The following is a 55,474-nucleotide window of genomic DNA, read 5'->3' on the forward strand; positions in this document are numbered from 1 at the left end:
CGGAGCGGCGCGGCCTGGCCTCATCGCTGCAGGCCGTGGTCGGCTCCACGGCCAATGGCATCGTGGCCGGCATGATTGCACCGCTGGTGATGCATTCGACCGTACTGCTGGCCCTGGGCTCGATCAGCATGATGCTGATCGGGCTGGCGTCCTGGATCTACCTGCACCACCGCTGGCCCGAAATCGGGCGGCATGCCTCGGAGGCCTGACCGGCACTGCGTTGCAAGACCGCTAAGCGCGGCCCGCGCGGCGGTCCAGCATTCTTTCCTTGTAGTAGCGCGCCTTTTCGGCATACATGGCCTGGTCGGCGCGCGAGACGGTGGCCTCGACCTGGCTGCCCGAATCGCAGCAGGCCACGCCCATGGACAGGCTGACCGCCTGGCCCGGATAGAACTGGTTGTTGAGCTCCAGCAGCGAGAGGATGCGCTCCTTGACCGCCTCGGCGCCGCGCTCGTCCGAAGCCGGCAAAAGCACCATGAATTCGTCGCCGCCTATGCGCGCCGCGCAGGCAGGCGCATCCACGGCCTTGGTCAGCACTTCGCCCACGCGGCGCAGCATGTCGTCGCCTGCAGCATGGCCATGCTCGTCATTGGCCTCCTTGAGGCCATTCATGTCGATGGCAATCACCGCCAGCGGCCAGGGCCCCTTGCGTGCCAGGCGATTGAGTTCCTCGATATAGAAGGCGCGATTGCGCAACTGGGTCAGCACATCGTGCTTGCCCAGGTATTCGAGGTAGGCCTCGGCCTTCTTGCGCGCCGTGATGTCCACCAGCGACAGCAGCACCAGCCCCCAGTCATCTGCATGGCCATCGAGCACGGCCAGCTGCATGTGGATGTGCAGAGCGTCGCCTGACAGGGCGTAGTTCACCACTTCGCGGTGCTGCACGAGCTTGCCGCTCCAAAGGTCCTGCAACTGATCGGCAAAGGAGTCGATCATCTCGTCACGGAAGATGCGGCCCAGCCGGCTCAGCAGTTGCAGCTTGTCGGTGGCACCGAACATGCGCAGCGTCTGGCGGTTCACGTCCACGACGCGAATCTCCTGCATGCAGCGCGAGACGAATTCCGGGTGCACCTTGAGGAAGGTGGCGAAGTCGCTGATGCCCTGGGCGCGCACATCGTCAAGCAGGCGCTTGATGGCGCTGAAATCCTCGACCCACAGCGACACGGGCGAGTACTCGAACAGGTCGCGCGAGTACTGTTCGCTGCGGTGCAGCTGGCGCGCGCTGCGCATCTCGGCCGTCACATCTTCCAGCGACACCAGCACGCAGTCCCAAAGCGCTTCATGACCGGGCAGGATGCGGCCACGGATCTGCACATCGAGCCGTCGCCCGTCCAGCGTGTAGTTGGCGGTGCGGTTGGCAAAGCTCAGAGAGCCCTGCCACAGATCCTCCAGCTCGCAGGCCAGGCCCGCGTGCATGTCATCGCGGAACACCTGGCCCAGGCTGGCAAGAAAGGTCTGCTGGTCACTGGCGCCGAACAGGTCCAGCGTGCGCTGGTTGACGCGCACCACCTTGAGCGCAGCGCTGCACTGCTGCAGCGCCTGGGGGTGGGCCAGAAAATGCGCCTGCAGATCGGTCACGCCCTGTGCACGCCACTGGTCGAGCAGCTGCTTGAGCGCGCTGTAGTCCTCCAGCCATAGCGAGACGGGGGCCAGTTCGAACATGTGTTCAAAATCCACACTGGACGCGATCAAAGACTCCACAGGGCACCTCCGCGCCGCGATTATGGCAGTCACAGAGCCCGCCAGACAGCAGGTTCTGCACCATCAAGGACAGGCCGCACCACGCGAGGACGCAGATGGCCGAAAAAAAACCGGCCCCGAAGGGCCGGTCTGCATGCTATGCCGAGATCGATCAGCGCACGACGCGCTTGCGATCACCGCCCTGGGGCGAGTAAGGCTTGGGAGCGCTCTTGCCGAAGGCAGGACGGCGCTCGCCGCCACCGAAGCCGCCACGGGATTCGCCACCGCCAAAGCCGCGCGACTCGCCGGATGCACCACGGAAGCCGCCTTCGCGGGGAGCGCCGTCACGGCGATCGCCGCCACGCGGAGCACCACGGTCGCCGCTGAAGCCACGGCCTTCACCGCCACGGCCAAAACCGCCTTCGCGCGGGGCCTGGCTGTAGCCGCCTTCGCGCTGACCTTGGCCCTGGCCGAAGCCGCCTTCGCGCTGGCCACCGCCGAAGCCACCGAAGCCAGCCTTGCGGCCATAGCCTTCGGAATCACGGCGTGCGCCGAAGCCACGATCGCCACCGCGATCACCGAAGCTGCGCTCGCGATCGCCGCCAAAGCCACGATCACCACCGAAACCGCCACGGCCACCGCCGCCGGCACCACGGCGATCGCCGCCACGGCTTTCAAAACCACCGCCGCCACGACGGCCGCCACGGCCTTCGTTGCTGCTGGGTGCGCGCTGTGCGGGTTCCAGGCCAGGAATCACTTCGGCCTTGAATTGCTGGCGGCTGTAGGCCTCGATATCGAAAATGCGACGACGGTCACGGAATTCCGCGAACGTGACGGCCACACCTTCGCGACCGGCACGGCCCGTGCGGCCGATACGGTGGGTGTAGTCCTCGGCCTTCATGGGCAGGCCGTAGTTGAAGACGTGGGTGATGGTGGGCACGTCAATGCCGCGTGCCGCCACATCGGTAGCCACCAGCACCTGCACCTGACCGCTGCGCAGCGCCATCAGGCGGCGGTTGCGCAGGCCCTGGCTCAGGGCGCCGTGCAGTGCCACGGCGGAGAAGCCGTCTTGCTGCAGGTCATTGGCCAGACCGTCGCACTCGACCTGGGTCGATGCGAAAACGATGGCCTGGTTGATCGTGGTGTCGCGCAGCCAGTGGTCCAGCAGCTTGCGCTTGTGCTGGGAGTTGTCGGCCCAGAACAGCACCTGCTTGATGCTGGCGTGCTTTTCCTGAGGCGTGTCGATGGTGACCTTCTTCACGCCGGAGCCGCCGTCATGCATCACGCGCATGGCCAGTTGCTGGATGCGGGGCGCGAAGGTGGCGCTGAACATCATGGTCTGCTTGCGCTGTGCCGTCAGGTCGTTGACTTCGGCCAGATCGTCCGAGAAGCCCAGGTCCAGCATGCGGTCGGCTTCGTCCACCACCAGGAACTGAACCTGGTCGAGCTTGATCTGCATCGAGCGCTGCAGGTCCAGCAGACGGCCGGGTGTGGCCACCACGAGGTTGGCGTTCTGCAGCTTGGCGATCTGCAGCTGGTAGGGCATGCCGCCCACCACGTTGGCGATGCGGATGCCGCGGCAGTGCTTGACCAGCTCGATGGCGTCATGCGCCACCTGCTGTGCCAGCTCGCGCGTGGGGCACAGGATCAGGGCGCCGGGAACGGCTGCCTTGAAGTTGCGGGGATTCGTGGGGTCCTTGCGCTTGTTGCGCTTGGGCGTGGGCTGGCCGCTGGCCGTTGCTTCGGCGCACTGGCGGTCATATTCGGCGCGGATGGCGGCTTCTTCGTCAGCCTTTTGCTGGATCAGCGTGTGCAGCACGGGCAGCAGGAAGGCAGCGGTCTTGCCCGAGCCGGTCTGGCTGGACACCATCAGGTCGATGAAGGCCTGGTCATCACTGCCCATGGCCAGGGGAATGGCTTGCGCCTGCACGGCCGTGGGCTGGGTGTAGCCCAGATCGGCAACGGCACGGACCAGCTCTTCAGCCAGGCCCAGCTCGATGAAGGCATTGGGCAGTTCGGGGGCTGCTTCAACAGCCTCGGCGCCTTCGGCGATTTCCACGACTTCGGCGGCGGCCAGGGATTCGGCGGCCTGCTCGGCGCTGGCAACGGCGGCGTTCAGCACGGAAGATGCTTCAGCGGCGGAAGCAAAAGAGGAATCGGCAGCGGCAATGATGCCCTGCTCTTGAGAGATATCGTTCATGAATGGCTCTAACGAAAAGCACGCGCAGTCAGCGATCTGGCACGCTTTTCTCGACGGTTGGGTCAACATCCACCGTCAGACTTAACCGGCCCTTCGCAAAAGGGCGGATGGGCATTTTCGGCTGGTCCGAAACCGGTGGTCCCGCCATCCATGAAAGCCTTCATGGTGGTCTATGGACACCGACCACAGACACACAGCGCAGGGGCCCTTGTGTGATGGAGATGTGCAAATTGCCCCTTGTTGATGGGGGCAAGCTGTAGATTGTCGCACTCCCCGGGTTTTCCCGCAAGCCCCTGGCACAAAAAATGGCCGGGGCCGCCAGATTCAGACGCTCAGCAGGCGCGCGCGGTAGTGCGCCAGCTCATCGATGGACTCGTGCACATCGGCCAGTGCGGTGTGGCGCTGGGCCTTCTTGAAGGAGGCGTAGGCGTCGGGCTTCCAGCGCCTGGCCAGTTCCTTGAGGGTGCTGACATCGACATTGCGGTAGTGGAAGAAGTTGTTGAGCTTGGGCATGTAGCGCTCCATGAAGCGCCTGTCCTGCCCGATGCTGTTGCCGCACAGAGGGGCCTTGCCCTTGGGAACGTACTGCGAGAGGAACTTGATCAGCGCAGCCTCCGCATCGGCCTCGCTGATGGTCGATGCCTTGACGCGATCGATCAGGCCGCTCCTGCCATGCGTGCCCTTGTTCCAGGCATCCATGCCATCGAGCAGCGCATCTGCCTGATGGATGGCAAATACCGGCCCTTCGATGCGAATGGCCAGGTCCGGACTGGTGACGACCACGGCGATCTCGATGATGCGATCGGTATCGGGCTGCAGCCCGGTCATCTCGCAGTCGAGCCAGACGAGGTTGAGATCGGATTTGGCCAGGGTGATGGACGTGCCGGGTTCGGCGGGGACGGGAATGCAAGCGCTGGCGGCTTCGGAGGCTTCGGACATGGCCCAAATTGTCGCCTACACTGCGGCCACATGGCCTTCAACCCCGATTTTTCCTCGACGCTGTCCCTGCTGTTTGCCGCAGCCGTGCTCGCCCAGTGGCTGCTGCGCGCCTGGCTGGCCTCGCGCCAGGTCCGCCATGTGGCCCGCCATCGGGCCGAGGTGCCTGAGGCCTTTGCGCAACGCATCAGCCTCGCGGCCCATCAAAAGGCCGCCGACTACACGCTGGCCAAGGCCCGCATCGCACTGATCGAGATGACGCTGGGCGCCGTGGTGCTGCTCGCATGGACGCTGCTGGGCGGGCTCGACGCGCTCAACCAGTGGCTGCTGGAACTGATGGGCGCCGGCCTGTGGCAGCAACTGGCACTGCTGGCCGGCTTTGCCCTGATCTCCGGGCTGGTGGAGCTGCCGCTGTCGCTCTACCAGACCTTTGTGCTGGAGCAGCGCTTTGGATTCAACCAGATGACGCTGCGGCTGTGGCTGACCGATGCCATCAAGTCCTCCGCCATGGGCGCGGCCATCGGCCTTCCCCTGGCGGCGCTGATCCTGTGGCTCATGGGCTCGGCCGGCGACCTGTGGTGGCTGTGGGCCTGGGCCGTGTGGACGGCGTTCAACCTGCTGCTGATGTGGATCTTTCCGACCTTCATCGCACCGCTGTTCAACAAGTTCGAACCACTGGCCGAAGGCACGCTCAAGGAGCGCGTGAGCGCGCTGATGCAGCGCTGCGGCTTCACGGCCAAGGGCCTGTTCGTGATGGATGGCAGCCGCCGCTCGGCCCATGCCAATGCCTATTTCACGGGCTTCGGCCATTCCAAGCGCGTGGTGTTCTTCGACACCTTGCTCAAGCAGCTCGACGCCGACGAGGTGGAGGCCGTGCTCGCGCACGAGCTGGGCCACTTCAAGCACCGACACATCCTCAAGCGCATGCTGCTGATGTTCGCCGCCAGCCTGGCCGGCTTCGCACTGCTGGGCTGGCTGTCGCAGCAGCTGTGGTTCTACCTGGGCCTGGGCGTGCGCCCCGGCCTGGACCTTGCGCTGGGCCATGGCGGGATAGGCGCCGGCAACGAGGCCGTGGCACTGCTGCTGTTCCTGCTGGCAGTGCCGGTGTTCAGCTTCTTTGTCACCCCGCTGTTCTCGGCCCTGTCGCGCCGCGACGAGTTCGAAGCCGATGCCTATGCCATGCAACAGGCCAGCGGCGCCCATCTGGCCTCGGCACTGCTCAAGCTGTACGAGGACAATGCTTCAACGCTCACGCCCGATCCCTGGTACGTGGGCTTTTACTACTCGCATCCGCCCGCCCTCGCCCGGCTGGCGCGCATGCCTTCTCCGACCTGACCCTTTCACATCCACCATGAGCACACAACGCTTGCAACAACAGGACTGGTCCACGCAGCAGCGCCGCGCGCTGACGCCGGACGAATTGCGCACCGCACTGGCGGGCCTGCCGGGCTGGCAGCTCGATGGCGATGCCATCGCCAAGAGCTACGCCTTTGCCAATTACTACGAGACCATGGCCTTCGTGAACGCGCTGGCCCTGATCGCCCACCAGCAGGACCACCACCCCGACCTGACCGTGAGCTACGGCCGTTGCGGCGTGCGCCTGAACACGCATGACGTGAACGGCATCTCGTCCACCGACATCGAGTGCGCCCGCCGCATCGATGCGCTGCTGGAGCGTCCATGAATCCCACCCCGGCATCCCATGGCTGAGCGCTCCGCATTGCGAGAAGGCCTGGTCGTCTCCAGCCATGGCCGCCACTGCGTGGTCGAGACCGAAGAAGGCGCACGCCACATCTGCCATCCGCGCGGCAAGAAGAGCCAGACCGTGGTCGGCGACCGCGTGCGCTGGCAATTGCCACCCGCCGGCCAGGGCGAGGAAGGCACCATAGAGAAGGTGCTGGAACGGCGCAACCTGTTCTACCGCCAGGACGAGATACGCACCAAGTCCTTTGCGGCCAACATCGACCAGGTGCTGATCCTGATCGCGGCCGAGCCGGTGTTCTCCGAAAGCCAGCTGGCCCGTGCCCTCATCACCGCCGAAGCCACCCACATCAAGCCCCTGATCGCCCTGAACAAGCGTGACCTGGCCGAGCCCTTCGCCGATGCCTGGGAGCGCCTGAAGCCCTATCGCGAGATGTACCTGGGCCAGGAAACGCCGCACTACGAGGTGCTGTCGCTGTCGCTGGCCAACGAAGGCGAGGCCGACCGGCAGTTGCTGATGCAACACCTCAAGGGCAAGGCCACCTTGGTCCTGGGCCCGTCCGGCTCGGGCAAAAGCACCTTGATCAACCTGCTGGTGCCCGGCGCACGCGCGGCCACCAACGAGATCTCGCAGGCGCTGAACTCCGGCAAGCACACGACCACCACGACCAGTTGGTACTGGATGGACGAAGAGCGCACCACGGCGCTGATCGACTCACCGGGCTTCCAGGAATTCGGCCTGCGCCACATAGAGCCCACGGACCTGCCCCGCTGCATGCCCGACATCGGCGCCCACGCGCAGGAATGCAAGTTCTACAACTGCACCCACCTGCACGAGCCGGGATGCGCCGTCATGCCGCGCGTGGAAGACGAGGAAACCGGAATGGATGCCGACCACGACATCAGCGCCAACCGCTACTACATCTACGCCGAGCTGTTCGATGAATTGAGCCAGGCGCAGAAGTACTGACCTCCTCAAAACAACGACCCGGCTGCATCAGGAAGGGCGGGCTGCTGCCTGGCAAGACAGGCAGGGCTCGCCTTCTGCGGCGCAGCGATCAGCCCAGCAAACGCGCCAGCGACAGCAGGGCCAGCAGCAGCAGCCAGACCACGACCGAACGCCAGACCAGGCCGACCACGCTGCGCAGATGGCCGATCTCGGGCTCGCGGCCGGGCGTGGCTTCGCTGTCCACATCGAGATCGATCTCCTCGCCGTCGTCGCGGGTCACCGAGATGCCTTCGCGGCGCTTGAGCGCCTCGCCGCCCAGGCGCACGTTGATGGCACCCGAGGTGGCGGCCAGGATCACGCCATCGTTGTCGTTGGGAAAGCGCTGGGCATGGAAGCGCCAGCCTTCGATGGCTTCCTCGAAGCTGCCAACCACGGCAAAGGACAGCGCCGTCAACCGTGCAGGCAACCAGTCGATCACGGTCCAGGCCAGCCGGGAGGTGTGCTGCAACTGGGGACTGACCTGGGTGCCGCCCACCAGGCCCTTGCGCGACCAGGAGCGCGACAGGTGCTCGGTCATGCGGTAGAACACGGCGCCGAGCGGACCCAGCCCCAGCGCTGCCAGCGCAGAGAACCAGAACAGAACGCCAAACACATGGCGATGCGCGGCCAGCACCGAGTACTCGATCACATGGCGCACGACCTCGCTGCGCGGCACCTCGCTGGCATCGACCTGCTGCCAGTGAGCCAGCGCCTCGCGCGCGGCATACTCATCGCCTGCATCCAGCGCATCGCGGATGCGTGTGAAGTGGTGGCTGAACTGGCGAAAGCCCAGCGTCACATAGAGCACGGCCACATTCCAGACCATGGCCAGCGGCCAGCCCACGCCCCACAGCAGCAGCAGGTAGATGCCCGTCACCAGCACGCAGGGCAATGCCACCGCCACGGTCCAGGCCAGCCAGCCATGGTGCGCCTGGCCGGCATCGAAGTTGCGGCGCACCGAAACCGTCCAGGCTCTGTAGCCTGTGTGCACAAGATTGGCCGGCGTCAACGGGCGCGCCTGCTCGATCAGCAAGGCGATCAGAATGGCAAAGAAACTCATCCGGCCATCATACTGGCGCATGCAGACAGGTCAGTGACCCCGGGGTGGCACGGCCCGCGATCCGGGCATCAGGCCGACAGGAATCGGTAAAGATTTCGCAGCATGCCGGCCGTGGCGCCCCAGATGTAGCGCTGGCGATCACCATCCTGGTAGGGCATTGCAAACCATTCGCGCGGCACGCCGTTCCAGACCATGGAGTGGCGCTCATGGTTGGCAGGATCGAGCAGGAAGGCCAGCGGCACCTCGAACACATCCGCCACCTCGTAGGGATTGGGATTGAGGTGCGCCCGGGGATCGACCAGGGCCACCACCGGCGTGATCAGGAAGGCCGTGCCCGTGATGTAGATGGGCAGCGTGCCCAGCACTTGCACATCGCTGGCGGCCAGTCCGACTTCCTCATGCGCCTCGCGCAGGGCCGTGGCCTGGGCAGAGGCATCCTCCGGATCGCGCTTGCCGCCCGGAAATGCCACCTGCCCCGAATGCGTGGACAGGTGGGCCGTGCGCTCGGTCAGCAGCACCGTGGGTTCGGGGCGCATCACGATGGGCACGAGCACGGCGGCATCGGTGGGCTGGCGATCGCTGAAGCGCTTCTCGCGCACCACCTCGGGAGCCCACTGGGGCGGCAGCGCAAAGCGCTGGCGCAGGGCCTCGGGCGTGCGGGCTTCGGGGGGCACGGCAGGCAGGTGACTGTCCTTGCCAATCAGTTGCGCCATGCGCGGGTCGGCGATCGACGGCACGGCTGCGGGCACTGGCCCGCCGGTCGGCACGGGAATGGCGGTATCGGGCAGAGAGGACACGAATGAAGGCTTGTGATGGGCAACGGCCGGACAACAAAAAAGCCGCTACAGGCGACTGTAGCGGCTTTCCAGCTGTGACGCAGGTGCTTAGGCTTCGGCAGAAACCTTGACACGCGACGGCAGCTTTTCCTTGATGCGGGCCGACTTGCCGCTGCGCTCGCGCAGGTAGTACAGCTTGGCACGACGCACATCACCGCGACGCTTGACTTCGATGCCGGCGATCAGGGGCGAGTAGGTCTGGAACGTACGCTCCACGCCTTCACCGCTGGAGATCTTGCGCACGGTGAAGCCGCTGTTCAGGCCACGGTTGCGCTTGGCGATCACCACGCCTTCGTAAGCCTGCACGCGCTTGCGGCTGCCTTCGACCACATTCACGCTCACGATGACGGTGTCACCGGGGGCGAACTGGGGGATGGTCTTGTTCAGACGGGCGATTTCCTCTTGCTCGAGGATCTGGATCAGATTCATGGTCAACATCCAATCGATCTTGTCCGCGCCAGGATTGGCAAGCGCCGGGATTGGCGCCATGGCTGCTTTGTTCGTAGCAGCGGCCGGATAGAGGATCGAAGAATCGCGGATTATAGCCCGGAGACGTTTTTTGCCAAAAACCCCTCGTCCTTGGCGTTGAGCAGGCCCTGGGCGCGCGCCTGCTCTATCAGCTCGGGCCGGTGCCTGGCCGTGATGGACAGGCGCTGGTCGCGGCGCCAGCGCTCGATCTGCGCGTGGTGGCCGGACAACAGTGGCGCCGGCACTTCCCGCCCTTCCCAGACTTCGGGGCGGGTGTAGTGCGGGCAATCGAGCAGGCCGTCGAGCGCAGGATTGAAGCTGTCCTGCTGGAAACTGCCTTCGTCATTGAGCACGCCGGGCTGCAGCCGCGCGACGGCATCCAGCAGGGCCATGGCAGCGATCTCGCCGCCAGACAGCACGAAGTCGCCCAGGCTCAACTGGTGCGTGACATGGGTATCGATGAAGCGCTGGTCCAGGCCCTCGTAGCGGCCGCACAGCAAGATTGCGCCCTGCCCCTGCGCCCAGTCGGCCACCACGGCATGGCGCAGCGTGGTGCCGATCGGCGAGAACAGCACCACGGGAGCCGGCTCGGGCTCGCCGGCCTCGCGGCGCGCCTGCCGGGCCGCCTCCAGGCAGCGCTGCAGCGGTTCGGCCATCATCACCATGCCCGGACCGCCGCCGAAGGGGCGATCGTCCACGCGCCGGTAGTTGCCCTGGGCATGGTCGCGCGGATTCCACAGGTGCACGCCGACCTGGCCCGAGGCATAGGCACGGCGCGTGACGCCGCTTTCAAGAAACGGCGTGAACAGCTCAGGGAACAGCGTGATGATGTCGAAGCGCATGGAGGTCGGCGATCAATAGTCGGGCTGCCAGTCGGCAACGATGGTCTTGCCCGGCAGATCCACCTTGTCCACATAGGCATCGACAAAGGGAATCATGCGCTCGCGCTCCTTGCCATCCTCTTCATAGGCCAGCACCAGCACGGTCTGCGGACCGGTGGACAGCAGGTCGCGGACGACGCCCAGGACCACGCCCTCGCGGTTGACCACGGACAGGCCCAGCAGATCGACCCAGTAATACTCGCCATCTTCGGGCTGCGGGAAATCGCTGCGCGCCACGAAGATGCGCGCGCCACGCAGGGCCTCGGCGGTATTGCGGTCGTTCACGACAGGCGAGGTGGCGACGACGGAATCGGAGTGGACGCGCGCCTGCTTGACCGGCAGCAGCACCGTACCGGTGAACTGCCGCGCACCCTTCTCGGGGGGCTGCAGATACCACTGCTTTGCGGTGAACAGGGCCTCGGGGTCGGCACTGAAGGCGGCCACCTTGAACCAGCCCTTGATGCCCCAGGCATCGGCGATACGCCCGACCTCCACGGCATCGGCGGGCAGGACGCTGGCTTCGAGTTCAGGCATGTGGCTCATGGCAGTCGGTAGGCAGTAGATGGACAGTCAATGCAGATCGTTGCAGATCCGTGCAAGGCGATCCGGAGGGGAAAACAAAAACGGGCTCCGTCAGACAAGCCAACGGAACCCGATTTCAGAAGGGATGCTGAATTAGGCAGCAGTCTTCTGGGTGGCCTGCTTGATCAGGCGCTCTGCGGTCTCGGAAGCCTGCGCGCCAACGCCCTTCCAGTAGTTCACGCGGTCCAGAGCAACGCGCAGACCCTCTTCGCCGCCACGGGCGTTGGGGTTGTAGAAGCCCAGGCGTTCGATGAACGAACCATCGCGGCGCACGCGCTTGTCGGCGGCAACGATGTTGTAGAAAGGACGGGCCTTGGAACCGCCGCGAGAGAGTCGAATGACGACCATGATTTTCCTTCGGGTGGGCGCAGCCACCACACAATTAACTAGACAATGAATGGCTGCACATGTTTTGCGGCGTTTGAGACACGCGACATGGCCACCCGGCCAGCGACACGCCGTAAAACCAGCGATTATATCCAACTTCCCCTTCCATGCCTACCATTCGCTCAAGCCTGGACGGCGATCTCGCCGCCATCACCTCCATTTACCGCCACCACGTGCTGCACGGCACGGGCACGTTCGAGACCGATCCGCCTGCCGAATCGGACATGGCCACACGCCGCGCGGACGTGCTGGCCAAGGGCCTGCCCTATCTGGTCGCCGTGGACGAACAGGGCCAGGTGCTGGGCTTCGCCTATGCCAACTGGTTCAAGCCGCGCCCGGCCTATCGCTTCTCCGCCGAGGATTCCATCTACGTGCATGACGCGGCGCGCGGCCAGGGCGTGGGCCGCCTGCTGCTCGATGCGCTGTCGCGCGAATGCGAGGCGGCCGGCGTGCGCAAGCTGCTGGCGGTGATCGGTGACTCGGCCAATGCCGGCTCCATCGGCGTGCACCGCGCCGCAGGCTTCACCCCGGCGGGCACGCTGAGCTCCATGGGATGGAAGTTCGGCCGCTGGCTGGACATCGTTCTCATGGAGAAGACCCTGGGAGACGGCAACCGCAGTTCGCCCGAATAATGGGCGCATGAACCGACCCAGCACGCCTTTGCCTCAGCCCGCTCAAGCACAGCAGGGGGCTGCGCGCTCCAAAAGCAAGACCCTGACGACCTGGCTGGCCTTCGTCGGCGGGCCGCTGGGGCTGCACCGCTTCTATCTGCATGGCTTCGGCGACTGGCTGGGCTGGCTGCTGCCCGTGCCCACGGCGCTGGGCGTGTACGGCATCGAGCGCGTCCAGCAACTGGGGCAGGACGACCAGCTCAGCTGGCTGCTGATTCCGCTGCTGGGCTTCACCATCGCCGGCTGCGCGCTGCGCGCCATCCTCTACGGGCTGACCGACACCGAAGCCTGGAACCGGCGCCACAACCCCGGCGTTGACTTGCAGGCGCAGGCCGGGCGCACGGGCTGGTCAACCATCTTTGCCATTGCGCTGTCCCTGATGCTGGGCGCCGCCGTGCTCATGGCCAGCATTGCCTACAGCTTCCAGCACTACTTCGAGCACCAGGTGGAGGAAGCGCGCAAGATTTCCCAGTGATGCGCAATGCCTCTCCCAAAAAGAAAGACCGCCATTGGCGGTCTTTCTTTTTGGCGATGGCTCTGGCTCAATACAGCTGGAGGCTGATCCAGTAGGCAATCGATGCCACGAAGGCGCTGGCGGGAATCGTCAGCACCCAGGCCCAGACGATGTTGCCTGCCACGCCCCAGCGCACGGCGCTGGCACGCTGGGTGGAACCCACGCCGACGATGGCGCCCGTGATGGTGTGCGTGGTCGAGACCGGCACGCCCAGGAAGGTCGCGAAGAACAGCGTCAGCGCGCCACCGCTTTCGGCGCAAAAGCCTCCCACGGGCTTGAGCTTGGTGATCTTCTGGCCCATGGTCTTGACGATGCGCCATCCGCCGAACATGGTGCCCAGGCCGATGGCCAGGTAGCAGCTGACGATGGTCCACAGCGGCGGCTCCGCGTCGCCGGCATTGGCATAGCCGGTGGCGATCAGCAGCAGCCAGATGATGCCGATGGTCTTTTGCGCATCATTGCCGCCGTGGCCCAGGCTGTAGGCGCCGGCGGAGACCAGCTGCAGCCGGCGGAACCAGCGGTCCACCCGGTTGGGAGCGGCGCGGCGGCAGATCCAGGCCACCAGCACCATCATCAGCGAGCCCAGCAGGTAGCCCAGCAGCGGCGAGACGAAGATGAAGGCCACGGTCTTCCAGATGCCGCTGGCGATCAGTGCGCCCGCGCCGGCCTTGGCGATCACGGCGCCCACGATGCCGCCGATCAGCGCATGCGAGGAGCTGCTGGGGATGCCGTAGTGCCAGGTGATCACGTTCCAGGCAATGGCGCCGACCAGTGCGCCGAAGACCACGTGCGTGTCCACGATGCCGGGCTGGACGATCCCCTTGCCCACGGTGGCCGCCACGCTGAGGTGGAAGACAAAGACCGCCACCACGTTGAAGAAGGCCGCGAAGGCCACGGCCTGCGTGGGCTTGAGCACGCCCGTGGAGACCACGGTGGCGATCGAGTTGGCAGCATCGTGGAAGCCGTTCATGAAGTCGAACAGCAAGGCCAGCACCACCAGCAGGATCACGACCCACAGGGCCGCTTGTACGGATTCCATAACGAAACGACTCCGCGAGGGCTCAGGAATTTTCGAGGACGATGCCCTCGATCAGGTTGGCCACGTCCTCGCAGCGGTCGGTCACCGTCTCCAGCAGCTCGTAGATGGCCTTGAGCTTGATGACTTCGCGCACATCGGGCTCTTCGCGGAACAGCTTGCTCATGGCCGAGCGCATCACGCGGTCGGCGTCCGATTCGAGGCGGTCGATTTCCTCGCAGGTCTTCATCGCCGCGTCCACCACCGATGGATCGGAGATGCGCGACAGCAGCTTGACCGCATCGCGCAGCCGCTCGCAGCAGCGCACGCACAGGTCGGTCAGGCGCGTGATCTCATCCGTCATGTGGCGCACGTCGTACAGCGCCATGGTCTCGGCCGAGTCCTGGATCAGGTCCGCCACGTCGTCCATGGTGTTGATCAGCGAGTGGATGTGCTCGCGGTCCAGCGGCGTGATGAAGGTCTTGTGCAGCGCCTTGGTGACGTCATGCGTCACGCGGTCGGCGGCACGCTCGGCGTTGTTCACGTCCTCGTTGTACTTCTCGCGAAGATGAGGATCGTTGTAGTTGGCGACAAGCTGCGAGAAGGCATGCGCGGCATCGACGATGCGGTCGGCATGCTGGTTGAACATCTCGAAGAAATTGCCTTCGCGTGGCAATAGTTTGCCAAAAAGCATGAATGCTCCTTACCGGGAAAAGTGGGAACCAGGCGACTCACTGCGTCACATTGCGGATGCTTGGCATGGCTTCCCGGCTTGAACGGGGCGAAGTGTACTCTTGAGTCCCAAGCGCGTTTTTGCGCGCCGGCGCGCTGCCTTGTCAGCCGCTGCGAAAAATAAAATACACCGCGCCCACCATGCACAGGCCAGCCCACAGGAAGTCCCATTTGAGGGGCTGGTTCAGGTAGAGCACGGCAAAAGGCGCGAACACCGACAGCGTGATCACCTCCTGGATGATCTTGAGCTGCGCCACGCTGAACTGCGTGTGGCCTATGCGGTTGGCGGGCACCTGCAGCAGGTACTCGAACAGCGCAATGCCCCAGCTGACAAGGGCTGCCACGTACCAGGGCGACGAGGCGTGGTTCTTCAGGTGCCCATACCAGGCAAATGTCATGAAGACATTGCTCATGGCCAGCAGGACCACGGTCTGCAGCCCGACGGGGATGTGTTGGAGCCAGTTCATGTGAGGTGCGCCCGGGTGCTGGAAGGCCTGAATTATCGCGCCCGCAGCGCCAGAAGTCGGTTTTTCGATTGCTTTCCAAAAATTGCTTTTTTGCGCGAATTTTCTCGAAAAACCTGCTTCATCGCACAGATACGCAACATCCCGCATCGATGGGCATTCGATGAATCTTCATCAAATCGTCATATTTTTGCCATATCCCGTCGGTGGCACGGGACATTCCAGCAACCTCTGCGCAGGCGGCTGCCCCGGAGTTCACTCGCCCAGGTAGGCGGCCCGCACGCGCGGATCGCTGAGCAGGGTCTGGCCGGGCCCGGTCATGGTGATCAGGCCGGACTCCATCACATAGCCGCGATCGGCCAGCGCCAGCGCACGGCTGGCGTTCTGCTCGACCAGCACCAGCGTCACGCCCAGCGCATGCACATCGCGCACCACCTCGAAGATCTTGTCCACCATGATGGGCGACAGGCCCATGGAGGGCTCGTCCAGCAGCAGCACCTTGGGCTGGCTCATCAGCGCGCGCGCCATGGCCAGCATCTGCTGCTCGCCACCCGACATGGTGCCGGCCAGCTGGTCGCGGCGCTCCTTCAGGCGCGGGAAGATGCCGAACATGCGCTCGATGTCGGCGGCAATGCCGGCCTTGTCGTTGCGCGTGTAGGCGCCCATGAGCAGGTTCTCGGTGATGGTCATGCGCGCGAACACGCCGCGCCCCTCCGGCACCATGACCAGGCCCTGGGCCACCAGATCCCAGGCGCCCACGTTGCGGATGCTGCGGCCCAGGTAGTGCACGTCGCCATCCGCCATCTGCAGGCTGCGCGTGACGGCCTTCATGGTCGTGGTCTTGCCCGCCCCGTTGGAGCCGATCAGCGAGACCAGCTCGCCCTGGCGGACCTCGAAATCCACGCCCTTGACGGCCTGAATGCCCCCATAGGCCACCTTCAGTCCATGGACCTTCAACAGCACCGGCGCGGACACGCCCTTGTCTTGCACTTGCTCACCCATGGTTCAGTGTCCTCCGGTGCCCAGATAGGCTTCGATCACCTTGTCGTTCTTCTGCACCTCGGCCGGCGTGCCTTCGGCGATGGGCTTGCCATAGTCCAGCACGGTGACGCGATCGCACAGGCCCATGACCAGCTTCACGTCGTGCTCGATCAGCAAGATGGTGCGCTGGTCCCGGCGGATGCGGTCGATCAGCTCGCGCAGCTGCACCTTCTCGGTGGCGTTCATGCCGGCGGCAGGCTCGTCCAGCGCGATCAGTTGCGGGTCGGTGGCCAGCGCCCGCGCGATCTCCAGGCGGCGCTGGTCGCCGTAGCTCAGCGTACGGGCCTTGAAGTCGGCGTATTTGGAAATACCCACGTAGTCCAGCAGTTCGCGGGCCCGCGCGCGTATCGCGGCTTCCTCGGCCTTGAAGCCGGGCGTGCGGAACACCGCGCCGATCAGGCCCGAATGCGTGCGCAAATGGCGCCCGACCATCACGTTCTCCAGCGCCGTCATCTCGGCAAACAGCCGGATGTTCTGGAAGGTGCGCGCAATGCCGGCCTTGGCCACCTTGTGCACGGCCGAGGGCTCGTAGGCCTTGCCGGCCAGCTCGAAGCTGCCGCTGTCGGGCGTGTACAGGCCCGTGATCACGTTGAAGAAAGTGGTCTTGCCCGCGCCGTTGGGACCGATCAGGCCGTAGACTTGGCCCCGGCCAATGGTCATGCCCACATCGGACAGGGCCTGCAGTCCGCCAAAGCGCTTGGAAATGCCCGAAACCCTGAGCACCGGAGAGGTGGAGCCGTTGTCTGCCGTGTTCGCCATCTGCGTTGTCTCCATGCTCAGGACTGGTGCGGCAGGTTCTTGCCATGCTCGGGCGACGGCCACAGGCCGCGCGGACGCATCAGCATGATGACGATCATGGCCAGTGCGATCAGCAACTGGCGCAGGATGGAGGCGTCAAGCCGCCCGTCGGTCATCTGCTGCAAGGGACCGGCCACATAGCGCAGCACCTCGGGCAGGGCCGACAGCAGCACAGCCCCCAGGATCACGCCCGGCAGATGGCCCAGGCCGCCGAGCACCACCATGGCCACGATCATGATGGACTCCATGAGGCTGAACGACTCGGGCGAGACGAAGCCCTGGAAGGCCGCGAACATGGCGCCCGAGACACCACCGAAGGAAGCGCCCATGCCGAAGGCCAGCAGCTTCATGTTGCGCGTGTTGATGCCCATGGCCTTGGCGGCGATCTCGTCCTCGCGGATGGCCATCCAGGCACGGCCGATGCGCGAGTCCTGCAGGCGCCAGCAGATCACGATGCTGACGAGCACCAGGAAGAGGAACAGGTAGTAGTACAGCGTGACCGAGCTGATGTCGTAGCCGAAGATCTCCTGGCGCTTGGCCAGGTCCAGGCCCAGAATCTTCACCGAGTCGATCTGGCCTATGCCCTTGGGGCCGTTGGTGATGTTGACCGGCTGGTCCAGGTTGTTCATGAAGATGCGGATGATCTCGCCGAAGCCCAGCGTGACGATGGCCAGGTAGTCCCCGCGCAGCTTGAGCACCGGGATGCCCAGCAGTATTCCCGTGATGCCCGCCAGCAGCGCCGCCAGCGGTATCACCAGCCAGATGGAGGTATGCAGCCCGTCAGGGAACATGGCGGCAAAGCCCTCGAAGGTATCCGCCAGATGCGGCGAGGCCATCAGCGCAAACATGTAGGCGCCCACGGCATAGAAGGCCACGTAGCCCAGGTCCAGCAGGCCTGCATAGCCCACCACCACGTTCAGGCCCAGTGCCAGCAGCACATAGAGCAGGGCCAGGTCGGCGATGCGCACCCAGGCATTGCCGAAGTACTGCAGCACCAGCGGCAGCACCATCAGCGCCAGGCCGCCCAGAATCCATTGCACGGTCTTCTTGCTGTTCATGCGGGTCTCCTCAGGCGCGGTCGGCCACACGCTCACCCAGCAGGCCCGAGGGGCGCAGCGTCAGGATGATGATGAGCACGATGAAGGCGAAGATGTCGGTGTAGTGGCTGCCCAATACGCCGCCCGTGAGGTCGCCGATGTAGCCCGAGCCAATGGACTCGATCAGCCCCAGCAGCATGGCGCCGACCACGGCGCCGGCCAGGTTGCCGATGCCGCCGAACACGGCCGCCGTGAAGGCCTTGAGCCCCGGCAGAAAGCCCATGGTGTGGTGGGCCGTGCCGTAGTTGGAGGCGTACATGATGCCCGCGATGGCCGCCAGCACGGCGCCGATGATGAAGGTGGCCGAGATCACCACGTCGGGCTTGACGCCCATCAAGGCCGCCACGCGCGGATTCTCGGCCGTGGCCCGCATGGCGCGCCCGAGCTTGGTGTAGTTGACCAGATAGGTCAGCGATGCCAGCGCGATCGCCGTGACCACCAGCACCAGGATCTGGGTGGGCGTGATCACCGCCGTGCCGATCTCGAAGGGCGTGCTCGGCAGCAGCGTGGGATAGGCCTTGTAGTTGGGCTTCCAGATGATCATGGCCAGCGTCTGCAGCAGCAGCGAGACGCCGATGGCCGTGATCAGCGGCGCCAGGCGCGGGCTGCTGCGCAGGCGGCGGTAGGCCACTTTCTCGATCACGAAATTCAGTGCCGCGGCCACCACGCAGGCGATCACGGTCGCCAGCAGCAGGATCAGCCAGCCCGGCGCACCGGGCATGGCCTCCTGCATCAGGCCTATGCAGCTCCAGCTGGTCAGCGCGCCGACCATGAGCACCTCGCCATGGGCGAAGTTGATGAGCTGGATGATGCCGTACACCATGGTGTAGCCCAGGGCGATCAGGGCGTACATGCTGCCCAGGACCAATCCGTTGATGACCTGCTGAAGCAGTATGTCCATATGCGCTCTCCCCTTAGTCCAGGATGGAGACATTCAGCGTGCCTCGCATCCAAACGAACGGAGCCAGCAATGCCATGGTGGTGGAAGCTCTCCCGCCGCATCCTGGCTTGTGGCCCGGAAACCGCAGGGGATTGGCGATTCTAGGCACCCCCCGGTGGCCTGCAACGCCTTGTTGCAGGGGGGGTTTTCCGAGGCTTTACAAGCCAAACGCTCTTATGTAGCACTGCAGCAATTTGCCGTGGCCAGCATGAACTCCTACCATCAACGGCAGTGCCGCCAGCCCGCGGTGGCCACGGAGAACCCCGATGAAATACCACGGCAGCTGCCACTGCGGCGGCATCGCTTTCGATGTGGAAGGCGAACTCACGCAGGCCATGGCCTGCAACTGCTCCATCTGCGCGCGCAAGGGCGCCCTCATGTGGTTCGTGCCCCGCGAACAACTGCAACTGAGCACGCCCGAGGAGCAGATGCGCACCTACACCTTCCACCGGCACCTGATCCAGCACCGCTTCTGCCCTACCTGCGGCATCCATCCGTTCGGCGAGGCCATCGATCCCCAGGGCCGGCACATGGCGGCCGTCAACGTGCGCTGCCTGGAAGGCGTGGACCCCGAGGCGCTGCGCATCACGCGCTACGACGGGCGATCGGCCTGAGGCTGGCTTCAGGCCCGCAGCGCTTGTTCCTCCACATCGCGCAGGCGGTCCTTGCCGAAGTAGATCTCGTCGCCAACAAAAAAGGTGGGCGATCCAAAAGCGCCACGGTGGAAGGCCTGCTCGGTATTTGCCAGCAGCCGGGCCTTGACTTCGGGTGTCTGGCTTGCGGCGATCAGGGCTGGGGCGTCCAGGCCCGCCCCGGACAGCTCGGTGCCGATCACCTGGGCGTCGTCCATCTTGCAGCCCTTCTCCCACATGCTGGAGAACACCGCATCCACATAACGCTCGAAGCAGCCCAGGCCCTGCGCCGCCACGGCCCCGCGCATGATCTGCAGGGTGTTGACGGGAAAGTGCGGATTCATCCGGAAGCGCGTGAGCCCATGCCTTTGCACGAAGCGCTGCAGTTCCAGCGCCTCATAGGCGCGCTTGTTGGGAATGTCGGCATTCGCCTCGGCCGGTGAGCGGTTGTTGGCCAGCTTGAACAGGCCGCCCAGCAGGACCGGCACATAGTCGAAGCGGATGCCGCTGCGCGCCTCGATTGCGGGGATGACCTGGTGGCAGAGATAGGCGTTGGGGCTGCCGAAGTCGAAGAGAAATTGCACGTTGGGTTTCATGGCACGGCCTGCATCAAATGGGATGGAGCATCGAAGCGAACTGGCTGAAGGGGCTGAAGGGGCGGAAATGGCTGAAGGGCCTACCAGGACTCCATCCAGGGACGGATTTCGGTTTCATGCGTCCAGGCGTCGCGCGGCTGCTGGTGCAGTTGCCAGTAGAGGTCGGCGATGTGGTCGGGATTGAGGATGCCGTCCTGCTGCTTGAGGGCATAGCGCTCGGGAAAGTTGCTCCGGATGAACTCCGTGTCGATGGCGCCGTCGATCACGGGATGCGCCACATGGATGCCCTTGGGCCAGAGCTCGCGCGCCATGCTCTGGGCCAGGGCGCGCAGGCCGTGCTTGGCGCCGGCAAACGCCGCAAAGCCTTCGCGCCCGCGCAGGCTGGCGGTGGCGCCCGTGAAGATGATGGTGCCCCGGCCGCGCGGCAGCATCACCCTGGCCGCCTCCCGCCCCATCAGGAAGCCGGCGAAGCAGGCCATCTCCCAGACCTTGAAGTAGACGCGCGCCGTGGTCTCGGTGATGCCGAAGCGCACGTTGGCGCCGATGTTGAAGACGGCGACCTCGATGGGTGCGATCTCGGCCTCGATCTTCTGCACCAGGGCCACCATTTCCTCTTCCTTGCGCGCGTCGCTGCCAAAACCATGGGCCTGACCGCCGGCAGCGCGGATCTGTTCGACCAGGGGCTGGAGCTTGTCCGCGTCGCGGCGCGTGACGCAGGCGATATAGCCTTCGCGCGCAAAACGCCGGGCGATGGCGCCGCCCGTGGCGTCGCCAGCGCCGATCACGAGAATGGCTTTCTTGTCGGTCATGGGATCTCCGTGGATGATTGGTCAGTTCATTTTTTGAACTAAATGCACGGTAGGTTTAAAATCAGAACCCGTCAAGCGGGGAACTGCCCAATGAAATGGAACGAACTGGAAGAGGAGCGCTGCTCCATCGCACGCACGGTCTCGGTCATCGGCGACCGCTGGACACTGCTGGTGCTGCGCGACTGCTTTCTGGGCATACGCCGTTTTGATGAATTCCTGGGGCGCCTGGGCATTTCACGCCCCATGCTGTCGGACAGGCTGGCCAGGCTGGTCGAGGCAGGCGTGCTCAAGAAGGTGGCCTACCAGGAGGCGCCGGTACGGCACGAGTACCGTCTCACGCCCAAGGGGCTGGACCTGCATCCCGTGGTCATGGCCATCGTGCACTGGGGTGATGTACACATGTCCGGCGAGGAAGGCCGGCCCTTGCTGCACCGGCATACGCTGTGCGGCCACACGTTCGATCCCCTGGTCGTCTGCTCGGAGTGCCACGCCCCCCTGCACGCGCGCGACGTGGCGGTGGAGCCCGGCCCGGGCGCCTAGCCCCGGCACCGGCCTGCCCTCACCGGCTTCGGCTATGCGCCGCCTGCCTCTTCGTCCCACTTGCGCAGCACGGCCAGCTTCTCGCCGATCTTGATCTCCAGGCCCCGGGGCACGGGCTGGTACCAGCCCGGCTCCGCAATGCCTTCGGGCAGATAGGTCTCGCCGGCCGCGTAGGCGTTGGGCTCGTCGTGCGCGTAGCGGTATTCATGGCCGTAGCCCAGCTCCTTCATGAGCTTGGTGGGCGCGTTGCGCAGGTGCACGGGCACCTCGCGGCTCCTGTCCTGCTTCACGAAGGCCCGGGCCTTGTTGTAGGCGTTGTAGCCGGCGTTGCTCTTGGCGGCCATGGCCAGGTAGATGACGGCTTGGCCCAGCGCCAGCTCGCCCTCGGGGCTGCCCAGGCGCTCATAGGTCAGGGCCGCGTCGTTGGCGATCTGCATGGCACGCGGATCGGCCAGGCCGATATCCTCCCAGGCCATGCGCACGATGCGCCGCGACAGGTAGCGCGCATCGGCGCCGCCATCGAGCATGCGCGTGAGCCAGTACAGCGCCGCATCGGGATGGGAGCCGCGCACGGACTTGTGCAGGGCCGAGATCTGGTCGTAGAAGTTGTCGCCGCCCTTGTCGAAGCGCCTGGCATTCAAGGTCAGCGCGTTCTGCACGAACTCGGCATCGATCCGCGTGACGCCCGCAGCGCCGGCCGCCGTCTGGCATTGCTCCAGCAGGTTCAGGAAGCGCCGGGCATCGCCATCGGCATAGCCGACGATGGTGTCCCGCGCCAGGTCGTCGAACTCCAGGCCGCCCAGAGCCTTTTCCTGCGCCCGCTGCAGCAGTTGCCTGAGTTCATCGTCGGTCAGGGACTGCAGCACATAGACCTGCGCACGCGACAGCAGGGCCGAGTTCACCTCGAAGGAAGGGTTTTCCGTGGTGGCGCCGATGAAGGTGACCAGCCCGCTTTCCGCATAGGGCAGCAGCGCATCCTGCTGGGACTTGTTGAAGCGGTGGATCTCGTCCACGAAGAGGATGGTGTGCCGGCCCATGGCCAGGTTCTGCTGCGCCTGCTCCATGGCCGCGCGGATGTCCTTGACCCCGGAGAACACCGCCGACAGCGCAATGAACTCGCACTTGAAGGCCGTGGCCGTGAGCCGGGCCAGCGTGGTCTTGCCCACGCCGGGCGGCCCCCAGAAGATCATGGAATGCGGCTTGCCTGACTGGAAGGCCAGGCGCAGCGGCTTGCCCTCGCCCAGCAGATGGGACTGGCCCACGACCTCGTCCAGGGTCTTGGGCCGCAGGGCTTCGGCCAGTGGTGCGGAGGGCTCCTGGGTGAACAGATCAGCCATGGGCCAGCTCCGTCGCAGGCAGCGCCGCGCAGAAGGCGTTCGGCAGCCCGTGTGCCGGGTGCGCTGCCGAGGGGAACAGATGCAGTTGCAAAACCATGACGCCATTGTCCACGCCATGGCGGCAGCGGGTGCGCCAGCCCCTGATGCCTGTACCTGGCCGCGGGGGATGAAGCCATGGATCGCCAGCCGGGATCCTGGCCATCGCCTGAAGGCATGTCACTTATATGACATGAATGGTTTGCATGCACCTCATCAAGAGCAATCACTGACATTTTTCACCCGCTTCGGGCCGCCGCCCTAAAATGCTGCCCTTTGCGGAGCCGGCCGCGCGGCATGCGCGGCCATCGGGCCTGCGCCATTGCTGCCCCATCCGCTCCGCGCCTCCCACCGTTTCCGGAACTGCCTGCCATGCGGCAAGGCGGGACCTTTTCATTTCTGCATCCATGCAAACACTCAAGACCCGGGACCTTATCGCCCTAGGCTTCATGACCTTTGCGCTGTTCCTCGGCGCGGGCAACATCATCTTTCCGCCCATGGTCGGCCAGGGCGCCGGCGAGCACGCGGCCGCTGCGGCCACGGGCTTTCTGCTCACGGGCGTGGGCCTGCCGTTGCTCACCGTGGTGGCGCTGGCGCGCGTGGGCGGCGGGCTCGATGCGCTGACCTCGCCCGTGGGCCGCAAGGCCGGCATGGTGCTGGGCCTGCTGATCTATCTCATCCTCGGCCCGCTGTTTGCCACGCCGCGCACGGCCACCGTGTCGTTCGAGATGGGCTTTGCGCCCTTCGTGGGCCACAGCAGCACTGCGCTGTTCATCTACTCGGCGGTGTACTTTGTGCTGGTCATGGGCCTGTCCCTGTTCCCCGGCAAGCTGATCGACACCATCGGCAAGCTGATCACGCCCGTGCTGATCCTGGCCCTGGTGGTGCTGGGTGCCGCCGCCGTGCTGCTGCCGGCCGGTGCCGCCACCAGCGCCAGCGGCGACTACCTGGTCGCGCCCCTGACCGAAGGGTTTCTGGAGGGCTACCAGACCATGGACGCGCTGGGCGCCCTGGCCTTCGGCATCGTCATCGTCAACGCCATCCGGGACCGGGGCATCTCCCACACCGGGCTGCAGACGCGCTACGCCATCATCGCGGGCGTGATCGCGGCCGTGGGCCTGGGTCTGGTGTATCTGTCGCTGATCCATCTGGGCGCCACCAGCCAGTCCATCGCCCCGCAGGCGCAGACCGGCGTGCTCATCCTCACGCGCTACGTGGATCACACCTTCGGCCCCATCGGCAGCCTGCTGCTGGCCGTGGTGATTTCCCTGGCCTGCCTGACCACGGCCGTGGGCCTGGTCAGCGCCTGTGGCGCCTACTTCAGCGAGATGCTGCGCCTGCCCTACCGCGCGGTGGTGGTGGCCATTGGGCTGGCGTGCATCCTGGTGTCCAACCAGGGTCTGGCCCAGCTGATCGCCCTGTCCGGCCCCGTGCTGGTGGGCATTTATCCGCTGGCCATCGCCCTGGTGGTGTTGAGCCTGCTGTCAGGCCTGTGGCGCAATGCGCAGCGCGTGTTCGCGCCGGTGCTGGCCGTGGCGCTGGTGTTCGGTCTTGTCGATGCCGCCAAGGCGGCCGGCTGGCAGGACTGGCTGCCGGCCTTCCTGAACAGCCTGCCGGGCAACGGCATGGGCTGGGCCCTGCCCGTGGCAGCCACCCTGGTGCTGGCAGCGCTCCACGACCGGCTGCGCCCGGCCCCGGCCAACGCGTTCAGGCCGTCCTGAAACGCGCCATGAGTTCCACCAGCTGATGGGCCTGCTTGCGCAGGCTCTCGGCGGCCGAACTGGTCTGCTCCACCAGGGCGGCGTTCTGCTGGGTCCCTTCCTCGATGCGGACGATGGCGCTGTTGACGTGGCTCACGCCCGCGCTCTGTTCGCCGCTGGAGTGGCTGATGGCGCCGATCATGCGCGAGACCTTGGCAATCACCTCCTGCACCGAGGCCATGGTCGCACCCGCGCTGTCCACCTCCTCGGCCCCCAGGGCCACGCGCTGGGCGTTGGCCTGGATCAGGTCACGGATTTCCCGCGCAGCGCCCGAGCTGCGCTGGGCCAGCGTGCGCACCTCGGCGGCGACCACGGCAAAGCCCCGGCCCTGTTCGCCGGCCCGCGCGGCCTCCACGGCCGCATTGAGCGCAAGAATATTGGTCTGGAACGCGATGCCGTCGATCACCTCGATGATGCTGACCACGCGCTCGGACGCATCCTGGATGCTGCGCATGGTGCCCACGACGGCCGAGATGGCATCGCCACCGCGCGTGGCGATGTCGCTGGCGGACGAAGCCAGCAGGTTGGCCTTCTCTGCGTGATCGGCATTGCCGCGCACGGTGGAGTCGAGCTGGTCCATGGACGAAGCCGTCATCTGCAGGGCCGATGCCTGCTGCTCGGTGCGCTGGGCCAGGTCGCTGTTGCCGGCCGCGATCTGCGAGCTGGCGGATGCCACCTGCTCCGCATTGCCGCGCACTTCCACGACGATGCTGCGCAGCTGCTCCTGCATGGCACCCAGCGCCCGCAGCAGCTGGCCCAGTTCATCTGGCCCGCCGCTCGCTATGGCATTGGTCAGATGGCCCTGGGCCACCTTCTCGGCCAGCTGGACCGCGCTGCGCAGCGGTGCCACCACGGCACGGGTGATGAGCCAGCCAATGGCCACGCCGGCCACGGCCGCCACCAGCATCAGTACCAGGCTCAGCTCCGTGGCGTGCTTGCCGCTGCTGTAGGCATCGTCGGCCACCGCCTTGCTCTGCGCCGCAATGCCGGCCTTGAGCTGGGAGAGCATCTCGGCCGGCTCGCGGTCCACGCCGCGCACGGCCATGTCGCCTACTGAGGGGTCGAAGCCCGTGGCCTCGAATTTGTCCAGCCCCACGCGGTAGCCTTCGGCCATCTTGCGGTGCTGCGCCACAAAGCCCTGGGCGATCTCGCGCAGGGAAGCATCGTCCACCAGGGCCAGCAAGGCCGCGGTCTTGTCCTGCACGGCGCGCTCATCGGCCAGAAAGCCCTTCCAGTGCTGCTCGCGCAGCGCGTTGTCCGAGCCGCGCAGCAGCACGTTCTTCCATTCCTGGACCTGGGTTTTGAAGTGGCCTTCCACCTCGGCGGCAAGGCGTTCCGCCGCCATGTGGCGCTGGACATCGCCGTGAAAGACGCCTAGGGATCGATGGGCCGACCAGAGTCCGAAGAATCCGGCAGCGAGGGTGAATAGCAGCGCCATGGCAATGGCGAGCGGCAACTTGCGACTGAGGTTCATAAAGGCATGCGAGAGCCGGCCAGCATGTCCTCGGAGGGACGTCGAAACAATCGCTGGCCGCAGGCCGCCATTGTCTCGACGATATTAGGCAAAACCATTACAAAACCTCACAAACTGCGCACTGCAGCCTGCGAACGGCCTGAAGGGTTGCCCCGCGCGGCAGCGCGGCTTACTGCTTGAGCACGTCGGCGCCCGCTGGCACCTTGAACTCGAAAGTCGAGGCCGGCAGGGACGCCTGGGTCTGCAGCTGGCTGAAGCGGATCAGCGAACGCTGGCCAAAGCTGTCGAGAATGTCCAGCGCCGAAAGCTGGCCATCGGCCGCAAAGCCCACGCGCACGCTCTTGAGCTGGCCGTTCTTGTCCTTGGGGCTGGCCTGGACCCATTGCAGGCCATCCTGCTCGGGCGCGGATTGCAGATCGAAGTCGGCGCTCAACGCCTTGAGATCGTTGGCCGACGCCAGGATGGCGGCCGGCGTGCTGCCCAGGGCCTGGGCCTGGGGGCGCTGCGTGACCTGGTTGAGGTCGGCGTCATAAAGCCACAGCGTCTTGCCGTCGGCGACGATGGTCTGCTCGAACGGCTTGGTGTAGGCGAACCTGAACTTGCCGGGACGCTGGAATTCGAATTGGCCGCTGGAGTTCTTGGTGCGCGGCGGCTGGCCATCCTTGGACGGGGCCGTGACGGCCTGGGTGAATTCGGCGCGGCCGGCCTGGGAATTCTTCATGAAGGCTTCCAGGCTCTTGAGGCCATCGGCCCACGAGGCCGTCGCGCTTGCCGCGATCACAACTGCAGTCAACAGACGTTTCATTCTTTCTCCATGATTGCGGGTAAGCGGGCTCATTCCCCGGCGCGCGCGGGCACCAGCACTTCGCGCTGCCCGCTGGCCGTGAGACCGCTGACGAGGCCCGCCTTTTCCATATCTTCCAGCAGGCGCGCCGAGCGGTTGTAACCAATCCTGAGCTTGCGCTGCACATACGAGATGCTGGCCTTGCGGTCCTTGAGGACCACTTCCACGGCCTGGTCGTACATGGGGTCCTTCTCGCCGTTGCCGCCGTCGCCGGACTCCGAGCCGAACTCGCTGTCGCCCTCGGCCGTGCCGCCTTCGAGCACGCCTTCGATGTAGTCTGCCTCGCCCTGCTCCTTGAGATAGCCCACCACGCGGTGCACTTCCTCGTCCGACACGAAGGCGCCGTGCACGCGCACGGGCAGGCCCGTGCCGCTGGCCATGTAGAGCATGTCGCCCATGCCCAGCAGGGATTCGGCGCCCATCTGGTCAAGCACGGTGCGGCTGTCGATCTTGCTGCTGACCTGGAAGGCGATGCGCGTGGGGATGTTGGCCTTGATCAGGCCGGTGATCACGTCCACGCTGGGGCGCTGGGTGGCCAGGATCAGGTGGATGCCGGCCGCGCGGGCCTTCTGGGCCAGGCGCGCAATCAGCTCCTCGATCTTCTTGCCGACCACCATCATCAGGTCGGCCAGCTCGTCGATGACGATGACGATGTGCGGCAGGCGCTGCAGAGGCTCGGGCTCCTCGGGCGTGAGGCTGAAGGGGTTGGGAATGGATTCCTCGCGCGCCTTGGCCTCGTCGATCTTGGTGTTGTAGCCCGCCAGATTGCGCACGCCCAGCTTGCTCATGAGCTTGTAGCGGCGCTCCATCTCGGCCACGCACCAGTTCAGGCCATTGGCGGCCTGCTTCATGTCGGTGACCACGGGGCACAGCAGGTGAGGAATGCCTTCGTAGACCGACATTTCCAGCATCTTGGGGTCGATCATCAGCAGGCGCACATCACGGGCCTCGGCCTTGTACAGCAGCGACAGGATCATGGCGTTGATCCCCACCGACTTGCCCGAACCCGTGGTGCCGGCCACCAGCACGTGCGGCATCTTGGCCAGATCGGCCACGACCGGATTGCCCACGATGTCCTTGCCCAGGCCCATGGTCAGCATGCTCTTGGCGTCGTGGTAGACCTGCGAGCCCAGCACCTCGGACAGGCGGATGGACTGGCGCTTGGCATTGGGCAGCTCCAGCGCCATGAAATTCTTGCCGGGAATCGTCTCGATCACGCGGATGGACACCAGGGACAGCGAGCGCGCCAGATCCTTGGCCAGGTTCACGATCTGCGAGCCCTTGACGCCCGTGGCCGGCTCGATCTCGTAGCGCGTGATCACGGGGCCGGGCATGGCGGCGACCACATGCACATCGACACCAAAGTCCTTGAGGCGCTTTTCGATCAGCCGGCTGGTCATCTCCAGCGTTTCGGGCGAGACGCTTTCCTGGCGCTGCTGCGCCGCATCGAGCAGATCCACCTGGGGCAGCTTGCTGTCGGGCAGTTCGGAGAACAGGGGCTTCTGGCGCTCCTTGACCACGCGCACGCTGGGTAGCGCAGCCTCCTGGAGCACGGGTTCGATGATCTGCACGGGCTGCGGGTGCTGCACGGCGCTTTCCGTGCGCTCTTCCTGCACCACTTCCTCGCGCTCGCGCGCAGCGCGGCGGCCTGCGGCTTCGTCCCGGGCCTTTTCACGGCGCGCAAAAAGAAAGAGCACCCAGCCGTCCAGGCGTGCGCCCATGGACTCGGCCAGATGACCCCAGGAAAAGCGGAACACCATGGCCAGGCCGATCACGGCCACGCAGATGCCGATCAGGCCCGAGCCCATGAAGCCGAGCCACTGCAGGCTGTGGTACCCCAGCATGTAGCCGAAGACGCCGCCGGCCGGGCCGGGCAGCACGCTCTCGAAGCGGTACAGGCGCGTCCACTCCAGTGCGCAGCTCGCACCCAGCAGCAGCAGCAGCCCGCCCCAAAAGCGCAGGCGTCGGCGCCACAGGGGCGGCAGTGGCACACCGTCGCGCGGCACGCCGCCGCGCAGCCAGCGCGCAAAGGAAGACAGCCAGGTCTGCAGCGAGGCCAGCACCAGCCACCAGACCGACATGCCGAAACCGAAATAGCAGGCGTCGGCCAGCCAGGCTCCGACGCGGCCCATCCAGTTGGCGACCAGGCGCGCGTGTCCCGCCCCGGAGGTGGACCACGCTGGATCCTGGGGCGAGTAGCTGAGCATGGAGGCAAGCCAGAACACCAGGGCCAGCAGCCCCGCCAGCAGCAGCATTTCGTGGCCGAAGCGCGCCACCATGCCGGGGCGCGCCGCAGACCTGGATTTGCCCTTGGCGGATGTGGAAGCGTTCAGAGCGTTCAATGAGTAAGTCATACGCAGGCGGGAGCTTACCCCAGCCCCCTCGGACTGGCCGCAAAAACAGCCAGGGCGACCCGCAAGCGTAATGCAAGCACTTGCAACAGAGCATGACACCGCCGCATGACGGCGCCACGTCGATCATTTTTGACAATCCGGGCCATTGATCCATATGGCAACGGGAACCTGACTGCGGAGCGATACTCCACAGCTGTTTCCGATGTATCTTTTTTTTCTGCACGCCGGCTGCCGGCGTGCGCCTTTTTCAAGAACTGCATCCATGTCTTCTACCCAACACGCCAAAGTCCTGATCCTAGGCTCCGGCCCTGCCGGCTACACGGCCGCCATCTATGCCGCGCGCGCCAACCTCAACCCGCTGCTGGTGACTGGCATGGCCCAGGGCGGCCAGCTGATGACGACGACCGAGGTGGACAACTGGCCTGCAGACGTGAACGGCGTGCAGGGCCCCGAGCTGATGCAGCGTTTTCTGGAGCACGCAGAGCGCTTCAAGACCCAGGTGGTGTTCGACCACATCCACAGCGTCGATTTCTCCAAGCGCCCCTTCACGCTGACCGGCGATTCCGGCACCTATACCTGCGACAGCCTGATCATCGCCACCGGCGCCTCGGCCAAGTACCTGGGCCTGCCTTCCGAAGAGGCCTTCATGGGCCGCGGTGTCTCCGGCTGCGCCACCTGCGACGGTTTCTTCTACCGTGAGCAGCCCGTGTGCGTGGTCGGCGGCGGCAACACGGCCGTCGAGGAAGCCCTGTACCTGTCCAACATCGCCAGCAAGGTCACCCTGGTGCACCGCCGCGACAAGTTCAAGGCCGAGCCCATCCTCGTGGACAAGCTCATGGACAAGGTCCGGGCCGGCAAGATCGAGCTCAAGACCCACTTCGTGCTCGAAGAGGTGCTGGGCGACCAGTCCGGCGTGACCGGCATCCGCATCAAGAGCACCCAGGACGGCCATGCCGAGGACATCCAGCTGCAGGGCTGCTTCATCGCCATCGGCCATGCGCCCAACACCGAGATCTTCAAGGGCCACCTGGAGATGGACGAGACCGGCTACATCATCACTCAGGGCGGCCTCAAGGGCTTTGCCACGCAGACCAGCGTGCCCGGCGTGTTCGCGGCCGGCGACGTGCAGGACCACGTCTACCGCCAGGCCATCACCAGCGCCGGCACGGGCTGCATGGCCGCGCTGGACGCCCAGCGCTTCCTCGAACAGGAATAAGCAGGACGCCACCCTGCCCGCCCTGCTCTCCCGCAGGGCGGCAAAAGCCCCTGGCTGCAGCCGTGTTTGGCTGGCCCAGGGGCTTTTCTCATGGAGACGCTATAATCCGTGGCTTTGCTGAATTTGAAGCGCGCCTTGCTTGCATGGCCAGGACACTTTCAGCATGGGGTTACCGCCACCCTTTATGGCGAGGTGAGGTTGCCGGCAAGCCATGCAGCAAATGCAGGGCATCAGCGTCGGCGGCTGTACAACTATCGGAGTGTCCTCATGGCACGCGTATGTGAAGTAACGGGCAAGAAGCCCATGGTGGGAAACAACGTTTCCCACGCCAACAACAAGACCAAGCGTCGTTTCCTGCCCAACCTGCAATACCGCCGTTTCTGGGTTGAGAGCGAAAACCGTTGGGTGCGCCTGCGCGTTTCCAGCGCTGCTCTGCGCCTGATCGACAAGAACGGTATCGACTCCGTGCTCGCAGACCTGCGTGCCCGTGGCCAAGCCTAAATCCCTCAAGGAGAAACACCATGGCTGCTAAAGGCGGACGCGAAAAGATCAAGCTGGAATCCACTGCAGGAACCGGCCACTTCTACACCACGACCAAGAACAAGAAGACAATGCCCGAGAAGATGGCGATCATGAAGTTTGATCCCAAGGCTCGCAAGCACGTCACGTACAAGGAAATCAAGCTGAAGTAATTCAGCCTGTTCCCGGTACCGACAAAAAACCGCCCGGCGCAAGCCCGGCGGTTTTTTTGCGTCCGCTTTGTGTTGGCTTTGTGCCCGCTTTGCGTCCGTTTTACGTCTGTTTTTCGCCTGTCACCCACTGCGCGCCGGCTGACCCAGCTGCGCACAGGCCATGGCACCCAGCTCGCGGCAGGCCTGCTCGATCACGGCATCCACCGGCAGGGTGCAGCCCAGGCGCATGCAGTGCTCGTAGCGCCCCGAGTTCGAGAACATGCTGCCCGGCGCCGTGCGGATGCCGCGCGCCAGCGCCTGCGTGAACAGCGCGGACGTGGACACGCCAGCCGGAAACTCCAGCCACAGGCTGAGCCCGCCGGGCGGCAGGCTCAGCCGCGTGCCCAGCGGGAAAAACCGCGCCACCAGCTGCGCCATGCCTTCACGCTGGCGCCGCAACTGCTGCTTGAGGCGCTGCAGATTGCGCAGATGCGCGGGCGAGCCCACGCAGGCGGCCGCCAGCAACTGGGCCAGGGTCTGGGTGCCCCGGCTGCGCGCGAACTTGAGCATCTGCACCCGCCCATGCCACTGGCCAGCGTTCATCCAGCCCTGGCGCAGGCCCGGCGCCATGCTCTTGTTGAAGGCCTCGCAATAGATGACATGGCCCGGCAGGCGATCCCAGGCCTTGATGGGGCGCACGGGCTGGCTGCTTTCCACGAACAGTCCATAGGAGTCGTCCTCGATCAATGCCACGCCGTGGGCACCGCACAGATCGACCAGCCTGGCCTTGTGCTCATCGGGAATGCGCGTACCCAGCGGCATCTGCAGCTCGGGCACGACCACCACGGCCTTCAGGCGCGGCTGGGTCTGCAGGGCCAGCTCCAGCGCCTCGATGGACAGGCCGGTGCGCGGGCTGCAGGGAATCTCCAGCGCCTGCATCTGCAAGGACTCCACCACCTGCAGCAGGCCGTAGTAGGTCGGCGACTCCACGGCCACCACGTCGCCGGGCGAGGCCACGGCGGCCAGCGCCAGGCTCACGGCCTCGGAATTGCCCGTGGTCGCCAGCACATCGGCCGGTGCCACATGGATGCCCGCCGCCAACGCGCGCCGCGCCATGGCGCGCTGGAAATCGGGGTGACTGCCCATCATGGAGCGCCCCAGCACCAACAGGTCGGGCTGCTCGCGCAGCAGCCGGGCGGCGGCCTGGTTCAGGTAGCCGCGATCGAACAGTTCGGGCGGCGGCGTGGCACCGCCCAGGTCCACGCGCACGTCGGCCTGGCGGCCGCGCTCCAGCATCAGGGAAATGTGTTCATTGATGCCTGCGAAGTGCGGCTGCGGCAGCGGTTGCACCGGCTGGCTCAGGTCGGGCTCGCTGGCCGGGGCCAGGCCTGCAGGCCGGGCATCGCGCACGAAGTAGCCCACGCGCGGGCGGGCTTCGAGCTGGCCCAGGTCCTCCAGATGCCGCAGCGTCTGCAGCGCCGTGGACAGGCTGACCTCATGGCGGCGCATCAGCTCGCGCACGGAAGGCATGCGCTCGCCCGCCTTGAGCGTGCCCAGTTCCATGGCCAGGCTGTAGTCGGCCGCCAGGCGGCGGTACAGGGTCGGAGAGGCGCTTGCAAGGGTCATGGAGCAGATGGAGAACGAATCGGGGACGAGAGGACTTGCCCGCGATCTTGCCTCAATGCGCTGTTACGCAACAGATACAGATCCATGGACCACAAAGCACAACAGATCCACCGCCATCTGCACTGCTGCGATGCAACAAGCCGCGGGCTGTGCCTGTGCCGATGAAGGCCGCATGCCTACGCTTGAGGGCCTGGAATCACAGGACACAGACCATGCACAACGCCGACACCCGCTCCTTCGAACTGCGCCATCTTGCCCCCGGCAACGATCTTCACCTGCATGTGCTGGAGGGCAGTGAACTGTTCTGCCGCCACGGCCCGCTGGAAATCACCGCCCCGCAACAGGCCTGGGCGGATGGGGTGCCCGCACCGGCCTTCAGACTGCAGCCGGGCCAGGGCTGGCGTGCGGGCGCCGACCTGCAGATACGGGTCCGCTCCTTGTCCCAGGCCATGGCAAGCATGGAACTGCGGCAGAGCCCCACGGCAAAAAGCCGCATCGCCTCCGAAGAGGGGATGCGGCCCCGGGCATGGTCGGTTGCCGGCTGGCTTCGCGGCCTCAGGCGTGGGCAGCGCGCAGCTTGACGGAGAACTCCTTGAGCGCGGCAATGCCGCTGGCCTCGGCGCGATGGCACCAGGCCTGCAGATGGGCCGTCAGTTGCTCGCGCGACAGCGAGGTGTTCAGCCACAGCTGGCGCAGCTCCTCGCGCATGACCAGCATCTGGTCGAGCACGGGGTGGGCTGCGCGCGCCTGGGCCAGTTGCCCCTGTGCCTGGGCAGGCACCTTGTCGGCATCGCGGTGCAGCCAGCGGCGCGCCGTCCTGAGCAGGGACAGGTCGGCCTGCCGGGCCTTGCGCTGCTTGAGCGCATCGAGCTCGATCTGCACGGCGGCGCGCACGCCGCGCGCATAGCGGGCCATGACCTCGTAGCGGTTGGCGATCACGGCCTCCAGCGTCTTTTCGTCGGCCACGGGCTTGACGGCGCCCATGACCAGCCGCGGCGCCGTCTTCTTGACCTTGGCCCAGCCCAGCTTCTGCATGGCGCTGATGTAGACCCAGCCCACGTCGAACTCATAGCGCTTGACCGAGAACTTCGCGGAGGTCGGGTAGGTATGGTGGTTGTTGTGCAGTTCCTCGCCGCCAATGATCAGGCCCCAGGGCACGAGGTTGGTGCTGGCATCCTGGGCCTCGAAGTTGCGGTAGCCCCAGAAATGACCCAGGCCGTTGACCACGCCGGCAGCCCAGAACGGAATCCAGGCCATCTGCACGGCCCAGATCGTCAGTCCGATGGCGCCGAACAGCAGCACATTGATGATCAGCATCAGCGAAGGGCCCCAGATCGAATGCCGGCTGTAGAGATGGCGCTCGATCCAGTCGTCGGGCGTGCCGTGGCCGAACTTCCTGAGTGTCTCGGCGTTCGCCGCCTCTTCGCGGTACAGCTCCGCACCCTGGCGCATCACGGTGTCCAGGCCACGTGTCTGCGGGCTGTGGGGGTCGTCCTCGGTTTCGCACTTGGCATGGTGCTTGCGGTGGATGGCCACCCACTCCCTGGTGACCATGCCCGTGCCCAGCCACAGCCAGAAACGGAAGAAGTGCGAAGGAACCGGCCCCAGGTCCAGCGAGCGGTGGGCCTGGCAGCGGTGCAGGAAGATGGTGACGCCCGCAATGGTGATGTGGGTGGTGACCAGGGCGTACAGGAGCAGCTGCCACCACGACAGCTGCCACAGGCCATGGGCCATCCAATCCACGGCGAGGTTCCAAACCGATCCGAAATCCAGCGACATAACCGAAGCCTTTGACAAGGCGGCGCCCAGTGGCACCGATGCCTCAATTTTAGGCGATGCGCCTACAAAGGCATTCGGCAATCTCCTGCGATTTACAGCTTATTGCGTCTGCAAGTTACGGCTTCCGAGTCCAAACGGCGGCGAAAAATCCGTCCGTCTCATGGCGCTGCGGCCACAGGCGCAGGTACTGCGTGCCGGTCTCGCCGCCGCTGCACAGCGCATCGCCCTGCTCCACCTTGAGCTGGGCCAGCAGTTCGCCGGCATCCATGGCCACGAAGTCAGAGTGCTCTGCTGCAAAGGCCTCGGCGATGGCTTCGTTTTCCTGCGGCAGGACCGAACAGGTGGCATAGACCAGGCGCCCACCCGGCTTGACCAGACGCGCTGCACTGGCCAGGATGGCCGCCTGCTTTTGCGTGAGCTCCTCGATGGCCTTGGCCGACTGGCGCCACTTGAGGTCGGGATTGCGGCGCAGCGTGCCCAGGCCCGAGCAGGGCGCATCGACCAGCACGCGGTCGATCTTGCCGGCCAGGCGCTTGACGCGGTCGTCGCGCTCATGGGCGATGGCCGCAGGGTGCACATTCGACAGACCCGAGCGCGCCAGGCGCGGCTTCAGGGCTTCGAGCCGGTGGCCGGACACATCGAAGGCGTACAGGCGCCCCGTGCTGCGCATGGACGCGCCAATGGCCAGGGTCTTGCCGCCTGCGCCGGCGCAGAAATCGACCACCATTTCGCCGCGCTTGGCGTCCAGCATCAGCGCCAGCAGTTGGGAGCCTTCATCCTGCACCTCGATGGCGCCGCGCGTGAACGCGTCCAGCCGGGCCAGCGCGGGCTTGCCCTGCACGCGCAGGCCCCAGGGCGAGTACGGCGTGGCTTCGGCGGCGATGCCGGCATCGGCCAGTTCCTTTTGCACATCGGCGCGCTTGGCGTTCAGCGCATTGACGCGCAGATCCAGCGGTGCGGCCTGCTCCATGCTCTGGGCAAAGGCCCAGAAATCTTCACCCAGCTGCTGCTTGAGCGGCGCGACCAGCCACTCGGGCAGGTTGTGGCGGTGCGGCTCCATCAGCTCATCGGGGCGCACGGCATCGCATGCGTCCAGCCATTGCAGTTCCTGGGGGGACAGCGCCGCGCGCGCAAAGCCGAGCGCCTCCTTGACGCCCTGCTCGGACTTGCCGGCCACGCGGGCCAGGGCTTCCTGGCTATGGGTAAAACCCAGGATGGCCAGCCTGCGCTCACGCGAGCCGCTGCCAGAACGTGCCAGGCTCTCAAAAAGCAGCTTCTTACGCAGCACGGTGTAGGCGGTTTCGGCCAGCGCGGCACGCTCGCGCGGGCCCAGGTTGCGGTTTTCACGGAAAAAGCGTGACACCACGGCGTCGGCCGGGTGTTCGAAAGTCAGGGTGCGCTTGACCAGTTCGGCGCAGGCGTCGAGAAGCTGTTTGGGATGCATGGGCGCAATTGTCCCACTGCCTTGCAAATCCGAGAGGGCCACAGGTCGGAACCCGAAGCAACGCCGGGCTGGCGCAGCTACCATGGCGCCCCATGACCGACGACGACCTGCCACCCCTGATCTCCACGCCCCCGGGCCTGTACCGCCACTACAAGGGCGCCCCCTACGAAGTGCTTGCCACCGTGCGCCACAGCGAGACGCGCGAGTCCATGACGCTGTATCGCGCGCTCTATGGCGAGCGCGGCCTGTGGGTGCGGCCTGCCGCCATGTTCAATGAAACCGTGGTCATCGACGGCGTGGAGCAGCCCCGCTTTGCACGCTGCCCCGAAGTGGAGCAGCAGGCCTTTCAGAGCGAGGGCCTGTGAGCAGACCCTAGCCCCGCATCAACTGCGCCACCGCGCGCGGGTAGATGAGGTGCTCCTGCACCAGCACGCGCGCGGCCAGCGCCTGGGCCGTGTCGCCGGGCAGCACGGGCACCACGGCCTGCTCCAGGATGGGGCCCACATCCAGCTCGGCCGTAACGCGGTGCACGGTGCAGCCGGCAAAGCGGCAGCCTGCATCGATCGCCCGCTGGTGCGTGTGCAGACCCGTGAAGGCGGGCAGCAGCGAGGGGTGGATGTTGATCATGCGTCCCTCGTAATGCGCCACGAAGCCCGGCGTGAGGATGCGCATGAAGCCGGCCAGCACGATCAGCGAAGGCGCGTGGCGGTCGATCACCTGGGCCAGCTCGGCATCGAAGGCCTCGCGGCTGGGAAACGGGCGGTGGTCCAGCACCTCGGTGGCAATACCTTGCTCGCGCGCGAAAACAAGGCCCGAGGCCTCGGCCTTGTTGCTGACCACGGCGGCCACGCGGGCGCCGTAACGCCGCGCCCAGTCCTGTTGCTGCGAAGCACGCACAATGGCAGCCATGTTCGAGCCGCCGCCCGAGATCAGGATCACGATATTTTTCATGGGCGGCGATTGTCGCACCGCAGGCCGCGCGGCCTGCGCCAGCCCCGGCAAGGCCCATGGCCCTGCCGGGCCTTGTCACCTCTTCCGTTCAGACCCCCATGCCATTCGATCCCCGCACCACCCCCCTGACCGCTGTCGAAGCCCGCGTGCTGGCCACCCTGATGGAGAAGGCGCGCACCGTGCCCGACAGCTACCCGCTCACGCTCAACGCGCTGGTCACGGGCTGCAACCAGAAAAGCAGCCGTGATCCGGTGATGGAAGTCAGCGAAGGCGAGGCCCAGGAAGCGCTGGACAGCCTGCGCCTGCGCACCATGTCCGTACAGATCAGCAGCGCGCGCGCCACGCGCTGGGAGCACAACTTCCCGCGCGGCGTGGGAGTGCCCGACCAGAGTGCCGTGCTGCTGTCCCTGCTGATGCTGCGCGGCCCGCAGACGGCGGGCGAGCTGCGCATCAACTCCGAGCGCTGGCACCGCTTCGCCGACATCTCCTCGGTCGAAGCCTTCCTGGAAGAGCTGCGCGAACGCAGCGAGGAAAAAGGCGGCCCGCTGGTCGTGCTGCTGCCACGCGCGCCTGGCGCACGCGAGCAGCGCTGGGCGCATCTGCTGTGCGGCCCCGTGGACGTGAACGCCATGGCCCAGCCCCCCGCTGCAGCAGGCGCACGCGGCGATGCCCTGGCCCAGCGCGTGGTCGATCTCGAAGCCCAAGTACAGCAATTGCAGGCACGTCTTGCGCATGTCTATGCACAGTTGGGGCTGGAGGAGCCCGGCCAATCCAGCTGATCGCCTGCACTCAGGCAGCCCCAGCAGCAAGCCCCGGACGGCCTCGCCGCCCGGGGCTTGTTGCATCAGGGATTGCCATAGGTTGTCACGCCCTGGACAGTCCAAAAAAGAACGTGCGTGCTACAAAAGCCGGGATTGAAGGAGACACAGTCCATGGACCTGGCATTTACCCCTGAAGAACAGTCCTTTCGCGAGGAAGTCCGCGCCTGGGTGCGGGCCAACCTGCCCCAGGACATCGCGCACAAGGTGCGCCATTCGCTGCGCCTGACGCGCGACGACCTGCAGAACTGGGCCAAGATTCTTGGCAAGAAAGGCTGGCTGGGCTACGGCTGGCCCAAGCAGTTCGGTGGCCCCGGCTGGACAGCCGTGCAAAAGCATCTGTTCGAGGAGGAATGCGCCCTGGCCTGCGCCCCGCGCATCATTCCCTTCGGCCCCGTGATGGTGGCGCCCGTGATCATGGCCTACGGCTCGCCCGAGCAGCAGCAGCGCTTCCTGCCCGGCATTGCCAGCGGCGAGGTCTGGTGGAGCCAGGGCTACTCGGAGCCGGGCTCGGGATCGGACCTGGCCAGCCTCAAGACCCGTGCCGAGCGCGTGGGCGACAAGTACATCGTCAACGGCCAGAAGACCTGGACCACGCTGGGCCAGTACGGCGAGTGGATCTTCTGCCTGGTGCGCACCAGCAACGAGGGCAAGCCCCAGACCGGCATCAGCTTCCTGCTGGTGGACATGAAGAGCCCCGGCGTGACCGTGCGCCCCATCAAGCTGCTTGATGGCGAGTGTGAGGTCAACGAGGTCTTCTTCGACAACGTCGAGGTGCCGGCCGAGAACCTGATCGGCGAGGAAAACAAGGGCTGGACCTACGCCAAGCACCTGTTGAGCCACGAGCGCACCAACATCGCCGACGTGAACCGCGCCAAGCGCGAGCTGGAGCGCCTCAAGCGCATCGCCAAGGCCGAAGGCGTCTACGAGGACCAGCGTTTCCGCGACGAGATCGCCAAGCTCGAAGTCGACGTGGTGGCGCTGGAAATGCTGGTGCTGCGCGTGCTGTCGGCCGAGAAATCGGGCAAGAACCCGCTGGACATCGCCGGCCTGCTCAAGATCAAGGGCAGCGAGATCCAGCAGCGCTATTCCGAGTTGATGATGCAGGCCGCCGGCCCCTTCAGCCTGCCCTTCATCGAAGAGGCCATGGAAGCCGGCTGGCAGGGTGACTTCCCCGGCGGCGTGGTGGACAACGCGCCGCTGGCATCGACGTACTTCAACATGCGCAAGACGACGATCTACGGCGGCTCCAATGAGGTGCAAAGAAACATCGTCGCTCAGACGGTGCTGGGCTGATTTTGGCTGGAGTTTCGCTGAACCCAGAAGTGCGCCGGACGCGCTTCGATCAGCTTCGGGAGACAGAAAATGGACTTTGATTTTTCGGATGACCAGCAGCAACTGCGCGACGCCGTGCGCCGCTGGGTGGACAAGGGCTATACCTTCGAGCGCCGCCGCTCCATCGTCGAGGCGGGCGGTTTTTCGCGCGAGGTCTGGGGCGAGCTCGCCGAACTGGGCCTGACGGCCTTGACCGTGCCCGAGGAGCACGGCGGCCTGGGCCTGGGCGCCACCGCCGTGATGGTGGTGATGGAGGAGTTGGGCCGCGGCCTGGTGATGGAGCCGCTGGCGCAAGCCTTTGTGGCCGCCGGCGTGCTCGGCAAGCACGCCGACGCCTCCGTGGCCGGCCAGTGGCTGCCGCGCGTGGCCAGCGGCGAGGCCCTGGTCGTGCTGGCACACCAGGAGCGCCAGGCCCGCTACCGCCTCGATGTCTGCGCCGCCAAGGCCAGCAAAAGCGGCAGCGGCTACACGGTGGACGCCACCAAGAGCGTGGTGCCCGCAGGCGACGCGGCCGACGCCTTTCTCGTGCCAGCCCAGCTGGACGGCAAGATCGCCCTCTTCCTGGTGGAGCGCGGCGCCAGCGGCGTCAGCACCCAGGGCTACCGCACCCAGGACGGCAGCCGCGCGGCCGAGCTGCGCTGCCAGGCGGCCCCCGCCACGCTGGTGACGGCCGATGGCCTGGCCGCCCTCACGCTGGCCCAGGACGCCGCCAACGCCGCGCTGTGCGCCGAAGGCGTGGGCGCCATGGAGCAGACGCTGAAGCTCACCACCGAGTACATGAACCAGCGCAAGCAGTTCAACACGGTGATCGCCAGCTTCCAGGCCCTGCGCCACCGCGTGGCCGACATGAAGATGCAGCTGGAGCTGGCCCGCTCCATGAGCTATTACGCCAGCCTCAAGATGAGCGCAGCCGATGCCGAGCGCCACGTGGCCATCGCGCGCGCCAAGGTCCAGCTGGGCCAGTCGCTGCGTTTTGTCGGCCAGCAGTCGGTCCAGCTGCACGGCGGCATCGGCGTGACCGACGAGTACGCGGGCAGCCACTACTTCAAGCGCCTGACGCAGATGGAGATGACGGGCGGTGACACCCTGCATCACCTGGGCATCGTCTCCGCGAAGATGCAGGACACGGCCGGCGTGTTTGCCTGAGGTCTGACCTCACCGCGCCGCACCTCACCGCACCAGGCCACGCAGAAAACTGCGGGGCTTTTTCATGGGCCTTTGCCCATGTCTGCCCACCGCCTCAGGTCAGCCGGTAGCCCTCCGGCCTGAGCGGTGCCGGCAGATCCGTCTCGCCCAGCGTGCAGCCCAGGCTGATCTCGATGGAGCGGCAGATGGTGTCCAGCGGCAGGTCGTTGCTCTCCAGGCCAAAGGGCTCTTCGAGTTCATCGCCAAGGGCGTCGAGCCCATAGAAAGTGTAGGCCACGATGGCCACGACAAAGGGCGTCATGAACCCGGTCGTGTCCACCAGGCCGAACGGCAGCAGAAAGCAGTACATATAGGCCGTGCGGTGCAGCAGCAGCGCATAGGAGAACGGCATGGGCGTATTGCGAATGCGCTCGCACGAGGAGGCTGCCGCCGTCATGCGCGTGAAGGTCTTGTCCATGGACGCGGCCAGGCAGGGGTCCATCTCGCCACGGCGCACGCACTGCGCCAGATCGCGGCCCATGGACATCATCAGTGCGTCGCAGCGCTGCTCCAGCGGCAGGCCCTGGAGCTGGCGCCATTCCTTGTCCACCAGCCAGCGGCCTGCGGCCACATCCTCGTGCAGCCCGCGCAACTGCGTCCGCAGCAGATGCGCGAAGGCGATCACCCGGTGCACCATGCGCACGCGCACATCGCTGCTGCGCCGGGCCGGGTCCGGATCGCCGTCAATGACGATCAGGCTCTGGCACTGGCGCGCCAGCGTGCGCGCGCAGATCACCATCTCACCCCAGAGCTTGCGGCCTTCCCAGTAGCGGTCATAGGCGGTGTTGTTGCGAAAGCCCAGGAAGATGGCCAGCGGCAGGCCGATCAGCGTGAAAGGGATGGGCGTCACCGTGATCTTCACGTCGAACAGGTTGCCATGCACCAGAGTGATGATGGCGGCGAACACGATGTTCACGAGCAGCGTGACCTGGATACGCTGGAGCACCGAGCCCCGCAAAATCAGAAACAGCCTGAGGCCGGCGGGGCGATCACGGACGATCATGGGGATATCGCTAGGTACAAACCCTTATTCGATCACATATTGAGCAAGTCAATTGGCTGCGGCCGCGCCCAGATGAAAAAAAAGCGCCCCGAAGGGCGCCCTGTGTCACGACCGACTGCCGGTCACAGCGGGTTGGCGCGGCGGCGGCGCGCCATGCCCCAGCCCATGATGCCCATCAGGCCGGACATCAGGATCAGGCCCCATTCGGAGAGCGTGGGGATGGAGGCCGGGCCCGCAGGGGACGCAATCACCACAGGAGACGCCGCCACCTGGTTGTTGGCAGGAGTCACGTCGTTGTCCGCACCCGTCGTGACCTGTACGTTGGAAGTGCCTGGAGCCGTCGGCGTGCCAGAGACCGGGCAGACCACCGTCTCGCCTGCAGCGACGGCATCGCCCTGGGCCCAGTCCACACCATTCACCTTGCACTGGCCCACGGTAACACCCGGGGGCAGGCCGGTCACGCCGCAGATCGCATTGTTCGCAGTTGCAGCACCCTGGTTGGTGCAGGAGAACGAAGCTGTCGGCGGATAAGGCACGCCCACCGTGCCCTTGGGCGGCAGTCCGCTCGGGTTCGTGGTCATGTCGCTGGAGGACGCAGCGTCCAGCAGGTTGGTCTGCACCATGGCTCCCATGAGTGTGGCCACGCCATCGCCACCAATGGTGTAGTTGCCGTTGTTGATCTGGTCGCCCGGCGTGCCCAGCGGAACCTTGACCGTCATCTTGAACGTCAGGGTCTCACCTGGTGCAAGGCTGGGGATGCTGCACTTTGCAGGGCCCGTGGAGCCCACGCCACCCACAGGTGCGGTGCAATAGTTTTTCGCATCGACCAAAGAGACAAAGCTGGTGGAAACGCCTGTGCTGTCTTGCGGCATGGCCGGCGTCACCTCGACATTGGTCACCGGCGTACTGGCATTGTTGGTATAGCTGTACGTGTAGGTGATCTCAGTGCCATCGTTCTTGGGGGCACTCACCGGTCCCGACGCCGTGATCCATACCCCCTTGGGCAGGGCGGTGGTGAAGTTGTCCACGTACAGGTGGCCCGAGTGTCCGCTCTGGCTGCAGCCAGCGGCAATCGCTTCCAGTCGAACCTTATCGCCCACACGCAGCACTTCATTGCCTGGCGCCACGTCATAGGCCTGAGGGTCGGTGAACAACTCCGAGTGCCCATTCGCATCCTGGAACGATTTCCAAGCCACACCCGGTTGACCCGCATAGTGATATTTAAAGAAAAGTTCCTTATCCACCACCGAAGCAGTTTGTGCATCGAAAGTCTTGACCAATGCAATGGCATAGTACGGACGCTGAGCAGGCGTGTGACCGCTGCCTGGATCATCCAGCACCGGCGCAGCGATGAAACGGATATGGATCTTTCCGTCCTTGTCGATGTCGTCGGCCGTCAGCGTCACTTCCTGCGAAATGGCACTGGCTGTCTTCGGCTGCTGGGTAAACGAGGGCTCTGGCGACACATTGCGAGGGATATGCGTCTCGGTCAGATTGATGCGGGCCGTGTTGCTGCCGCGCGTGGGCAGCAACAGATCGGAGCTGCCCGAAACCCACAGGCGATCCTTGACCGTCGCCTCGGGCGCTGTGACGACCGAGTTCAACGGCAGCTTTCCCGCCGGAGCCGCACGCTGCAGGTCAGCCAGTTTGACGGGGTTGGACGTCAAGGTCGCCGCCGTGCCATTGTTGGTCCAGGCCTCTTCCGTCCAGCCATTCAGATTTCCCGTCTCGAAATCGCCATTGATGAACGATGCCTGGGCCACGGTGCTTGCAAGCAGCGCAGCTCCCAGTGCCAGGCGCCTTGTTTGGGTTCCGGCCTTCTGTTTGAAAGCACTCCGCTCGGCACGGATAGTCTGTCTTGTCATACCGCTCCTCTCTTTTTTGATGCTTTCGCACCGTTGAAAAAACTCTGTAGCGCCACTGTCGACAGCCCCGCAGCTTTCCCGCGCTCAAAAAAAGAGCGAACGAATCCCCTGCGCGGGCTCTGAAAGCCGCGTTCAAAAGGTGGGGAAAAGGGAAAGAAAAGTGGCGGGTGCTTAAGGCACGAACACCAGCCCTCGGCCGAACACTGCCCTCACCGGCAGGGCCAGCCCGGAGATATCCAGGGTCTTGCGGCGCAGCCGCGTCAGCTGCGATTCGATGCGGTGGAAGCCGTCATCCACATCGGCGTATCCCATGGCCTCGATCAAGGTCTGCTTGGCCACCATGGTTCCGGGGGTTGCCATCAGGCAGCCGAGCAATTCCAGCTCGCGACTGGTCAGGGCAATGATCTGGTGGTTGGGCGCGACCATGCAGGCCGAGAGGGGGTCAAGGCGCCAAGTCAGAAACGGTGCCGCCGCCCGCGCCGGCTGGCCCGTGTTGCGGCGCAGCTGGGAGCGGATGCCGGCCACGAGCTCGTTCATGTCGGTGGGCTTGACGAAGTACTGCAGGGCGCCGGCATTGAGGCCGGCGATGCGGCTGTCCAGATCGCCGCGTGCAGTGAGCACCACGACGGGAATCTCCTGCTCGGCCAGGCGCTTGACCAGGCTCAGGCCGTCCTCGCCGGGCAGGCCCAGGTCGACGACGACCAGATCTGCCTTCTGACGCAGTAGCTTTATGTAGAAGTCTTCTGCAGAATCCGTGCCCCAGGCATGCAAGCCAGACTTTGTTAAAAATCGACACACATTGATACGAATATCCTCGTCGTCCTCTACGACGGCGACGGTGAACTCGATCGATGGCTCTAGTGTCTGCTGCATGATGTTTGCCTATTGGTGCGCGGATTTTCATTGGGGCGAACGTCCGCCGCCATGCACGAACACTCTCGAATGCTCACAGTTCAGAGAAACACACAAAAATTTACATTTATTGCATGGATCATGGTCTCGCTCGGGTTGCTTGCATTTTTCGTGCTGAGCCCGGCGTCCATGTCCCCCCCTGACAAGGGACTGCGTCTTGGCAAGGACCTGCCCATGCAGGTGCTTGCCGATGCGGGCCGCAGCATGACCATTGAACAGGTCGCGGCCCTGCCCGATGATGCCTTCGAAACCCGGCGCACGCCTCTGAACGAGGGCTATACCCGCCATGCTTACTGGGTGAGGGTTGCCACGCCCGCCCTTGCGCCAACAAGCGAGCTTGCCGACAACGATGCGCTGTGGCTGGAGATCACGCCCACCTATCTGGACAGGGTCACGCTCTACCAGCAGGCGCACGGCCTGTGGCAGGCGAGGGAAAGCGGTGACACCGTGCCCATGGCTCAGCGCATCCATGTGCGCCAGCTGGTGTTTCCACTGCGCGCTGGCCAACCCTTTGTGCTGCGCATCGAGACCAGCAGCGCCATGCAGCTGTACGCCACGGTCTGGCGCAGCACGGGGCTGATGGCCTGGTTGTCCAGCGTCGAGTGGGCATCGGGCGTGCACCAGGGTGTGAACCTGGTGCTGACCCTGCTGATCGCGGGCGCGGCCCTGGCCCTGCGCATGCGCAGCCTGATGGCCATGACCTTGCTGGCCTTCGTGGTGCTGACCCACAACGCCAATGTGCGCGGCTATGCCCAGCTGTGGCTGCCCGAGCCCTGGGCGCCGCATGCGGATGTCTGGGTGAGCGTGGGCGTCTTCCTGCTGCCTGCCGCCTTTGCCTGGCAGGCACGCGAGACCTTGACGCGCGGCACGGCCTGGCGCCGCATCGATCGCATGCTGGTGCTGCTGACCGTGGCACCGCTGCTGGCCGTACTCAGCATACCGACGGGGCACTACACGCAATGGGCCTGGCTGGGGGTCAGCGTGCCCTGGATGGCCAGTCTGCTGAGTGCGCTGGTGGCCTGGCAGAACCTGTTCCGCCAGGGCCCCAGCATCGTCAACCTGCTGGTGCTGATTCCCTACACGCTGCACACGGTCATGGGCATCCACGTGGCTGCGGCCTATACGGGACTGGTGTCTTCCGACATTGAGGCAGGCATGTACTGGCAGCTGGAATCGCTGCTGCTGTACATCCTCATCATCATTGCCGTGGGTGCCAGCCTGGTCGAGAAATTCCAGAACTCCATGGGCAGGCAGGCACAGTTGGTGGAGTCGCTGGCCCGGTCGGAACATGCGCTGGAAGGACGGGTGCGCACACGCACGGCGGAGTTGCTGCATGCGCAAAACGCGCTGCAGGCCGCCTTGCATGGCGAGCGCACGCTGCGGCTGGAGCAGCGCCAGTTCTTCAACATGGTCAACCATGAGTTCCGCACGCCGCTGGCCGTGGTGGACAGCGCGGCCACCGAGCAACTGACTTTTCCGTCCACCGATATCGATTCCCAGCTGGAACGCGCAGCCCAGATCCGCCGCGCCTGCAGGCGCCTCACGGCCCTGGTGGACAACTGCCTGGTCAGCGACCGACTGGACGCGCCTGCGTTCCGGCTGCAGCTCGACCGGGTGCCCGTGATGGAGCTGATCGACGATGCCGTGCAGCTCGTGCACTGGTCGCGCCGCCACCATCTGAAGCTGGAGACTGCGGGCGTCCCCGCCTCCTGGGAGTGCGATCCCACCCTGGTACGGATCGCCCTGTCCAACCTCGTGGACAACGCCGTGAAATACGCCCAGGCCGGAGAAATCGCCGTATGCGCCCGCCTGGACGCACAGGGCAGGCTGGAACTCACCGTCAGCGACGAGGGCCCTGGCCTGGCGCCCGAGTTGGCGCAGCGCATCTTCGAGCTGCACGAGCGCGGAGAGCGTTCGGACCAGACCCGAGGCTTCGGCCTGGGGCTGTGGGTGGCCCGGCGCGTGGCCCAGATGCATGGCGGCGATGTGCAGGTCACGCCAGCTGCGGGCGGCGGCACCTGCTTCACGCTGACGCTGCCCAGCAGCATTCCCGAAGACAGCGGCCTTGCCACAGCTGCAACACAGCCCGCCTCGCCATGCGTATCCTGAACCTGCTGCGTATCCTGAACCGGCTGGCGCTGCCGGGCTGGCTGGTGTTTTCGCTGGTGCTGGTGGTCTGCTTCATTCTCAGCCCGGCCTGGCAGTCCCTGCCGGCAAAGCGCCTGCAGTTGGGCACGGACCTGCCCATGCTGGCGCTCGTCGATGCCCAGGGCAGCTTCACCATCGATCAGGTGGCAGCCCTGCCCGATACGGCCTTCACCCTGCTCGATACACCGCTGAACAAGGGCTATACGCGCGATGTGTATTGGCTCAAGGTGCAGGCGCCTCACATCGCCGCCGGCAAGGCAGACCCCGAGCACGATCCGCTGTGGCTGGAAATCCTGCCCAGTTATCTCGACCGCGTTGCGCTCTACCAGCACGTGGACGGCGCATGGCGCATGCGCAGCAGCGGTGATACGGCCACCGACGAACCGCGCGTGCACGTTCGGCAGCTGGTGTTTCCGCTGTACTCGGGCCAGCCCTTCATCCTGCGCGTGCAGACCTCAAGCCCCATGCAGCTGGACGCCACACTCTGGCGCAGCAGCGGTCTGATGACGCAGTTCTCGGCCGTGGAATGGGCATCGGGCATCCACCAGGGCATCAATCTCATGCTGGCCCTGCTGATCATCGGGGCAGCCCTGGCCTTGCGGTTGCGCAATCTGGCCGCCATGGCCGTGGCCGCCATCGCCGTGCTGATCCACGGCGCCAGCGACCGGGGGTACCTGCAGATCTGGCTGCCCGACCACCTCGCGCACTGGGGCCATCTGTGCGTCAGCCTGGGCACCTTGATGCTGCCCGCCGCCCTGGCCTGGCAGATGCGCGAGCTGCTGACACGCGACACACGCTGGTGGCGCATGGACCGGGCCTTGCTTGCCCTGGGAATCATCCCGCTGCTGTGCCTGCCCAGCATACCGCTGGGCCGCTACCAGGACTGGGCCTGGATAGGGGTTGGCGCGCCTTGGGCCATCAGCGCACTGTTCGCCGTGGTGGCATGGAGCAATCTGCTGCGCGAGCGTGCCAATCTGGTCCATGTGCTGATGGTGGTTCCCAGCACCATGTATGGTCTGATGGGCCTGTATGTGACGGCAGCCTATGTCGGCCTGACCAGCCTGCCCACCATAGAGACCAGCGTGTTCTGGCAGCTCAACACCTTGCTGGTCAACATCGTGATCACCGTGGCCGTGGGCGCCGGTCTGATCCAGAAATTCCGGGACTCCATGGCACGCCAGGCACAGCTGCTCGAGTCCCTTGCCAAGTCCGAGCATGCGCTGGAAGAGCGTGTACGCCTGCGCACGGCCGAGCTGCTGCGCGCCCAGAACGCACTGCAGGCGGCACTGCACAGCGAACGCACGCTGCGGCTGGAGCAGCGCCAGTTCTTCAACATGGTCAACCATGAATTTCGCACGCCGCTGGCCGTGGTGGACAGCGCGGCCACCGAGCAGCTGTCCTTTCCCTCGCCCGACATCGACTCCCAGCTGGAACGCGCCGCACAGATCCGGCGCGCCTGCAGACGCCTGACGGCCCTGGTGGACAACTGCCTGATCAGCGACCGCCTGGATGCTCCCGCATTCCGGCTGCAATTGCACCGCGCTCCCGTCATGGAGCTGGTGGACGACGCCGTGCAACTCGTTCACTGGTCACGCCGCCACCACCTGACCCTGGACAGCACCAATGCGCCCGCCACATGGGAGTGCGACTCCACGCTCACCCGCATCGCCCTGTCCAACCTCGTGGACAACGCGGTGAAATACGCCAAGGCCGGAGAAATCGCCGTGCGCGCGCGCACCGACGAACACGGCCGGCTGGAACTCACTGTCAGCGACCAGGGCCCGGGTCTTGCACCCGAGCTGGCGCAACGCATCTTCGAGCGCTTCGAGCGCGGCCACCGCGCGGACCAGGCCCGCGGCTTCGGCCTGGGCCTGTGGGTGGCGCGGCGCATTGCGCGCCTGCACGGCGGCGACATACAGGCAGCGCCATCAGACCAGGGCGGCACCAGCTTCACGCTCACGCTGCCACCACGCCCCTTGCCCGCACCGCAGGCCAAGACCTTGCAGGCATCGGCTTGAAACATGGCCGGGCGAAGAATCCACGATAATGAAAAGTTCGCCACTGGCGTGGCCTGCCGGCACATGCCGCAATCAACGCCCGCCTCTCCTTGGCCATAAACACACACCTGTCCATGAGCGCTACTTCCATCCCCGCCGATATCAACCGCAAGCACCTGGAAATGGCTCGCCAGCAGATCGCGAAAGGCGACCTGCAAGAAGCCGCCCAGACTCTGAACAAGGCTCATCGCCAAGTGCCTGGTGACGCTCGCGTCTTCATGCTGGGCGGACTGATGGCTGAAAAGGCAGGAAACCACGCCAAGGCCGAGCAAGCCTTCGCACGATGCATTGAACTGGCTCCCATGTGGGGCCCGGGCTTGCTGGAGACGGCGCTCTTTCGCGCAAGGCATGGTCAGTTCGATTCAGCGATTGAATTGGCAGAAAAAGTTTCCCGCATTGAGCCCAACAATTCCCAGGTGCTTGCTGGCGTAATCGATATTGCGCATCGCGCCGGGAATCTGCAGATGGCCGTCAAGCATCTGCACCGCGGCCTTGAAATGCATCCGGGCGATGCCACACTGCGCCTGCATCTGGCCCGCGACCTGGGAAACCTGGGAGAACATGCACAAGCCGTGCAGCTGTTGGATGCCTTGGTGCAGGAGCATCCCCTGCAACCGCAATACAGAATGGAACGGGTAAAGCACACCGTCACGCACGGTCAAGCCGCTGACGCCCTGGATGACATCCGTGTCCTGGAAGAGAAATTCCCAGAAGATGAAACGCTGGCGTATTACGCAGCATTGGCGAAGGGAACGACTCCTGCTCATCTGCCAGAGGAAATGCACCGGACCCTGTTCGACAACATGGCAGATAGGTTTGACCAGCATCTGGTCCAGGGATTGGGCTACCAACTACCCAAACTGGTGGCGCAGCAATTGATCGCACGTCATCCGGAAAAAGACGTCAATGTGCTCGACTTGGGCTGTGGCACCGGCCTGCTCGGGCTTTGCCTTGGCACCATGCAGGGTTACCTGATTGGTGTCGACAGCTCTCTCAAGATGATCGAGCAGGCAGCCAAGCATGGCATCTATGACCGTTTTCACCATGTCAACCTGTTGGACGCGTTGAGCAATACACCAGACCAGGAATACGATGTGATTACCTGCCTGGATGTACTGGTCTACATTGGCGACTCTCAACCAGTCATCCCTAATGCCGCACGCATTCTCAAGACGGGTGGCGAGTTCATCTTCTCCTGCGAAACCGCCCCAGAAGACGGTCCCGACCTGGTCCTCCAACCCAGCCAGCGCTACGCCCACAAGCGCAGCCATATCGAAGCGATGTGCAAGCAAGCCGGTTTCAGTGTGTCGACGGAAGAACTGGTGCTGCGCCAGGAAGGTGGCGAGCCGGTTCAGGGCTTTGTCGTGACGGCCACCAAGACCGCTGCCTGACGGGCCTTCATCAAGCCCACGCCACCTCGTGCGTGGGCGCACCACCGCCCTCGGCGAATCCGTCCCGTGCCCAGCGCGAACTCCGGGGCACGTGCAGCAGCAGAAACTCCATCTGATCGGCCAGGATCCGCCGGTTGCGCAGGATGAAGTCTTCCCAGAGGCTGGGTACATAGGGCGTGTAGAGCAGCGGCATGCGCGCCTGCTCGGGCGTGCGGGCGCCCTTGCGGTGATTGCAGGAGCGGCAGGCCGTCACCAGGTTCATCCACTGGTGGCCTCCCCCTGCGGAGATGGGCACGATGTGCTCGCGCGTGAGGTCGTTTTCATGAAAGACCCGGCCGCAATAGGCGCAGATGCAGCGGTCGCGTGCGAACAGCTTGCCGTTGGTCAGGCCGGGCTGCAGGCTGTGCGGATTGATGGCAGGCGCCCCGCGCGTGCCGATGATGCTGTTGATGTGGATGACCGACTGGCAGCCCGTGACGGCATTGTGACCACCGCGGAAACAGGCGACCTCTCCGCCGGACTCCCAGCGCACATCGTCCGCCGCGTAATGCAGCGCCGCCTGCTCCAGCGTGATCCAGGATTGGGGCAGCCCTTGGGCCGACAGCTTCAAGACCTTCACGACACGCCTCCTCTGACACCAAAGTGAACGGGAATGCAGCCAGTGCACAGGGCCTGCAAGGCAGGCCTTATCGAGGCAATATACTCTGTTTCCATGTCGGATTGACAGCCTGCGCTGGCTGCGCGCGTGCCAGCCGCTATTGAAAACAAAGCGTCCCATGAAGATTTTTCGAGGCTTCAACCATCCAGGGCGGGAATCGGCCTGCGCCGTGACCATCGGCAATTTCGATGGTGTCCACCGCGGCCACCAGGCCATGCTGGCCCTGCTGTCGGCCGAAGCTGCACAGCGCGGCGTGCCCACCTGCGTGCTGACCTTCGAGCCCCATCCGCGCGACTACTTCGCCCAGACCCTGGGACGGCCTGAAATCGCGCCGGCGCGCATAGGCACGTTGCGCGACAAGCTGTCGGAGCTGGAGCGCTGCGGCGTGGACCAGACTGTAGTGCTGCCCTTCAACCAGACGCTGGCCAGCCAGTCGCCGCAGGCCTTCATCGACGAAGTGCTGGTGGCGGGCCTTGGCGCGAAATACGTGCTGGTTGGCGACGACTTCCGCTTCGGCGCCCAGCGTGCGGGCGACTACGCCATGCTGGATGCGGCAGGCCAGCGCCAGGGCTTTGACGTGGCCCGCATGAACAGCTACGAGGTGCACGGCCTGCGCGTGTCCAGCACCCATGTGCGCGCAGCCCTGGCCGAGGGGCGCATGCAGGACGCCGCGCGGCTGCTGGGCCATCCCTACACCATCTCCGGCCATGTGGTGCACGGCCGCAAGCTGGGCCGCAGCCTGGCCGAGAGCCGCCAAGGCGCGGGCGACGGCTTTCGCACGCTGAACCTGCGCTTCAACCATTGGAAGCCTGCGGCCAGCGGCATCTTCGCCGTGCTGGTCCATGGCCTGAATGAACGACCGCTGCGCGGCGTGGCCAACCTCGGCGTGCGCCCTTCCCTGGACCCGACGGATGTCAACGGCGGGCGCGTCCTGCTGGAGACGCATTGCCTCGATTGGCCCGGCGCGCCGGGAGGCGAAGAGGCCTACGGTAAAATCATCCGCGTGGAACTTCTGCACAAACTGCACGACGAGCTGAAGTACGACAGTCTCGACGCCCTCACCGCCGGCATCGCCAAGGACTGCGATGACGCGCGCGCGTTCTTCGCCACCATCCACACGCCCATCTACACCGAGACCCGTCGCCAGACCACGCGCGACCGAATTTGACGCTCTCCGTCACCTGCCCGGGCGCGGGTGCGCGCCAGGCTTTCCTCCCCTTTTTCCGTGCCTGGACCAGACGGTCCGGGCTCTGGCCTGCTTTCAAGGTTCTCCATGTCTGATTCGAAAGTCTCCCCCAACGCCAATGCGGGCTATCGCGCCACGCTGAACATGCCCGACACGCCCTTCCCCATGCGCGGCGACCTGCCCAAGCGCGAGCCGGGCTGGGTCCAGGAATGGGAGGACAAGGGGATCTACAAGAAGCTGCGCGACGCGCGCCACGGCGCGCCCAAGTTCATCCTGCATGACGGCCCGCCCTACGCCAACGGCAAGATCCACATCGGCCATGCGGTGAACAAGGCGCTCAAGGACATGATCGTCAAGAGCCGCCAGCTCGAGGGCTTCGACGCCATGTACGTGCCGGGCTGGGACTGCCACGGACTGCCCATCGAGAACGCCATCGAAAAGCTGCATGGCCGCAACCTGCCCCGCGACGAGATGCAGGCCAAGAGCCGCGCCTTCGCCACCGAGCAGATCGTCCAGCAGATGGTGGACTTCAAGCGCCTGGGCGTGCTGGGCGACTGGGACCATCCCTACAAGACCATGAACTACGCCAACGAGGCCGCCGAGCTGCGCGCCCTCAAGCGCGTCATGGAGCGCGGCTTCGTCTACCGCGGCCTCAAGCCCGTGTACTGGTGCTTTGACTGCGGCTCCTCGCTGGCCGAGTTCGAGATCGAATACGCCGACAAGCAAAGCCAGACGCTGGACGTGATGTTCCCCACGGCCGAGCCCGACAGGCTGGCGGCCGCCTTCGGCCTGCCCTCGCTGGCCAAGCCAGCCTTCATCGTCATCTGGACGACGACGGCCTGGACCATCCCCGCCAACCAGGCGCTCAACGTCAACCCCGAGCTGGAATACAGCCTGGTGGACACCGAGCGCGGCCTGCTGATCGTGGCCTCGGCCCTGGTCGAGAAGTGCCTGGCACGCTGGAAGCTCGAAGGCCAGGTCGTCGCCACCGCCGTGGGCAGGAAGCTGGACCACCTGCAGTTCAAGCACCCGCTGGCCGATATGGACAAGGGCTTCGACCGCGTCTCGCCCGTGTTCCTGGCCGACTACGCCACGGCCGATGACGGCACCGGCATCGTGCACTCGGCCCCCGCCTATGGCGTGGACGACTTCAACAGCTGCATGAACAACGGCATGACGCGCGAAGACATCCTGAGCCCCGTGCAGGGCAACGGCGTCTACGCACCCGAGCTGCCGCTGTTCGGTGGCCAGCACATCTGGAAGGCCACGCCCGCCATCATCGACGCGCTCAAGCTGGCCGGCCGCCTGATGGACACCAAGACCATCACCCACAGCTACCCGCACTGCTGGCGCCACAAGACGCCCGTGATCTACCGCGCCGCAGCCCAGTGGTTCATCCGCATGGACGAAGGCGAGGGCGTGTTCACCAAGCCCGGCGACAAGCCCGCGCAGACGCTGCGCCAGATCGCGCTGGAAGCCATCGAGCACACCCAGTTCTACCCGGAGAACGGCAAGACCCGCCTGCGCGACATGATCGCCGGCCGCCCCGACTGGTGCATCTCGCGCCAGCGCAGCTGGGGCGTGCCCCTGCCCTTCTTCCTGCACAAGGACAGCGGCGAGCTGCACCCGCGCACCATGGAGATCATCGACCAGGCGGCCGCCATGGTCGAGCAGGGTGGCATCGAGGCCTGGAGCCGCGTGACGGCCGAGGACATCCTGGGCGCCGAGGAGGCCGTGCACTACACCAAGAGCACCGACATCCTCGAAGTCTGGTTCGACTCCGGCTCCACCTTCTGGCACGTGATGCGCGGCACGCACGCCGACATGCACCACGACCAGGGCCCCGAGGCCGACCTCTACCTGGAAGGCCATGACCAGCACCGCGGCTGGTTCCATTCGTCGCTGCTGCTGGCCTCGGCCATCTTCGGTCGCGCGCCCTACCGCGGCCTGCTGACGCACGGATTCACCGTGGACGGCCAGGGCAAGAAGATGTCCAAGTCGCTGGGCAACACCGTCGCCCCGCAGGACGTGAGCAACAAGATGGGCGCCGAGATCATCCGCCTGTGGGTGGCCTCGACCGACTACTCGGGCGACCTGGGCATCGACGACAAGATCCTGGCCCGCGTGGTGGATGCCTACCGCCGCATCCGCAACACGCTGCGCTTCCTGCTGGCCAACGTCAGCGACTTCGATGCTGCGCAGGACTCGGTTCCCACCGAAGAGCTGCTGGAGATCGACCGCTGGGCCCTGGCCCGCGCGGCCCAGTTCCAGGCCGAGCTGCTGGCCCACTACAAGGTCTATGAATTCCACCCCGTGGTGGCCAAGCTGCAGCTGTTCTGCTCGGAAGACCTGGGCGGCTTCTACCTGGACGTGCTCAAGGACCGCCTGTACACCAGCGCGCCCAAGAGCCTGGCCCGCCGCAGCGCCCAGACCGCCCTGCACCAGATCACGCATGCCATGCTGCGCTGGATGGCGCCCTTCCTGTCCTTCACGGCCGAAGAGGCCTGGAAGGTCTTCGGCGACAGCGAGTCCATCTTCCTGGAGACCTACACCGACCTGCCGGCCGGTGACGAGGCCCTTCTGGCCAAGTGGTCGCGCCTGCGCGAGATCCGCGACGTGGTGAACAAGGACATCGAGGCCGTGCGCACCGAAGGCCGGGTCGGCTCCTCGCTGCAGGCCGAAGTCAGTGTCTCGGCCCAGCCCGAAGACCTGGCCCTGCTGCAAAGCCTGGGCGACGACCTGAAGTTCGTCTTCATCACCTCGGCGGCCGAGGCCCTGGCGGGCGAGGCGCTGCAGGCCGCCGTCACACCCAGCAGCCACGCCAAGTGCGATCGCTGCTGGCACTACCGCGCCGACGTGGGCATCAACCCCGAGCACCCCAGCCTGTGCGGCCGTTGCGACAGCAACCTGCACGGTGCTGGCGAAGAGCGCCACAAGGCGTAATCAACCCCTGAGGCGCTGCCATGACCCCTACCTTTGCTGCGGTCCCCGAATCCCGCAACAGCCGCATCTGGCCCTGGCTGGCCTGGTCGCTGGCGATCATCGCCATCGACCAGCTCACCAAGCAGTGGATCCTTGGTGCCTACCAGCTGGGCGACTGGACGCCGATCACGGGCTTCTTCAACATCGTGCGGGCCCACAACACGGGCGCGGCCTTCTCGTTCCTGGCCGGAGCGGGCGGCTGGCAGCGCTGGCTGTTCGTGGGCATCGGCGTGGCGGCCACGCTGCTCATCGTCTGGCAGTTGCGCAAGCATCCGGGGCAGAAGCTGTTTTGCTTCTCGCTGGCCAGCATCCTGGGCGGCGCCATCGGCAACGTGGTGGACCGCCTGCAGCACGGCTACGTAGTGGACTTCCTGGACTTCTACTGGGGCCGTTCGCACTTTCCGGCCTTCAATGCCGCCGACATCGCCATCAGCGTGGGCGCGGGCCTGCTGATCCTGGACGAGGTGCTGCGCGCACGGCGGGCCAAAAGAACCTGATCCCCGCCGCGGCGCACGCCACGACAGCCAGCCCAGCCCCTCCTGCGAGGGGCTTTTTCATGGGGGCTGCCGCCAACTGCGTACCGACGGGCTTTCTCCTCGGGTTTTCCTGAGTGCGTTTTTGGTCAACCGAAATTCTTTTTGATTCGTTTTATTTCTACAATTTTCTTTATTTCGCACCAAACTGTGCGCTCATGCGGCCGACTCTCCTGCGCGCAAGCCGGGACCGGGGTTATATTGGTCCGCTTCTCCGCTCACAGCACATGAAGCACTTACTCAATCTACTGGCCGCCATCGCCCTGCTGGTCTGGGGCACGCACATGGTCCGCACCGGCGTGCTGCGGGTGTTCGGCGCCAACCTGCGCGACCTGCTCGCC

General features: G+C 65.4%; 54 protein-coding genes (2 of these 54 running past the window's edge). 24 read left to right on the top strand and 30 right to left on the bottom strand.

Translation table 11 applies throughout. The features are described from left to right. Positions 1–209 carry the 3' end of a multidrug effflux MFS transporter gene (locus tag JHD82_RS00495; protein WP_012207132.1) on the top strand. The gene continues 1,024 nt to the left of window position 1, outside the view, so only the last 209 of its 1,233 coding nucleotides appear in the window; the start codon falls outside the window, past its left edge; it ends in the stop codon at positions 207–209. 22 nt (positions 210–231) lie between these two features. Here JHD82_RS00495 and JHD82_RS00500 read toward each other — a convergent pair whose 3' ends face one another. The 3 genes from JHD82_RS00500 to orn form a co-directional block, all read right to left on the bottom strand. Further along, a complete protein-coding gene (locus JHD82_RS00500) occupies positions 232–1,701 on the bottom strand; it encodes a sensor domain-containing diguanylate cyclase (RefSeq protein WP_328511957.1) in 1,470 nt (489 codons plus the stop codon). A 151-nt stretch (positions 1,702–1,852) separates the two neighbouring features. Further along, complete coding sequence (locus JHD82_RS00505; RefSeq protein WP_063328170.1) at positions 1,853–3,880, bottom strand: DEAD/DEAH box helicase; 2,028 nt, start codon at positions 3,878–3,880, stop codon at positions 1,853–1,855. A 324-nt stretch (positions 3,881–4,204) separates the two neighbouring features. Beyond that, complete coding sequence (orn, locus tag JHD82_RS00510; RefSeq protein WP_269848120.1) at positions 4,205–4,819, bottom strand: oligoribonuclease; 615 nt, start codon at positions 4,817–4,819, stop codon at positions 4,205–4,207. A gap of 30 nt (positions 4,820–4,849) precedes the next feature. Here orn and JHD82_RS00515 point away from each other — a divergent pair, with 30 nt between their 5' ends. The 3 genes from JHD82_RS00515 to rsgA are packed head-to-tail and all read left to right on the top strand — an operon-like array spanning position 4,850 to position 7,487. Further along, a complete protein-coding gene (locus JHD82_RS00515; RefSeq protein ID WP_199135115.1) occupies positions 4,850–6,151 on the top strand; it encodes a M48 family metallopeptidase in 1,302 nt (433 codons plus the stop codon). 16 nt (positions 6,152–6,167) lie between these two features. Continuing rightward, the gene (locus JHD82_RS00520; RefSeq protein WP_199135116.1) at positions 6,168–6,500 is read left to right on the top strand and encodes a 4a-hydroxytetrahydrobiopterin dehydratase; all 333 of its coding nucleotides are present in this window, start codon (positions 6,168–6,170) and stop codon (positions 6,498–6,500) included. A gap of 18 nt (positions 6,501–6,518) precedes the next feature. Continuing rightward, positions 6,519–7,487 (top strand): ribosome small subunit-dependent GTPase A, encoded by a 969-nt coding sequence (rsgA, locus tag JHD82_RS00525; RefSeq protein WP_013800931.1) that lies wholly within the window; start codon positions 6,519–6,521, stop codon positions 7,485–7,487. A gap of 88 nt (positions 7,488–7,575) precedes the next feature. Here rsgA and JHD82_RS00530 read toward each other — a convergent pair whose 3' ends face one another. From JHD82_RS00530 to rpsP, 6 genes are all read right to left on the bottom strand, one after another. Further along, positions 7,576–8,565: a CobD/CbiB family protein gene (locus tag JHD82_RS00530; protein ID WP_034398910.1), complete on the bottom strand. Its 990-nt coding sequence runs from the start codon at positions 8,563–8,565 to the stop codon at positions 7,576–7,578. Positions 8,566–8,633: 68 nt separating this feature from the next. Then, a complete protein-coding gene (locus JHD82_RS00535; RefSeq protein WP_012207139.1) occupies positions 8,634–9,362 on the bottom strand; it encodes a CoA pyrophosphatase in 729 nt (242 codons plus the stop codon). 87 nt (positions 9,363–9,449) lie between these two features. Beyond that, on the bottom strand, positions 9,450–9,830 hold the full coding sequence (rplS, locus tag JHD82_RS00540) for a 50S ribosomal protein L19 (RefSeq protein WP_013800930.1): 381 nt from the start codon (positions 9,828–9,830) through the stop codon (positions 9,450–9,452). A gap of 110 nt (positions 9,831–9,940) precedes the next feature. Further along, positions 9,941–10,711 (bottom strand): tRNA (guanosine(37)-N1)-methyltransferase TrmD, encoded by a 771-nt coding sequence (trmD, locus tag JHD82_RS00545; protein ID WP_034364112.1) that lies wholly within the window; start codon positions 10,709–10,711, stop codon positions 9,941–9,943. Between the two features lie 12 nt (positions 10,712–10,723). Then, positions 10,724–11,293: a ribosome maturation factor RimM gene (gene rimM, locus JHD82_RS00550; RefSeq protein WP_012207142.1), complete on the bottom strand. Its 570-nt coding sequence runs from the start codon at positions 11,291–11,293 to the stop codon at positions 10,724–10,726. A 132-nt stretch (positions 11,294–11,425) separates the two neighbouring features. Next, complete coding sequence (rpsP, locus tag JHD82_RS00555; protein WP_012207143.1) at positions 11,426–11,680, bottom strand: 30S ribosomal protein S16; 255 nt, start codon at positions 11,678–11,680, stop codon at positions 11,426–11,428. Between the two features lie 146 nt (positions 11,681–11,826). Between rpsP and JHD82_RS00560 the strand changes: the two genes are divergently transcribed. Together JHD82_RS00560 and JHD82_RS00565 are read left to right on the top strand one after the other, a co-directional pair. Beyond that, positions 11,827–12,351, top strand: coding sequence for a GNAT family N-acetyltransferase (locus JHD82_RS00560; RefSeq protein ID WP_013800927.1), 525 nt, complete (start codon positions 11,827–11,829; stop codon positions 12,349–12,351). Between the two features lie 7 nt (positions 12,352–12,358). Then, entirely contained in the window at positions 12,359–12,865 is a 507-nt protein-coding gene (locus JHD82_RS00565) for an NINE protein (protein WP_088163932.1), read from the top strand. Between the two features lie 67 nt (positions 12,866–12,932). Here the strand turns inward: JHD82_RS00565 and JHD82_RS00570 are convergent, their stop codons facing one another. From JHD82_RS00570 to JHD82_RS00600, 7 genes are all read right to left on the bottom strand, one after another. Then, entirely contained in the window at positions 12,933–13,943 is a 1,011-nt protein-coding gene (locus JHD82_RS00570) for an inorganic phosphate transporter (RefSeq protein ID WP_012207146.1), read from the bottom strand. A gap of 22 nt (positions 13,944–13,965) precedes the next feature. After that, the gene (locus JHD82_RS00575; protein WP_012207147.1) at positions 13,966–14,613 is read right to left on the bottom strand and encodes a DUF47 domain-containing protein; all 648 of its coding nucleotides are present in this window, start codon (positions 14,611–14,613) and stop codon (positions 13,966–13,968) included. 142 nt (positions 14,614–14,755) lie between these two features. Beyond that, a complete protein-coding gene (locus JHD82_RS00580) occupies positions 14,756–15,118 on the bottom strand; it encodes a DMT family protein (protein WP_012207148.1) in 363 nt (120 codons plus the stop codon). Between the two features lie 252 nt (positions 15,119–15,370). Continuing rightward, positions 15,371–16,117, bottom strand: coding sequence for an ABC transporter ATP-binding protein (locus JHD82_RS00585; protein WP_096913852.1), 747 nt, complete (start codon positions 16,115–16,117; stop codon positions 15,371–15,373). Positions 16,118–16,120: 3 nt separating this feature from the next. Further along, positions 16,121–16,915 (bottom strand): ABC transporter ATP-binding protein, encoded by a 795-nt coding sequence (locus JHD82_RS00590; RefSeq protein ID WP_199135117.1) that lies wholly within the window; start codon positions 16,913–16,915, stop codon positions 16,121–16,123. Positions 16,916–16,932: 17 nt separating this feature from the next. Continuing rightward, positions 16,933–18,012 carry an ABC transporter ATP-binding protein gene (locus JHD82_RS00595; protein ID WP_012207151.1) on the bottom strand — a complete coding sequence of 360 codons (1,080 nt, stop codon included), beginning with the start codon at positions 18,010–18,012 and terminating at the stop codon, positions 16,933–16,935. A gap of 10 nt (positions 18,013–18,022) precedes the next feature. Beyond that, positions 18,023–18,952 carry a branched-chain amino acid ABC transporter permease gene (locus tag JHD82_RS00600; RefSeq protein ID WP_012207152.1) on the bottom strand — a complete coding sequence of 310 codons (930 nt, stop codon included), beginning with the start codon at positions 18,950–18,952 and terminating at the stop codon, positions 18,023–18,025. 305 nt (positions 18,953–19,257) lie between these two features. Between JHD82_RS00600 and JHD82_RS00605 the strand changes: the two genes are divergently transcribed. Further along, a complete protein-coding gene (locus JHD82_RS00605) occupies positions 19,258–19,605 on the top strand; it encodes a GFA family protein (RefSeq protein WP_012207153.1) in 348 nt (115 codons plus the stop codon). Between the two features lie 8 nt (positions 19,606–19,613). Here JHD82_RS00605 and JHD82_RS00610 read toward each other — a convergent pair whose 3' ends face one another. After that, on the bottom strand, positions 19,614–20,219 hold the full coding sequence (locus JHD82_RS00610; RefSeq protein WP_012207154.1) for a 2-hydroxychromene-2-carboxylate isomerase: 606 nt from the start codon (positions 20,217–20,219) through the stop codon (positions 19,614–19,616). An 80-nt stretch (positions 20,220–20,299) separates the two neighbouring features. Then, on the bottom strand, positions 20,300–21,028 hold the full coding sequence (locus JHD82_RS00615) for an SDR family oxidoreductase (protein WP_013800921.1): 729 nt from the start codon (positions 21,026–21,028) through the stop codon (positions 20,300–20,302). Between the two features lie 90 nt (positions 21,029–21,118). On the opposite strand from JHD82_RS00615, the gene JHD82_RS00620 reads away from it, so the two are divergent. Continuing rightward, positions 21,119–21,568, top strand: coding sequence for a helix-turn-helix domain-containing protein (locus JHD82_RS00620; protein ID WP_199135118.1), 450 nt, complete (start codon positions 21,119–21,121; stop codon positions 21,566–21,568). Positions 21,569–21,600: 32 nt separating this feature from the next. Here the strand turns inward: JHD82_RS00620 and JHD82_RS00625 are convergent, their stop codons facing one another. Then, positions 21,601–22,905: a replication-associated recombination protein A gene (locus JHD82_RS00625; protein ID WP_199135119.1), complete on the bottom strand. Its 1,305-nt coding sequence runs from the start codon at positions 22,903–22,905 to the stop codon at positions 21,601–21,603. 443 nt (positions 22,906–23,348) lie between these two features. On the opposite strand from JHD82_RS00625, the gene brnQ reads away from it, so the two are divergent. Continuing rightward, entirely contained in the window at positions 23,349–24,662 is a 1,314-nt protein-coding gene (gene brnQ / locus JHD82_RS00630) for a branched-chain amino acid transport system II carrier protein (RefSeq protein WP_065345602.1), read from the top strand. Here brnQ and JHD82_RS00635 read toward each other — a convergent pair. The 3 genes from JHD82_RS00635 to JHD82_RS00645 all read right to left on the bottom strand — a co-directional run bounded on the left by JHD82_RS00635 (position 24,649) and on the right by JHD82_RS00645 (position 29,373). Continuing rightward, positions 24,649–26,175 (bottom strand): methyl-accepting chemotaxis protein, encoded by a 1,527-nt coding sequence (locus tag JHD82_RS00635; RefSeq protein WP_199135120.1) that lies wholly within the window; start codon positions 26,173–26,175, stop codon positions 24,649–24,651. The genes brnQ and JHD82_RS00635 overlap by 14 nt on opposite strands. Positions 26,176–26,344: 169 nt before the next feature. Further along, positions 26,345–26,980: an outer membrane lipoprotein chaperone LolA gene (lolA, locus tag JHD82_RS00640; protein WP_199135121.1), complete on the bottom strand. Its 636-nt coding sequence runs from the start codon at positions 26,978–26,980 to the stop codon at positions 26,345–26,347. 29 nt (positions 26,981–27,009) lie between these two features. After that, entirely contained in the window at positions 27,010–29,373 is a 2,364-nt protein-coding gene (locus tag JHD82_RS00645) for a DNA translocase FtsK (RefSeq protein ID WP_100566215.1), read from the bottom strand. A 262-nt stretch (positions 29,374–29,635) separates the two neighbouring features. Here JHD82_RS00645 and trxB point away from each other — a divergent pair, with 262 nt between their 5' ends. The 3 genes from trxB to rpmG all read left to right on the top strand — a co-directional run bounded on the left by trxB (position 29,636) and on the right by rpmG (position 31,281). Continuing rightward, a complete protein-coding gene (trxB, locus tag JHD82_RS00650; protein WP_034396780.1) occupies positions 29,636–30,589 on the top strand; it encodes a thioredoxin-disulfide reductase in 954 nt (317 codons plus the stop codon). A gap of 267 nt (positions 30,590–30,856) precedes the next feature. After that, entirely contained in the window at positions 30,857–31,090 is a 234-nt protein-coding gene (gene rpmB, locus JHD82_RS00655) for a 50S ribosomal protein L28 (protein ID WP_012207163.1), read from the top strand. A gap of 20 nt (positions 31,091–31,110) precedes the next feature. Further along, positions 31,111–31,281, top strand: coding sequence for a 50S ribosomal protein L33 (gene rpmG, locus JHD82_RS00660; RefSeq protein ID WP_012207164.1), 171 nt, complete (start codon positions 31,111–31,113; stop codon positions 31,279–31,281). Between the two features lie 120 nt (positions 31,282–31,401). Here rpmG and JHD82_RS00665 read toward each other — a convergent pair whose 3' ends face one another. Then, on the bottom strand, positions 31,402–32,886 hold the full coding sequence (locus tag JHD82_RS00665; protein WP_012207165.1) for a PLP-dependent aminotransferase family protein: 1,485 nt from the start codon (positions 32,884–32,886) through the stop codon (positions 31,402–31,404). A 212-nt stretch (positions 32,887–33,098) separates the two neighbouring features. Here JHD82_RS00665 and JHD82_RS00670 point away from each other — a divergent pair, with 212 nt between their 5' ends. Then, a complete protein-coding gene (locus JHD82_RS00670; RefSeq protein WP_199135122.1) occupies positions 33,099–33,467 on the top strand; it encodes a hypothetical protein in 369 nt (122 codons plus the stop codon). Here the strand turns inward: JHD82_RS00670 and JHD82_RS00675 are convergent. Together JHD82_RS00675 and JHD82_RS00680 are read right to left on the bottom strand one after the other, a co-directional pair. Then, on the bottom strand, positions 33,442–34,665 hold the full coding sequence (locus JHD82_RS00675) for a fatty acid desaturase (RefSeq protein ID WP_199135123.1): 1,224 nt from the start codon (positions 34,663–34,665) through the stop codon (positions 33,442–33,444). The genes JHD82_RS00670 and JHD82_RS00675 overlap by 26 nt on opposite strands. Before the next feature lie 115 nt (positions 34,666–34,780). Beyond that, positions 34,781–36,109 carry an RsmB/NOP family class I SAM-dependent RNA methyltransferase gene (locus JHD82_RS00680; protein WP_088163924.1) on the bottom strand — a complete coding sequence of 443 codons (1,329 nt, stop codon included), beginning with the start codon at positions 36,107–36,109 and terminating at the stop codon, positions 34,781–34,783. Positions 36,110–36,201: 92 nt separating this feature from the next. On the opposite strand from JHD82_RS00680, the gene JHD82_RS00685 reads away from it, so the two are divergent. Then, positions 36,202–36,474, top strand: coding sequence for a DUF1653 domain-containing protein (locus JHD82_RS00685; RefSeq protein WP_063328182.1), 273 nt, complete (start codon positions 36,202–36,204; stop codon positions 36,472–36,474). A 7-nt stretch (positions 36,475–36,481) separates the two neighbouring features. Here JHD82_RS00685 and purN read toward each other — a convergent pair whose 3' ends face one another. Continuing rightward, entirely contained in the window at positions 36,482–37,060 is a 579-nt protein-coding gene (gene purN / locus JHD82_RS00690) for a phosphoribosylglycinamide formyltransferase (RefSeq protein WP_012207170.1), read from the bottom strand. A gap of 98 nt (positions 37,061–37,158) precedes the next feature. On the opposite strand from purN, the gene JHD82_RS00695 reads away from it, so the two are divergent. The 3 genes from JHD82_RS00695 (at position 37,159) to JHD82_RS00705 (ending at position 40,359) form a co-directional block, all read left to right on the top strand. Continuing rightward, positions 37,159–37,839, top strand: a complete 681-nt coding sequence (locus JHD82_RS00695; protein ID WP_043783684.1) for a YceH family protein — start codon at positions 37,159–37,161, stop codon at positions 37,837–37,839. 153 nt (positions 37,840–37,992) lie between these two features. Beyond that, entirely contained in the window at positions 37,993–39,174 is a 1,182-nt protein-coding gene (locus tag JHD82_RS00700; protein WP_012207172.1) for an acyl-CoA dehydrogenase family protein, read from the top strand. A gap of 69 nt (positions 39,175–39,243) precedes the next feature. Next, complete coding sequence (locus tag JHD82_RS00705; RefSeq protein WP_199135124.1) at positions 39,244–40,359, top strand: acyl-CoA dehydrogenase family protein; 1,116 nt, start codon at positions 39,244–39,246, stop codon at positions 40,357–40,359. 94 nt (positions 40,360–40,453) lie between these two features. Here the strand turns inward: JHD82_RS00705 and JHD82_RS00710 are convergent, their stop codons facing one another. The 3 genes from JHD82_RS00710 to JHD82_RS00720 form a co-directional block, all read right to left on the bottom strand. Then, positions 40,454–41,401, bottom strand: coding sequence for a bestrophin family protein (locus JHD82_RS00710; protein ID WP_199135125.1), 948 nt, complete (start codon positions 41,399–41,401; stop codon positions 40,454–40,456). Between the two features lie 122 nt (positions 41,402–41,523). Further along, positions 41,524–43,266 carry an IPTL-CTERM sorting domain-containing protein gene (locus JHD82_RS00715; protein WP_199135126.1) on the bottom strand — a complete coding sequence of 581 codons (1,743 nt, stop codon included), beginning with the start codon at positions 43,264–43,266 and terminating at the stop codon, positions 41,524–41,526. A gap of 171 nt (positions 43,267–43,437) precedes the next feature. Then, the gene (locus JHD82_RS00720) at positions 43,438–44,139 is read right to left on the bottom strand and encodes a response regulator transcription factor (RefSeq protein ID WP_012207176.1); all 702 of its coding nucleotides are present in this window, start codon (positions 44,137–44,139) and stop codon (positions 43,438–43,440) included. Positions 44,140–44,307: 168 nt separating this feature from the next. Here JHD82_RS00720 and JHD82_RS00725 point away from each other — a divergent pair, with 168 nt between their 5' ends. The 3 genes from JHD82_RS00725 (at position 44,308) to JHD82_RS00735 (ending at position 49,774) form a co-directional block, all read left to right on the top strand. Continuing rightward, on the top strand, positions 44,308–46,287 hold the full coding sequence (locus JHD82_RS00725; RefSeq protein ID WP_199135127.1) for an ATP-binding protein: 1,980 nt from the start codon (positions 44,308–44,310) through the stop codon (positions 46,285–46,287). After that, positions 46,275–48,344, top strand: coding sequence for an ATP-binding protein (locus JHD82_RS00730; RefSeq protein ID WP_199135128.1), 2,070 nt, complete (start codon positions 46,275–46,277; stop codon positions 48,342–48,344). The genes JHD82_RS00725 and JHD82_RS00730 overlap by 13 nt, the downstream gene beginning before the upstream one ends. A gap of 113 nt (positions 48,345–48,457) precedes the next feature. Then, positions 48,458–49,774: a tetratricopeptide repeat protein gene (locus JHD82_RS00735; RefSeq protein WP_199135129.1), complete on the top strand. Its 1,317-nt coding sequence runs from the start codon at positions 48,458–48,460 to the stop codon at positions 49,772–49,774. Positions 49,775–49,784: 10 nt separating this feature from the next. Here JHD82_RS00735 and JHD82_RS00740 read toward each other — a convergent pair whose 3' ends face one another. Then, on the bottom strand, positions 49,785–50,393 hold the full coding sequence (locus JHD82_RS00740) for an HNH endonuclease (protein WP_097201504.1): 609 nt from the start codon (positions 50,391–50,393) through the stop codon (positions 49,785–49,787). A 157-nt stretch (positions 50,394–50,550) separates the two neighbouring features. Between JHD82_RS00740 and JHD82_RS00745 the strand changes: the two genes are divergently transcribed. The 4 genes from JHD82_RS00745 to JHD82_RS00760 form a co-directional block, all read left to right on the top strand. Further along, the gene (locus JHD82_RS00745) at positions 50,551–51,600 is read left to right on the top strand and encodes a bifunctional riboflavin kinase/FAD synthetase (RefSeq protein ID WP_034396801.1); all 1,050 of its coding nucleotides are present in this window, start codon (positions 50,551–50,553) and stop codon (positions 51,598–51,600) included. Positions 51,601–51,705: 105 nt separating this feature from the next. Continuing rightward, positions 51,706–54,561: an isoleucine--tRNA ligase gene (gene ileS, locus JHD82_RS00750; protein ID WP_199135130.1), complete on the top strand. Its 2,856-nt coding sequence runs from the start codon at positions 51,706–51,708 to the stop codon at positions 54,559–54,561. A gap of 20 nt (positions 54,562–54,581) precedes the next feature. Then, positions 54,582–55,097, top strand: a complete 516-nt coding sequence (lspA, locus tag JHD82_RS00755; RefSeq protein ID WP_013800899.1) for a signal peptidase II — start codon at positions 54,582–54,584, stop codon at positions 55,095–55,097. Between the two features lie 263 nt (positions 55,098–55,360). Continuing rightward, positions 55,361–55,474 carry the beginning of a Na/Pi cotransporter family protein gene (locus tag JHD82_RS00760; RefSeq protein ID WP_013800898.1) on the top strand. The gene runs 1,551 nt beyond the window's last position, so only the first 114 of its 1,665 coding nucleotides appear in the window; the start codon lies at positions 55,361–55,363; the stop codon falls past the right edge of the window.

Origin of the sequence: Delftia sp. ASV31 (genome assembly GCF_016428765.1) — a bacterium.
Lineage (GTDB): Bacteria > Pseudomonadota > Gammaproteobacteria > Burkholderiales > Burkholderiaceae_C > Comamonas > Comamonas acidovorans.

What these genes read in the sequence shown, in the direction of transcription:
- JHD82_RS00675 (WP_199135123.1), bottom strand. Translation starts at nt 34,665, where the DNA reads ATGTCGCTGGATTTCGGATCGGTTTGGAACCTCGCCGTGGATTGGATG.
- purN (WP_012207170.1), bottom strand. Translation starts at nt 37,060, where the DNA reads ATGAAAAATATCGTGATCCTGATCTCGGGCGGCGGCTCGAACATGGCT.
- JHD82_RS00515 (WP_199135115.1), top strand. Translation starts at nt 4,850, where the DNA reads ATGGCCTTCAACCCCGATTTTTCCTCGACGCTGTCCCTGCTGTTTGCC.
- JHD82_RS00585 (WP_096913852.1), bottom strand. Translation starts at nt 16,117, where the DNA reads ATGGGTGAGCAAGTGCAAGACAAGGGCGTGTCCGCGCCGGTGCTGTTG.
- JHD82_RS00560 (WP_013800927.1), top strand. Translation starts at nt 11,827, where the DNA reads ATGCCTACCATTCGCTCAAGCCTGGACGGCGATCTCGCCGCCATCACC.
- lolA (WP_199135121.1), bottom strand. Translation starts at nt 26,980, where the DNA reads ATGAAACGTCTGTTGACTGCAGTTGTGATCGCGGCAAGCGCGACGGCC.
- lspA (WP_013800899.1), top strand. Translation starts at nt 54,582, where the DNA reads ATGACCCCTACCTTTGCTGCGGTCCCCGAATCCCGCAACAGCCGCATC.
- rpmG (WP_012207164.1), top strand. Translation starts at nt 31,111, where the DNA reads ATGGCTGCTAAAGGCGGACGCGAAAAGATCAAGCTGGAATCCACTGCA.
- JHD82_RS00565 (WP_088163932.1), top strand. Translation starts at nt 12,359, where the DNA reads ATGAACCGACCCAGCACGCCTTTGCCTCAGCCCGCTCAAGCACAGCAG.
- brnQ (WP_065345602.1), top strand. Translation starts at nt 23,349, where the DNA reads ATGCAAACACTCAAGACCCGGGACCTTATCGCCCTAGGCTTCATGACC.
- JHD82_RS00715 (WP_199135126.1), bottom strand. Translation starts at nt 43,266, where the DNA reads ATGACAAGACAGACTATCCGTGCCGAGCGGAGTGCTTTCAAACAGAAG.
- JHD82_RS00520 (WP_199135116.1), top strand. Translation starts at nt 6,168, where the DNA reads ATGAGCACACAACGCTTGCAACAACAGGACTGGTCCACGCAGCAGCGC.
- JHD82_RS00705 (WP_199135124.1), top strand. Translation starts at nt 39,244, where the DNA reads ATGGACTTTGATTTTTCGGATGACCAGCAGCAACTGCGCGACGCCGTG.
- JHD82_RS00685 (WP_063328182.1), top strand. Translation starts at nt 36,202, where the DNA reads ATGACCGACGACGACCTGCCACCCCTGATCTCCACGCCCCCGGGCCTG.
- JHD82_RS00505 (WP_063328170.1), bottom strand. Translation starts at nt 3,880, where the DNA reads ATGAACGATATCTCTCAAGAGCAGGGCATCATTGCCGCTGCCGATTCC.
- rimM (WP_012207142.1), bottom strand. Translation starts at nt 11,293, where the DNA reads ATGAGCCACATGCCTGAACTCGAAGCCAGCGTCCTGCCCGCCGATGCC.
- JHD82_RS00700 (WP_012207172.1), top strand. Translation starts at nt 37,993, where the DNA reads ATGGACCTGGCATTTACCCCTGAAGAACAGTCCTTTCGCGAGGAAGTC.
- rsgA (WP_013800931.1), top strand. Translation starts at nt 6,519, where the DNA reads ATGGCTGAGCGCTCCGCATTGCGAGAAGGCCTGGTCGTCTCCAGCCAT.
- JHD82_RS00580 (WP_012207148.1), bottom strand. Translation starts at nt 15,118, where the DNA reads ATGAACTGGCTCCAACACATCCCCGTCGGGCTGCAGACCGTGGTCCTG.
- JHD82_RS00615 (WP_013800921.1), bottom strand. Translation starts at nt 21,028, where the DNA reads ATGACCGACAAGAAAGCCATTCTCGTGATCGGCGCTGGCGACGCCACG.
- JHD82_RS00730 (WP_199135128.1), top strand. Translation starts at nt 46,275, where the DNA reads ATGCGTATCCTGAACCTGCTGCGTATCCTGAACCGGCTGGCGCTGCCG.
- rpmB (WP_012207163.1), top strand. Translation starts at nt 30,857, where the DNA reads ATGGCACGCGTATGTGAAGTAACGGGCAAGAAGCCCATGGTGGGAAAC.
- JHD82_RS00625 (WP_199135119.1), bottom strand. Translation starts at nt 22,905, where the DNA reads ATGGCTGATCTGTTCACCCAGGAGCCCTCCGCACCACTGGCCGAAGCC.
- JHD82_RS00530 (WP_034398910.1), bottom strand. Translation starts at nt 8,565, where the DNA reads ATGAGTTTCTTTGCCATTCTGATCGCCTTGCTGATCGAGCAGGCGCGC.
- JHD82_RS00745 (WP_034396801.1), top strand. Translation starts at nt 50,551, where the DNA reads ATGAAGATTTTTCGAGGCTTCAACCATCCAGGGCGGGAATCGGCCTGC.
- JHD82_RS00645 (WP_100566215.1), bottom strand. Translation starts at nt 29,373, where the DNA reads ATGACTTACTCATTGAACGCTCTGAACGCTTCCACATCCGCCAAGGGC.
- JHD82_RS00590 (WP_199135117.1), bottom strand. Translation starts at nt 16,915, where the DNA reads ATGGCGAACACGGCAGACAACGGCTCCACCTCTCCGGTGCTCAGGGTT.
- JHD82_RS00695 (WP_043783684.1), top strand. Translation starts at nt 37,159, where the DNA reads ATGCCATTCGATCCCCGCACCACCCCCCTGACCGCTGTCGAAGCCCGC.
- JHD82_RS00720 (WP_012207176.1), bottom strand. Translation starts at nt 44,139, where the DNA reads ATGCAGCAGACACTAGAGCCATCGATCGAGTTCACCGTCGCCGTCGTA.
- JHD82_RS00725 (WP_199135127.1), top strand. Translation starts at nt 44,308, where the DNA reads ATGTCCCCCCCTGACAAGGGACTGCGTCTTGGCAAGGACCTGCCCATG.
- JHD82_RS00575 (WP_012207147.1), bottom strand. Translation starts at nt 14,613, where the DNA reads ATGCTTTTTGGCAAACTATTGCCACGCGAAGGCAATTTCTTCGAGATG.
- rplS (WP_013800930.1), bottom strand. Translation starts at nt 9,830, where the DNA reads ATGAATCTGATCCAGATCCTCGAGCAAGAGGAAATCGCCCGTCTGAAC.
- JHD82_RS00735 (WP_199135129.1), top strand. Translation starts at nt 48,458, where the DNA reads ATGAGCGCTACTTCCATCCCCGCCGATATCAACCGCAAGCACCTGGAA.
- JHD82_RS00710 (WP_199135125.1), bottom strand. Translation starts at nt 41,401, where the DNA reads ATGATCGTCCGTGATCGCCCCGCCGGCCTCAGGCTGTTTCTGATTTTG.
- JHD82_RS00600 (WP_012207152.1), bottom strand. Translation starts at nt 18,952, where the DNA reads ATGGACATACTGCTTCAGCAGGTCATCAACGGATTGGTCCTGGGCAGC.
- JHD82_RS00670 (WP_199135122.1), top strand. Translation starts at nt 33,099, where the DNA reads ATGCACAACGCCGACACCCGCTCCTTCGAACTGCGCCATCTTGCCCCC.
- rpsP (WP_012207143.1), bottom strand. Translation starts at nt 11,680, where the DNA reads ATGGTCGTCATTCGACTCTCTCGCGGCGGTTCCAAGGCCCGTCCTTTC.
- trmD (WP_034364112.1), bottom strand. Translation starts at nt 10,711, where the DNA reads ATGCGCTTCGACATCATCACGCTGTTCCCTGAGCTGTTCACGCCGTTT.
- ileS (WP_199135130.1), top strand. Translation starts at nt 51,706, where the DNA reads ATGTCTGATTCGAAAGTCTCCCCCAACGCCAATGCGGGCTATCGCGCC.
- JHD82_RS00620 (WP_199135118.1), top strand. Translation starts at nt 21,119, where the DNA reads ATGAAATGGAACGAACTGGAAGAGGAGCGCTGCTCCATCGCACGCACG.
- JHD82_RS00665 (WP_012207165.1), bottom strand. Translation starts at nt 32,886, where the DNA reads ATGACCCTTGCAAGCGCCTCTCCGACCCTGTACCGCCGCCTGGCGGCC.
- trxB (WP_034396780.1), top strand. Translation starts at nt 29,636, where the DNA reads ATGTCTTCTACCCAACACGCCAAAGTCCTGATCCTAGGCTCCGGCCCT.
- JHD82_RS00570 (WP_012207146.1), bottom strand. Translation starts at nt 13,943, where the DNA reads ATGGAATCCGTACAAGCGGCCCTGTGGGTCGTGATCCTGCTGGTGGTG.
- JHD82_RS00635 (WP_199135120.1), bottom strand. Translation starts at nt 26,175, where the DNA reads ATGAACCTCAGTCGCAAGTTGCCGCTCGCCATTGCCATGGCGCTGCTA.
- JHD82_RS00605 (WP_012207153.1), top strand. Translation starts at nt 19,258, where the DNA reads ATGAAATACCACGGCAGCTGCCACTGCGGCGGCATCGCTTTCGATGTG.
- orn (WP_269848120.1), bottom strand. Translation starts at nt 4,819, where the DNA reads ATGTCCGAAGCCTCCGAAGCCGCCAGCGCTTGCATTCCCGTCCCCGCC.
- JHD82_RS00610 (WP_012207154.1), bottom strand. Translation starts at nt 20,219, where the DNA reads ATGAAACCCAACGTGCAATTTCTCTTCGACTTCGGCAGCCCCAACGCC.
- JHD82_RS00595 (WP_012207151.1), bottom strand. Translation starts at nt 18,012, where the DNA reads ATGAACAGCAAGAAGACCGTGCAATGGATTCTGGGCGGCCTGGCGCTG.
- JHD82_RS00680 (WP_088163924.1), bottom strand. Translation starts at nt 36,109, where the DNA reads ATGCATCCCAAACAGCTTCTCGACGCCTGCGCCGAACTGGTCAAGCGC.